This window comes from Syntrophothermus sp. (genome assembly GCF_013314835.1).
Classification (GTDB): Bacteria; Bacillota; Syntrophomonadia; order Syntrophomonadales; family Syntrophothermaceae; genus Syntrophothermus; species Syntrophothermus lipocalidus.
The window spans coordinates 1-47,264 of the sequence record NZ_JABUEX010000023.1; the positions used below are offsets into that span (position 1 = coordinate 1).

General features: G+C 51.3%; 39 protein-coding genes, 5 tRNA genes and 1 CRISPR repeat array. Of the genes, 43 read left to right on the top strand and 1 reads right to left on the bottom strand.

Translation table 11 applies throughout. The annotated features are described in order from the left end of the window. Positions 1 to 179: 179 nt before the first annotated feature. The 13 genes from HPY90_RS08470 to HPY90_RS08530 all read left to right on the top strand — a co-directional run bounded on the left by HPY90_RS08470 (position 180) and on the right by HPY90_RS08530 (position 13,705). Complete coding sequence (locus HPY90_RS08470) at positions 180 to 518, top strand: P-II family nitrogen regulator (RefSeq protein WP_013175736.1); 339 nt, start codon at positions 180 to 182, stop codon at positions 516 to 518. A 121-nt stretch (positions 519 to 639) separates the two neighbouring features. Continuing rightward, positions 640 to 1,971: an ammonium transporter gene (locus HPY90_RS08475; RefSeq protein WP_287193591.1), complete on the top strand. Its 1,332-nt coding sequence runs from the start codon at positions 640 to 642 to the stop codon at positions 1,969 to 1,971. Between the two features lie 277 nt (positions 1,972 to 2,248). Next, complete coding sequence (locus HPY90_RS08480; RefSeq protein WP_287193594.1) at positions 2,249 to 3,898, top strand: NAD+ synthase; 1,650 nt, start codon at positions 2,249 to 2,251, stop codon at positions 3,896 to 3,898. Between the two features lie 313 nt (positions 3,899 to 4,211). Then, complete coding sequence (locus HPY90_RS08485; RefSeq protein ID WP_287193597.1) at positions 4,212 to 5,030, top strand: pseudouridine-5'-phosphate glycosidase; 819 nt, start codon at positions 4,212 to 4,214, stop codon at positions 5,028 to 5,030. 24 nt (positions 5,031 to 5,054) lie between these two features. Next, positions 5,055 to 6,110 (top strand): uroporphyrinogen decarboxylase family protein, encoded by a 1,056-nt coding sequence (locus HPY90_RS08490; RefSeq protein WP_287193600.1) that lies wholly within the window; start codon positions 5,055 to 5,057, stop codon positions 6,108 to 6,110. A 55-nt stretch (positions 6,111 to 6,165) separates the two neighbouring features. Continuing rightward, complete coding sequence (locus HPY90_RS08495) at positions 6,166 to 7,332, top strand: double-cubane-cluster-containing anaerobic reductase (protein ID WP_287193603.1); 1,167 nt, start codon at positions 6,166 to 6,168, stop codon at positions 7,330 to 7,332. 90 nt (positions 7,333 to 7,422) lie between these two features. After that, positions 7,423 to 7,965: a TIGR01440 family protein gene (locus tag HPY90_RS08500; RefSeq protein ID WP_287193606.1), complete on the top strand. Its 543-nt coding sequence runs from the start codon at positions 7,423 to 7,425 to the stop codon at positions 7,963 to 7,965. Between the two features lie 59 nt (positions 7,966 to 8,024). Beyond that, positions 8,025 to 8,969: a carbohydrate kinase family protein gene (locus HPY90_RS08505; RefSeq protein WP_287193609.1), complete on the top strand. Its 945-nt coding sequence runs from the start codon at positions 8,025 to 8,027 to the stop codon at positions 8,967 to 8,969. Positions 8,970 to 8,997: 28 nt separating this feature from the next. Next, complete coding sequence (locus HPY90_RS08510; RefSeq protein ID WP_287193612.1) at positions 8,998 to 10,062, top strand: sugar ABC transporter substrate-binding protein; 1,065 nt, start codon at positions 8,998 to 9,000, stop codon at positions 10,060 to 10,062. Between the two features lie 81 nt (positions 10,063 to 10,143). Next, positions 10,144 to 11,229 carry a DUF362 domain-containing protein gene (locus HPY90_RS08515; RefSeq protein ID WP_287193615.1) on the top strand — a complete coding sequence of 362 codons (1,086 nt, stop codon included), beginning with the start codon at positions 10,144 to 10,146 and terminating at the stop codon, positions 11,227 to 11,229. A gap of 64 nt (positions 11,230 to 11,293) precedes the next feature. Further along, positions 11,294 to 11,959 carry a cobalamin B12-binding domain-containing protein gene (locus HPY90_RS08520; RefSeq protein WP_353733648.1) on the top strand — a complete coding sequence of 222 codons (666 nt, stop codon included), beginning with the start codon at positions 11,294 to 11,296 and terminating at the stop codon, positions 11,957 to 11,959. Between the two features lie 16 nt (positions 11,960 to 11,975). Beyond that, positions 11,976 to 12,710 carry an ATP-binding cassette domain-containing protein gene (locus HPY90_RS08525; protein ID WP_287193618.1) on the top strand — a complete coding sequence of 245 codons (735 nt, stop codon included), beginning with the start codon at positions 11,976 to 11,978 and terminating at the stop codon, positions 12,708 to 12,710. After that, on the top strand, positions 12,641 to 13,705 hold the full coding sequence (locus HPY90_RS08530; RefSeq protein ID WP_287193621.1) for an ABC transporter permease: 1,065 nt from the start codon (positions 12,641 to 12,643) through the stop codon (positions 13,703 to 13,705). The genes HPY90_RS08525 and HPY90_RS08530 overlap by 70 nt, the downstream gene beginning before the upstream one ends. 291 nt (positions 13,706 to 13,996) lie before the next feature. Here the strand turns inward: HPY90_RS08530 and glnA (HPY90_RS08535) are convergent, their stop codons facing one another. Further along, entirely contained in the window at positions 13,997 to 15,433 is a 1,437-nt protein-coding gene (gene glnA, locus HPY90_RS08535) for a type I glutamate--ammonia ligase (protein ID WP_273698905.1), read from the bottom strand. A 610-nt stretch (positions 15,434 to 16,043) separates the two neighbouring features. On the opposite strand from glnA (HPY90_RS08535), the gene HPY90_RS08540 reads away from it, so the two are divergent. The 30 genes from HPY90_RS08540 to cas2 all read left to right on the top strand — a co-directional run bounded on the left by HPY90_RS08540 (position 16,044) and on the right by cas2 (position 44,307). Next, positions 16,044 to 16,619, top strand: coding sequence for an ANTAR domain-containing response regulator (locus HPY90_RS08540; RefSeq protein ID WP_013175732.1), 576 nt, complete (start codon positions 16,044 to 16,046; stop codon positions 16,617 to 16,619). 19 nt (positions 16,620 to 16,638) lie between these two features. Beyond that, the gene (gene glnA / locus HPY90_RS08545; protein ID WP_273698903.1) at positions 16,639 to 17,970 is read left to right on the top strand and encodes a type I glutamate--ammonia ligase; all 1,332 of its coding nucleotides are present in this window, start codon (positions 16,639 to 16,641) and stop codon (positions 17,968 to 17,970) included. Positions 17,971 to 18,115: 145 nt separating this feature from the next. Continuing rightward, complete coding sequence (locus tag HPY90_RS08550; protein WP_287193676.1) at positions 18,116 to 19,258, top strand: class II glutamine amidotransferase; 1,143 nt, start codon at positions 18,116 to 18,118, stop codon at positions 19,256 to 19,258. Next, positions 19,258 to 20,760 carry a glutamate synthase-related protein gene (locus tag HPY90_RS08555; RefSeq protein WP_287193628.1) on the top strand — a complete coding sequence of 501 codons (1,503 nt, stop codon included), beginning with the start codon at positions 19,258 to 19,260 and terminating at the stop codon, positions 20,758 to 20,760. The genes HPY90_RS08550 and HPY90_RS08555 overlap by 1 nt, the downstream gene beginning before the upstream one ends. Positions 20,761 to 20,771: 11 nt before the next feature. After that, positions 20,772 to 21,233, top strand: coding sequence for a 4Fe-4S dicluster domain-containing protein (locus HPY90_RS08560; RefSeq protein ID WP_287193632.1), 462 nt, complete (start codon positions 20,772 to 20,774; stop codon positions 21,231 to 21,233). Positions 21,234 to 21,235: 2 nt separating this feature from the next. After that, entirely contained in the window at positions 21,236 to 22,600 is a 1,365-nt protein-coding gene (locus HPY90_RS08565) for an NAD(P)/FAD-dependent oxidoreductase (protein WP_287193634.1), read from the top strand. After that, entirely contained in the window at positions 22,570 to 23,310 is a 741-nt protein-coding gene (locus tag HPY90_RS08570; RefSeq protein WP_287193636.1) for a GltB/FmdC/FwdC-like GXGXG domain-containing protein, read from the top strand. Before HPY90_RS08565 ends, HPY90_RS08570 begins: the two co-directional genes overlap by 31 nt. Before the next feature lie 192 nt (positions 23,311 to 23,502). Beyond that, on the top strand, positions 23,503 to 24,573 hold the full coding sequence (gene carA, locus HPY90_RS08575) for a glutamine-hydrolyzing carbamoyl-phosphate synthase small subunit (RefSeq protein WP_287193638.1): 1,071 nt from the start codon (positions 23,503 to 23,505) through the stop codon (positions 24,571 to 24,573). 481 nt (positions 24,574 to 25,054) lie between these two features. Continuing rightward, positions 25,055 to 25,948: an IclR family transcriptional regulator gene (locus tag HPY90_RS08580; protein WP_287193640.1), complete on the top strand. Its 894-nt coding sequence runs from the start codon at positions 25,055 to 25,057 to the stop codon at positions 25,946 to 25,948. Between the two features lie 223 nt (positions 25,949 to 26,171). Continuing rightward, positions 26,172 to 27,809, top strand: a complete 1,638-nt coding sequence (locus tag HPY90_RS08585; protein WP_287193642.1) for a glutamate synthase-related protein — start codon at positions 26,172 to 26,174, stop codon at positions 27,807 to 27,809. Between the two features lie 169 nt (positions 27,810 to 27,978). After that, on the top strand, positions 27,979 to 28,401 hold the full coding sequence (locus tag HPY90_RS08590; protein WP_287193644.1) for a Fur family transcriptional regulator: 423 nt from the start codon (positions 27,979 to 27,981) through the stop codon (positions 28,399 to 28,401). Positions 28,402 to 28,488: 87 nt separating this feature from the next. Continuing rightward, positions 28,489 to 30,273 carry a ferrous iron transport protein B gene (feoB, locus tag HPY90_RS08595; protein ID WP_287193646.1) on the top strand — a complete coding sequence of 595 codons (1,785 nt, stop codon included), beginning with the start codon at positions 28,489 to 28,491 and terminating at the stop codon, positions 30,271 to 30,273. 16 nt (positions 30,274 to 30,289) lie between these two features. Next, a complete protein-coding gene (locus HPY90_RS08600; RefSeq protein WP_273698893.1) occupies positions 30,290 to 30,556 on the top strand; it encodes a FeoA family protein in 267 nt (88 codons plus the stop codon). Positions 30,557 to 30,611: 55 nt separating this feature from the next. Continuing rightward, positions 30,612 to 31,358 (top strand): ABC transporter ATP-binding protein, encoded by a 747-nt coding sequence (locus tag HPY90_RS08605; protein ID WP_273698892.1) that lies wholly within the window; start codon positions 30,612 to 30,614, stop codon positions 31,356 to 31,358. Then, positions 31,345 to 32,268, top strand: coding sequence for a SufB/SufD family protein (locus HPY90_RS08610; protein ID WP_273698891.1), 924 nt, complete (start codon positions 31,345 to 31,347; stop codon positions 32,266 to 32,268). Before HPY90_RS08605 ends, HPY90_RS08610 begins: the two co-directional genes overlap by 14 nt. A gap of 42 nt (positions 32,269 to 32,310) precedes the next feature. After that, positions 32,311 to 33,216, top strand: a complete 906-nt coding sequence (locus tag HPY90_RS08615) for a selenium metabolism-associated LysR family transcriptional regulator (RefSeq protein WP_287193651.1) — start codon at positions 32,311 to 32,313, stop codon at positions 33,214 to 33,216. A gap of 180 nt (positions 33,217 to 33,396) precedes the next feature. Further along, on the top strand, positions 33,397 to 34,506 hold the full coding sequence (locus HPY90_RS08620) for a type III PLP-dependent enzyme (protein WP_287193653.1): 1,110 nt from the start codon (positions 33,397 to 33,399) through the stop codon (positions 34,504 to 34,506). 179 nt (positions 34,507 to 34,685) lie between these two features. Further along, the gene (gene speE / locus HPY90_RS08625) at positions 34,686 to 35,576 is read left to right on the top strand and encodes a polyamine aminopropyltransferase (protein WP_287193655.1); all 891 of its coding nucleotides are present in this window, start codon (positions 34,686 to 34,688) and stop codon (positions 35,574 to 35,576) included. A gap of 87 nt (positions 35,577 to 35,663) precedes the next feature. Further along, positions 35,664 to 35,739 (top strand) — tRNA-Asp (locus HPY90_RS08630). Between the two features lie 5 nt (positions 35,740 to 35,744). Beyond that, positions 35,745 to 35,820 (top strand) — tRNA-Phe (locus tag HPY90_RS08635). A 7-nt stretch (positions 35,821 to 35,827) separates the two neighbouring features. Beyond that, positions 35,828 to 35,902, top strand: a tRNA-Gly gene (locus tag HPY90_RS08640). A 33-nt stretch (positions 35,903 to 35,935) separates the two neighbouring features. Beyond that, positions 35,936 to 36,010, top strand: a tRNA-Cys gene (locus HPY90_RS08645). Between the two features lie 44 nt (positions 36,011 to 36,054). Beyond that, positions 36,055 to 36,143, top strand: a tRNA-Leu gene (locus tag HPY90_RS08650). Between the two features lie 306 nt (positions 36,144 to 36,449). Continuing rightward, positions 36,450 to 38,624, top strand: coding sequence for a CRISPR-associated helicase Cas3' (gene cas3 / locus HPY90_RS08655; protein ID WP_287193657.1), 2,175 nt, complete (start codon positions 36,450 to 36,452; stop codon positions 38,622 to 38,624). A gap of 14 nt (positions 38,625 to 38,638) precedes the next feature. Beyond that, positions 38,639 to 39,355 (top strand): type I-C CRISPR-associated protein Cas5c, encoded by a 717-nt coding sequence (gene cas5c, locus HPY90_RS08660; RefSeq protein ID WP_287193659.1) that lies wholly within the window; start codon positions 38,639 to 38,641, stop codon positions 39,353 to 39,355. Further along, complete coding sequence (gene cas8c, locus HPY90_RS08665; RefSeq protein ID WP_287193661.1) at positions 39,336 to 41,159, top strand: type I-C CRISPR-associated protein Cas8c/Csd1; 1,824 nt, start codon at positions 39,336 to 39,338, stop codon at positions 41,157 to 41,159. Before cas5c ends, cas8c begins: the two co-directional genes overlap by 20 nt. Before the next feature lie 13 nt (positions 41,160 to 41,172). After that, positions 41,173 to 42,279: a type I-C CRISPR-associated protein Cas7/Csd2 gene (gene cas7c, locus HPY90_RS08670; protein WP_287193663.1), complete on the top strand. Its 1,107-nt coding sequence runs from the start codon at positions 41,173 to 41,175 to the stop codon at positions 42,277 to 42,279. A gap of 2 nt (positions 42,280 to 42,281) precedes the next feature. Next, positions 42,282 to 42,962 (top strand): CRISPR-associated protein Cas4, encoded by a 681-nt coding sequence (gene cas4, locus HPY90_RS08675; RefSeq protein WP_287193665.1) that lies wholly within the window; start codon positions 42,282 to 42,284, stop codon positions 42,960 to 42,962. Between the two features lie 11 nt (positions 42,963 to 42,973). Then, on the top strand, positions 42,974 to 44,005 hold the full coding sequence (gene cas1c, locus HPY90_RS08680) for a type I-C CRISPR-associated endonuclease Cas1c (protein WP_287193668.1): 1,032 nt from the start codon (positions 42,974 to 42,976) through the stop codon (positions 44,003 to 44,005). Between the two features lie 11 nt (positions 44,006 to 44,016). After that, positions 44,017 to 44,307, top strand: coding sequence for a CRISPR-associated endonuclease Cas2 (cas2, locus tag HPY90_RS08685; protein ID WP_013175707.1), 291 nt, complete (start codon positions 44,017 to 44,019; stop codon positions 44,305 to 44,307). A gap of 240 nt (positions 44,308 to 44,547) precedes the next feature. Next, a CRISPR array of direct repeats spans positions 44,548 to 47,233; the repeat unit is 32 nt; unit sequence GTCGCTCCCCGCGCGGGAGCGTGGATTGAAAC. Positions 47,234 to 47,264: the final 31 nt, after the last annotated feature.

The following is a 47,264-nucleotide window of genomic DNA, read 5'->3' on the forward strand; positions in this document are numbered from 1 at the left end:
ACCCCCTTGCCTACTTTCGACTCAACAGCTATACTAAACGTGGTAATTGCATAAGCGAGACAGGCAAAGGCGCTTGGGTGATCGTTGAGTATCACAAACAAGCGCCTTTTTCTGCTTCCGCTTTTAATACGAGGCACCATCAGGGTTTGAGGTGCTGGAAATTAAGGAGGAGGGCAGGGATGAAGAAAATTGAAGCTATCATCAGGCCGAGTAAGTTGGAGGAGCTCAAGGAAGCGCTGGCAAAACTAGAAGTCAGAGGTATGACTATCTACGAGGTTTCCGGCCGCGGGCTGCAGCGAGGAGAAAAGCAGTATTACCGTGGACGAGAGCTGTCAGTGGATCTCTTCCCCAAGGTTAAGGTTGAACTGGTGTGTCGGGATCACTGGGTGGAAAGAATCATAGAAACCATAGTGAACGTTTGTGCCACCGGCAATATAGGTGACGGGAAGATATTCGTATACCCTGTGGAAGAGATCGTCCGCATACGAACGGGAGAGCGAGGAGAGTCGGCCTTATAGGCGAGGGTTGCCGGTAGTAAAAGAACGAAAATAGAGCGAGCGAAGGCGCTGGTGAGACCGGGGATCTCAACCGGTCAAAGATAACTAGCGCTTTTTTTACTCTAAACGAGGAGGGATTGATATGACGGGCATAAGGCGAGGTTTGTCGATGGCGTTGGTAAACATGGGACTCCTGATAGCAGCAGTATCACCGCCGGCTTGGGCTGCAGGGCCTTCATCTCTTGATTCTGGCGATACGTCGTTCATTTTGATTTGCGCTTCTCTGGTCTTCTTGATGACCCCTGGATTGGCCCTCTTTTATGGGGGCATGGTCCGGCGCAAAAACGTCCTGAGTATCTTAATGCAGTGTTTTGTCATCATGGGTCTGGTATCCGTACAGTGGGTGTTGGTTGGGTATTCCCTGTGTTTCGGTCCTGATATCGGGCACGTCGTTGGCGGGTTGGATTGGGTTGGCTTAAGAGGGGTCGGCACCGGACCTAATGCCGATTATGCCGCTAGCATACCACATTACGCGTTTTCCGCCTTCCAGATGATGTTCGCTATCATCACTGCAGCTTTGATTACCGGGGCAATTGCCGAGCGCATGAGGTTTTCGGCTTTCGTGTTGTTTGTCTTGCTCTGGACTACCTTAGTTTACGATCCCCTTGCCCACTGGGTCTGGGGTGTTGGCGGGTGGTTGAGGAACCTTGGAGCCCTCGATTTTGCTGGAGGAACAGTTGTACACATAAGCTCCGGATTGGCCGGATTAGCTGGTGCTCTGGTGCTGGGTAAGAGAGCGAATTTAGGAAAGGAGACTATGATCCCGCACAATTTGCCTTTTACGGTTATAGGGGCCGGCCTTCTATGGTTTGGATGGTTCGGATTTAACGCCGGCAGTGCCCTTGCGGCTAACGGCCTAGCTGCGAGCGCGTTCATGGTGACGAATACCTGCGCGGCTACAGCAGCTCTTTCCTGGGCTGCAGCCGAATGGGTCCACCACGGAAAGCCTACGGTCCTGGGGGTGGCTTCTGGGATAGTGGCCGGTTTGGTAGCGATTACGCCCGCCGCAGGGTTTGTGGGGCCCGGCGCGTCGGTATTAATTGGTCTGGTGGCTGGACCTGCCTGCTATTTTGCTGTTAGCAAGGCCAAAGCCGCTTTGGGATACGATGATGCCCTCGACGCGTTCGGTGTTCACGGGGTTGGCGGCACGTTGGGTGCTATTCTTACAGGGGTTTTCGCTAGTACAGCCGTGAACCCTGCTGGTGCGAACGGCCTTTTGTACGGTAATCCGCGTTTGGTGCTGATTCAAATCGCAGCGGTTCTTGCAAGTATAGCTTATGCTTTTGTGGTAACAGCTATCATATTGAAGGCAGTGAACCTGGTAACGCCTTTACGGGTGCCGAAGGAAGAAGAGGAGGTCGGCCTAGACGTAACCCAACACGGTGAAGAAGCGTATGGCTACGACGTGGCCTGACCGACGCTGTTAGCTTCGAGGGAGAGTGTTAACTGACCGGTTAACCCTCCGTAAAAGCGCGTGTGAGTGTACATGAATTAGGCGTCTTAGTTGCAGAGGTATAACCATGAAGTGTAATATATGCCTGTAGGATAAGCGGGGCGGTGGGTTTGGACCGCCCCATGGTGCTTTCACCGCAAAAAATGCAAGAAACAAGCCGGACCTCGGGTGCCGACACCAAGCCAATTGGTGTACTCTGCTGGTTGGCCGTAAGATACGAGAGGAGGAGGTAATGAGCATGATAGTAGGCTTGGCCCAACTCAATCCTGTGGTAGGAGACATAGAGGGCAATTTAAAGAAAATCGAAGACACACTTGCCCAGTACAGTCCGTGTGGTGTTGACCTTTTGATTTTTCCGGAACTGTTTATAACCGGATATCCTCCACGGGATCTCTTGGAAAAGCCTTGGTTTTTAAAAGAGGTAGAAAAGTCTGTGACCGGGCTCAGGCAGTTATCTCTTAGGTATCCGGGCACAGGTATACTTATGGGACTACCGGTACCCACGGATAGAACAGTTGGCAGGGGGCTTTACAACGGTGCGGTTCTCGTATACCAGGGAAGAGAGATCGGCAGGACTGCGAAGACGCTCCTTCCCATATACGACGTGTTCGACGAAGAGCGGTATTTTGATCCGGCTCCTAGGGTGGAAACTGTTCCTTTTAAAGGGGAAGTCCTGGGCGTATCCATATGCGAGGACGCATGGAACGACCCTGAACTATGGCCCAGTCGAAGAATGTACTCTTTTGACCCCATTGAAGCCCTGGCAAAACAAGGAGCAACACTGTTGGTTAACATCTCGGCTTCGCCTTTTACGGTGGGCAAGGAAGAAATCCGATACCGCCTTATCCGTAACCATGCCCGTAGACACAATATCCCTTTTATATACGTCAACCAGGTTGGCGGAAACGACGAACTGGTATTCGACGGTAGGAGCATGGCATTTAACCGGCGCGGCGAACTCCTGTATTTAGGGGCTCCGTTCAAAGAGGAGATCGGGATAATCGACACGGAAAAAGAAACAGACACATTCTTATACTCTTCTCAAGATCGGATCCAGTCGGTTTTCGAAGCATTGGTTTTGGGCACGAGGGACTATTTAAAAAAATGCGGGTTTAAAAAAGCGGTGATCGGACTTTCCGGGGGCATTGACTCCGCTGTTACTTGTTGCATAGCGGTGGAAGCACTGGGAAGAGAAAACGTGCTCGGCATCTCCATGCCGTCGCCTTATTCATCTGCTAGTAGCGTTACCGATTCTCAGAAACTGGCGTCGAATTTGGGTATCCAGTTTCTGGTCATTCCTATCACCCAGGTTTTCGAATCATACCTGACCATATTTGACGGTTTCTTGGAAGGACGAAGGCTGGACATCGCGGAGGAAAACCTGCAGGCGCGTATCAGGGGCAATATTCTCATGGCCTTTGCTAACAGGTTCGGTTACTTGGTGCTGTCTACTGGCAACAAGAGCGAACTGGCGGTTGGTTACTGTACCTTGTACGGCGATATGAGCGGGGGTCTGAGCGTACTGGCTGATGTGCCCAAAACCATGGTATATGACTTAGCCGGCTACATCAACCGCTCGAAAGAAATCATCCCTCTCGAAATCATCCACAAAGCCCCGTCGGCCGAACTCAGGCCAGGACAAACCGACCAGGATACTTTACCACCGTATCCTTTGTTAGACCAAATACTTTATCTATACGTAGAAGAGAATCTGGGGGTTGAGGAGATTGTCCAGCTAGGGCTGGACGAGGACACCGTCAAAAAAGTGGTAAGATCTGTCAATGCGAGCGAGTACAAACGGCGACAAGCTGCCCCGGGCCTAAAAGTGACCAGCAAGGCGTTCGGGATGGGGCGCAGGATGCCCACTGCTGCCCGAATTGAGGTGTAGGCTGAAGTGAGAGGACTTTTCAAACTGCCGATCGAATTCGGCAGTTTTTTTTTGCCAAAGCCGAGAGGTTCGACCTATGAACGACTTGATGATGTTTTTAGAGCTTAGAAAGTTGGGTGTGGGCGAGTTCTATGGACGATTTCCGAATGGGTTCTTGCAACGAAAAAAAAAAAAAACGTGGTTTTTGGCTCGAGGTTATGTATAATAAATCAATAGCAAGTGTTAACAGAACGTTATTAAAACGATAACAAAAAGTTATTACAAATCCCAGGCCAATGGTTTGCATCAAGCGAGGAGGATTTTGGTACCACAAGTGACTGAAAGCAAGATAACTGGTCGAGTGCTGGTTGAGACTGCATTATTAGGGTGCGGTCTTCCTTCTGTCTCAAACCAGACCTTATACGAAGAGTGGCCGAAGACAAAGAGAATCAATTTGGTTTGGTTGCAGGGTGGACGTATCGTTTCAGGACCGATAGAGAAGTTTTTAGACCTGAGGCGTGAGGCGGGATGGGCCCGTGTCGATGCTCGGCGTTTAGACACTGCTGTGGCTGAGCAAGCAAACGGCTACCTAACTGCTTCGGCAGTAATGAAACTCACTGCTGGGAAGCTTATCCCGGTTGTCACTGGGGGTATGGGCGGCGTAAGGCAAGACACCATTTCGGCAGACCTTGTGTATCTTACTAAGTCGCCTGCTTTACTGATAGCCAGTGCGCCGAAGGACAGTGTCGATTTGGCGGGCACGGTCGCCTACCTGCGCGAAAAGGGGGTGCTAGTTCTCGGAGTTGGGCAGGAATACTGTGATGGCTTTCTGTTTTCGCGAGAAAAAGTCTGGTTGGACCGTGCTTATTCGCCCGATATTATTATGTCTTCGGTCAAATTACGAGCCGGTTGCGTCATTTTTAATCCGCTTCCACCCGGCTTGAGGTTTAACGAACAGAGCTTGTTAGAAAAGGCTTTAGAATACAGTTATGAGGCTTCAAGGCGAGGGCAAGACTTTCACCCGGCAGTTAATCATGCCCTGGATAGGCTTACCGGTGGTCGCGCTTCTGTTGCCCAGCTTGAGGGGCTGATCGCCAATGTCAAATTTGCCCTGTCATTACCACCTATGGCCTGTGCTGAAAACAGCACGTGACAGGAAAGGGGAGGCTGGTTATGAATGAAGCCGCCAAGCATAGCGAAAGAGGAGATGACGCCAAGGGAGCGGATGGAGGCCTTGGCGCAAGGTAAAGACCTGGACCGCATTCCGTGTTGCCCTATCATTGGAGAATACCCAAGCATCATCTTTGGAGTATCGATTGCCAGCTACCTCCACTCAGCGAAGCTAATGGCCGATGCCCAGGTGTTCGCTTTTGAGTTTTTTGGTTATGACTCGGTCGGGATGGGGCCGGATTACCTGGGATTGGCCGAGGCGATGGGCTCTGAATTGAAGTACTATGCCGACGAACGTCCCCAGTTGGCTCGGCCTTGCCTCGTGGACGTAGAGTCTTTATCCCGGCTAAAACCGGTAGACCCGGAAAAGGATGGGCGGTTACCTTTGTACCTAGAGGCCTTGGCAAGGGTCAACGAGCGCATAGGGCGTTACGTTAAGGTCGGAAGCGGGGTAGGAGGACCTTTCACGGTCGCTGCCTGTTTGCGGGGAACCGAGGAGTTTTTAAAAGATCTGCGCAGGAACCCGGAGTTCGCCCACTCGGTTTTGGAACTGACCACCCAGAGCGTCATAAACTACATGGACGCTTGCTTAAAGAGGGGGTTTTCCTGCAGTCTGGGTGAACCTCTGGCCTCGAGCAGTGTGATTGGTCCGGCTCATTTCCGCGAGTTTGTCAAGCCTTATTTGGCGAGAATTTCAGAATGGTTCAAAAAACGTACAGGCCGCGGGCCTTCTTTGCACATCTGCGGGCTTACTCGGCCAATTTGGGTGGACATGATTGAAACCGGTGTTTCTCAGATAAGCTTGGATGAAAAAGAGGATATCGGAGAAGCGAAGAAGGAGTTGGGTTCCAAGGTCATTGTCAAAGGCAACGTCCCACCCGTAACCGTTCTGTTGAACGGAACACCGGAAACGGTTATCGAAACGGCAACGGAATGCTTGCAGAAAGCGTTCGATTCACCCAAAGGATTTATTCTGAGTTCGGGTTGCACGGTGCCGCTCGCTACTCCACCGGCGAATGTCCATGCACTCATGGAAGCTACTAAACGTTTCGTCCTGGGATAAGCTGACTGGCCAAATTGGAGTTTGTTCTTTTTTAGGAAAGCAGAGGTGTTGTAATTTGCGTTCGGAGTTGCTGGCGTCGTTTGAAAACATCAGGGACAACAATTTGATGGTTCTCAAGGAAGCCAAAGAACGGGGAACTAAGGTGGTGGGAATCTACTGTACATACGGCCCCAGAGAGCCGGTGCTGGCTATCGGTGCCATCCCGGTCGGGCTGTGCGGTACCAGGCAGGAACCCATCGCAGCCGCTGAAAGCGAGCTACCGGCTAACCTGTGCCCGCTTATTAAGTCTTCTTATGGATTTGCCATCACCGATACGTGCCCGTACTTTCATTTTTCAGACCTGATTATCGGCGAGACTACCTGTGACGGCAAAAAGAAAATGTTTGAGCTCATGCAGAGGTTTAAGCCAGTGCATGTCATGCACCTGCCCCAGTCTCCCTACAGACAGGCTGCTTTGGAACTATGGTACAAAGAGATGGTGAGGCTCAAGGAGACGTTAGAGGAAACGTTCAACTCGGAAATAACTGAACCGGCGCTCCGTGAAGCCATACATGTCGTGAACGAAGGCAACCGGGCGCTGAAACAGCTGTTTGACCTCAACCGCAGGAAGCCGGCGGTTATTTCAGGGGTGGAACTCGTCAAGGTGGCATGGCAACTTGGATTTCACAGTGACCGGTGGGAAAGGGTTAGCATGTTGGAACGATTGGTGAGTGAGCTCGAGTACCTGGCCGAGCATGGGTATGCAACGGGGGAACCTCTTGCTCCTAGAATACTTTTAACCGGAACGCCGGTCGGAGTAGGTAGTGAAAAGGTTGTAGCTTTAGTAGAGGAGTGCGGTGGAATAGTTGTCGCCATGGAAAACTGCGGTGGTTATAAAACCGTGGGCCTGACAATCGACGAAAAAGACCCGCGCGATCCTCTGTGGCTGCTGGCCGAGAAATATCTCAGGATACCGTGTGCGGTTATGACCCCGAACTGGGAACGTCTGCAACTGATAAAAGAGATGGCCAGGGACTTTCAGGTAGACGGTGTAATAGATCTTACCTGGCAAGCCTGCCATACATATAACGTCGAGTCTTTTTGGATTGCCCGTACCGTCAAGGACGAGTTAGGCCTTCCGTACTTGCATTTGGAAACCGACTATTCTGACTCTGACCGTGAGTCTTTGCGTGTGAGAATCGAGGCGTTCTTGGAAGTAGTTAAAGCTGCACGGATGGTGTAAAACGAGGTACATGATGCGATTATTTAAGCGTTAATACCAGGGATTTCATTCAAGTGAAATCATGACTGAGCTAGGTGATGAGTAGTGGGTGTGCCGACTGCAAAAGAAGTCTACTCTGATACTAAGGCTGTCCTCGATGAACTGCTGGCAAGTGGTCCTTATCCTAAGGGAGCAATTCTGGTCGTGTCATGCAGCATAAGCCGAGTCGAAGGGAAAAAAGAAGACACCACGGGAGACCCCGCACTAGCGCACGCCGTGGCCAGGGCCCTATGGGAAAACAAGCCAGATGACCTCGAAATCGCGGTTCAGTGTTGTGAACACCTTAACCGAGCTCTTATTGTCGAGAAATCTCTTATGCTAACGAGGGGTTTGGAGGAAGTACAAGTAATACCTGTACCTGAAGCCGGCGGCACATTCGCCGCGATTAGCTGGAGCTATTTCTCGAATCCGGTCGTGGTGGAGGCTATTGCCGGTCATATGGGTATAGACATCGGGCTGACCATGATTGGAATGCATTTGAAACCCGTTGTCAAGCCTATCGTTCTCAGTACTGAGTATGTAGGTAAAGCCAGAGTTGTAGCCGCCCGAACCCGGCCCCGCCTGATAGGAGGTGAGAGGGCAAGATACAGGTAGACTGATAGAGCCGGAGAGCATGGGGTAGTTTTAGAATCAAGACGGGAGGATAGTTTTGGATGTCATCCAGGGTAATAGGGTTAGGGACGGCGGCAATGGATATTGTTCTCCAGTGTAATGCCTTACCCAGAGCAGACGGTTTTGCCTTTGTCCACAACGAGCTTCTGACGCCCGGGGGCAGCTGCGCTAACGTCTTGGCCGCCTTGGTCGGTTTAGGAGTGTCAACCAGTCTTATAGCCAAAATAGGCGGGGACGCATATGGACAAGCCTTTTATGATGACCTCAAAAAATGTGGCATCGATGCCGACTATGTTAAAGTAGTTCCTGGGGGTGTCACCCTGCACACCTTCATCACCGTTGCCCCCGATGGTTCAAGGTCCATTTTTGCCAATCTAGGAAATACACTGCTGTCGCTGTCGGAAGACGAGGTTGTACCCGAGATGCTGGACGAGGCCCGGGTGTTTTACACCGATATGTTTCCCGGAAAACCGGCCTTGAAGCTGGCACGGATATGCCAGGACAGAAACATTCCTGTAATTTTTAACCTGCAGTGCCCGCCCTCTTTCATGTGTTTGTGCGGTGTTCCTCGCAGGGAAATAGCCCAGATGATCTCCGTCAGCTCGCTTGTGGTAGGGAGCGCGGATGCGTTCACCGAACTGACAGGTAACAACGATACCCGAAGGGCGATATTGGAGATTTATCGCTGGGGACAACCGCGGTTGGGAGTGGTGTGTACTCTCGGGGCACAAGGGGCGGTGTGGTTTTACGATCGGGAGACGTATGCTGTCGAATCTTATCCGGTAGAAACAGTTGATACTACCGGAGCGGGAGACGCGTTCGTAGCCGGGCTGATCTCTGCCCATTTTTACAAGGGATTGTTGCCCTTAGAATCGATGAGGTTTGCCAGTGCGTGTGCGGCGATGAAGTGCATGCAGGCTGGTCCCAGGTTGAAAGTTGTCGAAGCCCAAGTGTGGGAGTTCATGAAACGGTTTCAGACACCTTAAGACATTGCTTGCAAGGAGGTAATAACCGGTGAGGAAAGAACTAATTGCTATCATTTCTTTGCTGCTGGTCTTGACAATGGTGATTTCACTTTCGGGTTGTGCCAGCAGGCCGGAACCGGTGACTGAGGGAAAAGTTCAGCCGATATCTAACGCTGCTTTCAAAGAAGCAGAAGCCAAATTGTTGGATTCGCTCGAACCTCTGCCAGAAAAAGGGAAAAAGTACAAACTGGCAGCCCTCGAGATCACTTTAGCCAATCCTTTTTGGGTTACGATGAAACAGGGGTATGAAGACGCGGCCAAAGAATACGGGGTCGAGATCGACGTATTAGCGGCGCCTAAGGAAGACGACATCAATGCGCAGCTAGATACGTTAAAGACGCTCGTAGCTAAGGACTACGATGCCATCGCCATTTCGGCCATAACTCCATATAATTTGATTTCTGGAGTAGCAGAGGCAACAAAAAGAGGCATACCGGTGATAGCTGTAGGAACTAGCGTCGACCAAAAGGCTGCTGCCCAGCAAGGGGCAAAAGTAGCGGCCTTTATAACTTCTGACTTTACGGAACAAGGCCGGTTGGGGGCTCAGTATATAGTTGACAAAATAAAGTCCGGTAAAGTCGCTATCATAGAGGGGCTATCAGGGGCTGCTCAGGGCGAAGCGCGCAAGAATGGGGCCAAAGAAGTATTCGAGAAAAACCCGGCTATTCAACTCGTCAGCATTCAGCCTGGCAACTGGGACCGTCAAAAGGCTTATGATATCACAGTGAACCTCATACAGGCTCACCCCGACCTGAAAGGCATATTCTGCGCCAATGACGTAATGGCGCTCGGTGCGGTGGAGGCCCTGAAGGCGAAGGGTAAAAAGCAGCAGGTGACCGTAGTCGGGGTAGACTTTATCGATGAGGCCCGGAAATCGATTGCCAAAGGCGAACTGGATGCTACTGTGGCCATGTCGCCCTATCTGTTTGGCAAAGGCGGGGTCCTATTGGCACTAAAGGTCTTGCAGGGGCACGAGATCACCAAAGACATCTACTGGACACCGCTGGCATTGGTCAATAAGGACAATGTGAACACTTTCGAGGGATGGCGTTAAAACTATGCTAGCTTGCAAGTTTTGAGGCCGGTTCGGGTTCCTTCGAACCGGCTTGAGTTGCCCCAAGGAGTTGACGCGGTTGTGACGAGACAGAGTACGAGCAAGGTTTACTTTGTGGATATTGATGGAAAACGAGATGATGGTGTATTGTCGCGTCTAGAGCGGCTGTGTCTGGCGGCCGGTCTGAGTGATGTAGTGGATCCGGGTGACGTCGTGGCAGTAAAGCTGCATTTCGGAGAGCTGGGTAACACCCGGATGCTGAGACCCCAGTTCTTGAAGGTAATAGTGAGGCTCATTAAGGAGCAGGGGGCACTTCCTTTTCTAACCGATTGTAACACCTTGTTTTACCGCAATCGTTACAATGCGGTTTTGCACTTGGAAACCGCGTGGTTTAACGGGTACGATCATGCCGGAATGGGGGCACCGGTCATAGTTGCCGACGGGCTTCGAGGTCTAGATTACAGGAGAGTCCGATACCGGGCAGATTTGCTGGAAGTCAAGGTAGGGGCTGCTATTTACGAAGCTGACAAGCTGGTAACGGTGACTCATTTCAAAGGCCACGATCAGAGTGGTTTTGGTGGTATTATAAAGAACCTTGGGATGGGAGCGATTGCGAGAAGTGGAAAACTGGCTCTTCATTCCGCCAGCAAACCCACAATCGACCGTGCCAGATGTCACGGTTGCGGGGCCTGCTTAGAAGTCTGTGCATGGCAGGCGATAAGAAGGGATAGAGAAGGGTTATTTGTAGAAGCCGAAAGCTGTGCCGTTTGTGGAAATTGTGTCGCCGTATGTTCCAGGAAGGCTATTGATTTTGCCTGGGACATGGATATTATGGACTTCCAAAAAAGGCTGGTAGAATCTTGCGCCGCAGTTTTGGCGAATAAGCAGGGACGTGCTTTTTACGTGAGTTTTCTGGTAGATATAACCGCGTTTTGCGACTGTCGATCATGGAGCCCTTTACCCCTGGTGGGCGATATTGGCATATTGGCCGGATGTGATCCCGTATCCGTCGAACAGGCGAGTCTCGATTTTGTTGAGCAAAAGATCAAAGAAGTCCATGGGAACAAGACTTTGTCCGATTTTACAGGTGTCGACGGAGAGCTTATGTTGACCTACGCCGAGCAGTTGGGGCTGGGCAGCAGAAGATATGAACTGGTCCCTGTATAGAGACATAAATACCGAATAAAGGATAAGAAATTCACCCAATACCCCGTGAGGGCAAGGAGGGAGAATGTTGCTGATCGGAGAACGGGAATTGCTCGCTCGTCTGGCAGACGCGGTAGTACAGATGGAGGTTGAAAATACAGTAGCTCTGTGCAGAATGTGCGTCGATCTGAACTACGATCTCGTGCGGGCTGTTGAGCAAGGATTGCGGGCGGGCATGAGCAGGGCGGGATTGTTGTTCGAAAGAGGCGAGTATTTTCTACCTGAACTTCTGATGTGTTCTGAAGCCTTTTATGCTGGGATGGAAATCATTCGGTCGTACATCGAGCGGCAGCCTGGACAGATTAGCGGAAAGATCTTAATTGGCGTCGTTGAAAACGACGTCCATGATATAGGCAAAAATGTGGTAAGAACAATGTTGGAGTGCTCGGGCTTCGAAGTTTTCGATTTGGGCAAAAACGTTCCTCCCCGGGCATTTGTGGAGAAAGCCCGTGAGTTACAGGTCGATGTTATAGCCCTCTCCACCTTAATGACTACCACAATGATCAAAATGCATGACGTGTTGACTTGTCTTACAGAAAACGGAGTGAGGGACAATTTTAAGGTTGTAGTGGGAGGAAGCCCGGTTTCAGCAGGATTTGCCAAGCGGATAGGGGCCGACGGGTACGCCGAAGATGCGGTGGAAGCAGTCAGGGTGATTCGTCAATTATTGAAAAGAGACCAACGACTCTGAAGGCGGGGTGAATTTTGTGAATGGCTTACGGTTGAGGGTGCGAAATCTGCACAAATCTTTCAGTCACGTAAAGGCTTTACGCGGAGTTAACCTCACGATAGAACCTGGACGGATAATGGCTCTGGTCGGTGACAACGGAGCCGGAAAGTCGACCCTCGTCAAGATTATGGCGGGAGTCTTGCCCCCCGACAAAGGGGAGATCATCATAGACAACAGGGTGTACAGGCGCCTAACACCGAACCAGGCTATTGAGGAAGGGATTGCCACTGTTTATCAAGATTTGGCTTTAGTGAACTGCCGCGATGTCGCCAGCAATATTTTTTTGGGCAGGGAGTTGACCAGGGGTTTCTTTGTAAACAAGAGCCGTATGTACCGCCAAGCCCAGGATTTGCTGGAGCGGTTGGATATAGATGTGCCAGCGGTTAAGATACCGGTAGGCCAGCTGTCCGGCGGCCAAAGACAAGCAATAGCTATTGCCCGGGCCGTAAATATGGGAGGGAGACTGTTCATATTTGACGAGCCCACAGCCGCTTTAGGATACAAAGAAACTAATCAAACCCTGCGGTTAATAAGACAGCTACGTGAACAGGGATACAGTGTAATCGTGATAAGCCACAATCTTCACCACGTTTTCTCGATCGCAGACGACATCTGCGTACTCAGGCACGGGAGGGTGGTCGATTGTTTGCCGACAAGCCGTACCAGGCAGGAACAAGTAGTCAAGCTGATAACGGGAATGGAAATAGCATAATACAGGCTGCGCAGACAAAGAATACACCGGTGAGCGATACCATAGCATTTCTCAAAAACGAATACGGTATACAAATTCTGCTGTGCTGCGCTCTACTTTTGATGATTGCGGTTCTGTCTGTTGCATCGCCGTTTTTCTGGCAGTGGGAGAACCTACGAAACATACTGGATCAGAGTGCCGTATTGATCATAATTTCTATTGGTATGACAATAGTCATCGCCAGCGGGGGAATTGACCTGTCCGTCGGTGCTGTAGCTGCACTGAGTGGGGTAGTGGCGGCGATCTGTCTGAAATTAGGCGTACCTGTGGTGGTAGCCGTTCTGGCTGCAATGGGCGTGGGGGCATTGACGGGGATGGCCAACGGAGGTTTGATTTCCTGCCTAAACCTCAATCCTTTCATAGTCACCCTCGGTACCAGCTCCATTGCGCGCGGTGTGGCTTTGATTTTGACTCAAGGTATTCCTATATATGGATTCGCATCATCTTTTACATGGTTGGGCAAAGGTTTTATTATGGGACTGCCAGTCCCGGTTTGGTTGGCAACGATCACAGCTGCTTTGGGAGCGGTAACGGTTAACTGTACCAAGCTGGGGTATTATGCCTTGGCAATGGGAGGTAATGAAGAAGCCTTGAGAAGAACTGGGGTTTCGGTTAGCAGATATAAAACCGCCGTGTATGCCATCTGCGGCCTAACTGCGTCCCTAGCCGGAATAATCGTGACTACTCGACTGAATACGGCGGAGCCTACCGCCGGGTGGATGTTCGAGCTAGAGGCCATCGCGGCCACAGTGCTGGGAGGAACCAGCATGAAGGGAGGTGTGAGCAGCACAACCGGAACAGTTATCGCATGTTTGCTCTTGGGGGTGCTCCACAATGGTCTGACTATTTTGAGCATCCACTCTTATTACCAGCAGTTGTTAATCGGGGTTATTATCTTGGTATCCGTAGTTTTATCGGAACTCAGGGCTAAGAACATCATGAGTTGGACCGATTGATGAGAAGCTTGGTATTACAATACGGCGTTTGAAGGAGGTAACTAAGGTGTAGACTAGGGCGGTTTTCCTAGTCGCGTGAAAGCAATTAGCTTCATTAAAAACGTTTATGTCCCGCTCGTGGTAGTGACCAAAGAGCATATGGGCGAGTTCAAAGGGAGGGAGTACATACCTTTAGTGTGAAGAGTGAAATTCGTCATAAAGAGCACTACCCCGAAAAAAAAGCAGGGAGATCCCTGCTTTAACTCATTATAGAGTTTGGTTTGTCGGACAAAGGGTTGCTGCAGTTCCTGTTTACAGGTCGAAATACAGCTGAAACTCGTACGGATGTGGCCTGAGTTTAATGGGTTCGACCTCTTTTTCCCGCTTGTACTTGATCCAGACCTCGAGCAGGTCGGTGGTGAAAACGTTGCCTTTGAGCAGAAAGTCGTGGTCTTCTTCCAGGGCGTTCAAGGCTTCTTCAAGAGACCCGGGGACAGTTCTGATCTTGGCTGCTTCTTGTTCGTCGAGCTCATAGATGTTCTTGTCGACGGGATCTCCCGGATCGATTTCATTTTCGATTCCGTCCAAGCCGGCCATGAGCATGGCGGCGAAAGCCAGATACGGGTTGCATGACGGGTCAGGCGGTCTGAACTCGATGCGCTTGGACTTTGGATTGTCAGTATATACCGGAATACGAATCGCCGCGCTCCGGTTCCGCATGGAGTAAACCAAGTTCACGGGAGCTTCAAAACCGGGGACCAGCCGCTTGTACGAGTTAGTGGTTGGGGCACAGAATGCCATCAGGGCCGGGGCGTGTTTTAACAGTCCCCCGATGTAGTACTTGGCCAGCTGGCTTAAAAGCCCATACCCTTTGGGGTCGTAGAAAAGGTTGCCCCCATCCTTCCACAAGGACTGGTGGGTATGCATTCCGGAGCCGTTGTCCTGAAATAGCGGTTTGGGCATGAAGGTGACCACCTTGTTGTGGCGCCGGGCCACGTTTTTGACCACGTACTTGTACATCATGCACTTGTCGGCCATGCGTACGAGCGAGTCAAACCTCATGTCGATCTCGGCCTGGCCGCCACTAGCGACTTCGTGGTGGTGAACCTCTACTCCAATCCCAACTCCCATAAGCACTTTAACCATTTCGCTCCGCAGGTCCTGGTGTGAGTCGTGGGGCGGCACCGGGAAATACCCCTCCTTGTAACGGGCCTTATAACCCAGATTCGGGTTTTCCTGGCGCCCGGTGTTCCATTCACCTTCGATCGAATCCAAATAGTAGTACCCAAAGTTGACGCTTTGATCGAAACGGACGTCGTCAAAGATGAAGAACTCCATTTCCGGGCCCCAATAGCTGGTGTCGGCGATCCCGGTCGATTTCAGGTAGGCTTCGGCCTTCTTGGCTACGTACCGCGGGTCGCGGCTGTACGGCTGGCGGGTAATCGGATCGTAGATGTCGCATATCATGGAAAGGGTGAATGCTTTACAGACCGGATCAATAACCGCGGTGTCGGGATCCGGGATGAGTATCATGTCGCTTTCTTGAATCTGCTGAAACCCACGAATACTGGAACCGTCAAATCCTACGCCTTCTCGAAATAGACCGCCTTCAGCGACGTTATCAACTCCTGTCAGTTCACTCGATGGCATGGAAAAGTGCTGCCACAGTCCCGGTAAGTCGTTGAACTTAAGGTCGATGAAGGTGATTCCTTTGTCCTTTATCAGTGCTGAAATTTCTTCTGGAGTCATCATGTTTGCCTCCTTTCAACTTGAATTCGGCGAAGCTCTCCCCGTCTGCGGTCTGCGACTGTTCTTGCCGTTGAAACGCCTTTTCACCTCCTTGCATCGTTCAGGAAACAGTCGCCTTGTTTTTGTACAGGGGTCCGCATCGCCAAAAAAAGAAAGCCCTCCCTTCGTTTGAAGGAAGGACTTCATCGTCCCTGGTTGGCGGCAAGCATATGCCGCTACAAACATATCTATATCCTTTTTAGCTTGATTATACCTAAGGGCCAACTAATGTCAATGCATGAAGAACCAAAATCGTCAAGTATACATTATCCCCACATTTTGCTCGGCCGCGACTCATATTATATCCCATTGACGGCGGCTCCGATGCTTAACTCCGTCAAGGGGCCAGGCATATTGAACCGGGTACGACCCTATGCAGGTATACTTTGCAAGTATACAGTATATGATAGATGCGGTTATTGATATTTGGACCAGAATTGATAGAATTGAGGTTGGTAACATGAAGGATAAGGATTTTTGGTGATTTTTGCGGACAATGGCGTCCCGACGGAGATCATACGGATTGATCACGGTCGAGACGGCTTTTTTTTTGAGAGGCGGTGATACGATTGTGCCCAGGATAAAGGTTCTCGTAGCAGACGCTTCAGAAACAAGACGCTCAGCTTTGAGGGACGGGTTGGTTCGGTTAGGATGCCAAGTACTAGCCGAAGCTAACAGTGTGCCGGACATGCTGCGCAAGGTGAGGACTGTATTGCCGGATCTTGTCATCATTGACGAAGGGCTGGAAGGTGGTAATGCATTGGAGGCAGCCCGTATCATCGAGTCAGATGACTTGGCTGCAATCCTGATTATGGTCAGGCGAAGGGATAACCCCGACCTTAAAGAGTTCCATTACTGTTTTTACCCAGTAACCGAAACGAGTTTGGTGGCTGCCGTTGACGCCGCTCTTCTGTATCGTGAACGAATTCGGGGACTACGCAAGGAGGTTCAGAAACTGAAAGAGACCCTGAATACTCGCAAGGTTGTGGAGAAAGCCAAAGGTATACTTATGAAAACGATGAACCTAGATGAAGAACAAGCCCACCGGCTGATACAAAAGCAGAGCATGAACAAAGGGATTCCCGTCCGTGAGGTTGCAAGGGCGATTATTTTGACTTATGAAATCGGAAAAGAAACCAAAGATTAAGAAAGGGGAGTATAACTCAATGGAAGAGCATCACAAGGCAGAAATAATGGAGAGGGTTAAGGAAAAGGGGGTTAGGTTCATACGGCTGCAGTTTACAGACGTTCTTGGAATCTTGAAAAACGTGGCTATACCTGTGAGCCAACTGGAGAAAGCCCTTGACGGAGAACTAATGTTTGACGGTTCGTCAATTGCCGGCTTCGTAGGGATAGAGGAGTCAGACATGTATTTGGTGCCGGACCCGGATACCTTTGTGGTTTTTCCCTGGCGGCCTACCGTAGGAGCTGTGGCCAGGCTAATATGCGATGTCTACACTAAAGACAGGAAGCCTTTCGTCGGATGTCCCCGTTACAACTTGAAACGGGTTTTGAAGGAAGCGGAAATGATGGGTTACACGATGTACGTGGGACCGGAGGTGGAGTTCTTCTTGTTCTTACTAGATGACCAGGGCAGGCCCACAGTGAGGACCCATGACGAAGCTACCTATTTCGATCTAGCTCCTACCGACCGCGGCGAAGACGCCCGCCGGGACATGGTTATGACTCTGGAAGATATGGGATTTGAAGTCGAGGCTTCACATCACGAGGTGGCACCAGGACAACACGAGATTGACTTCAAATACGACGATGCTTTGAAAATAGCGGACGCAATAATGACCTTCAAACTGGTAGTGCATTCGATAGCTCAGAGGCACGGGTTGCACGCATCGTTTATGCCCAAACCGATTTACGGCCGCAACGGGTCAGGTATGCACACACACCAGTCACTGGCTCGAAACGGGCAAAACGTATTCTTTGACCCCGCCCGGCCTGATGGACTGAGCGATACTGCTCGCTATTACATCGGCGGGATTCTCAAACATGCCCGGGCGTTTTCAGCTGTCACTAACCCGACAGTGAATTCATACAAGAGACTGGTTCCCGGATTTGAGGCTCCGGTGTACATGGCCTGGTCCGAAGCCAACAGGAGCTGTCTTATCAGAGTTCCGGCCAAACGCGGCTCCAGTACCCGCATAGAGGTCCGTAATCCGGATCCGGCTTGCAACCCTTACCTGGCTCTTGCGGTCATGCTGAAAGCAGGTTTGGATGGGGTGATGAACCGTATCTCGCCACCAGAGCCTGTGGACCAGAACATCTACCACATGAGCGAAGAGGAAAGAGCCAGCTTGGGAGTTGAAAGCCTTCCTGCGAATCTGGCTGAGGCATTAGAGGAGTTGAAGATGAACCAGGTCATAAGAGACGCGATGGGTGAACACATTTACGAGCAGTTTATGAAGGTTAAATTAGACGAGTGGAACCGTTACCAGAGATTTGTACATCCCTGGGAATTGGATGAATATTTAGCACTTTTCTAGATACCTCATATCTGGCATCGAGTGGTTCTGGAAGAGGTGAGATGCAAAGGAGCGTTGTCACCGAACAGGATGGGGACAAAGGGGTCCTCCGGGGCTGGTGGGGCTAGATGCCGGCCTTAGAGTTTGAGGAGAGAAAGGAGGATACCTGGTGGTGAGGGAAGGATTGGCAAGAATACCGGCCGGGTGCGCGGTAGCTGGAATAGTCGACAGAAGAAGACAAGCCATGAAAGCGGACGGTATTGTGACCATGATAAGCTTGATGCATGACCGTTCCAACGGTTTAGGCGGAGGTTTTGCCGTCTACGGGTGTTATCCCGATATGAGCGATTACTACGCGTTTCATCTCTTCTATGAATCAAGCTCAGCTCAAACCGAGACAGAGCAGTTTATGTCAATCTACTTTAAAGTAGAGCAAAAGGAGCCGATTCCTGTTCGAAAAAACGGGCTGCAAAAACACGCCCCCCGAATATGGCGCTATTTTGTGAAGCCCAAAGTCAGCGAAATTAACGAGCAGGATCTCTCTGAAGAAGAATACATCATCAAAACAGTAATGAGCATCAACCGCGATATACCAGGAGCTTTCGTCGCTTCCAGTGGTAAGAATATGGGAGCGTTTAAAGCGGTAGGTTACCCGGAAGACGTGGCTGACTTTTACCGGCTTGAGGAGTACCAAGGTTACTTGTGGCTGGCTCACGGCCGCTTTCCTACCAACACTCCGGGTTGGTGGGGAGGAGCCCACCCGTTCACGTTACTTGATTGGTCCGTAGTGCACAATGGAGAGATATCTTCTTACGGTGCCAATCGGAGGTATTTGGAGATGTTCGGATACCACTGTGGTTTACAGACTGATACCGAGGCGATAACTTATTTGCTGGATCTTCTGGTACGTAAACACAGGCTGCCACTACTGACTGCATTAAATATATTTGCAGCTCCTTTCTGGGAAGAGATCGGCAGAATGGATCAGGAGAGACAACGACTGTGGAAGATGTTGCGTTCTGTTTACGGAAGCGCTCTTCTAAACGGACCTTTTTCAATTATTGTCGGTTGTAGCCACGGCTTAATCGCAATGAACGACCGCATTAAACTGCGCCCCCTGGTGGCGGCAGTAAATACTGAAAAGGTATACGTGGCCAGCGAAGAAGCGGCGATCCGGGCTGTGTGTCGCCAGCCGGACAAGCTATGGACACCGGCCGGGGGCGAACCGGTGTTGGCATGGGTGGAACACCAGACTTCGAAGCACGGGTCGAGCAGCCTTTGCGATGGACTGGTGAGGGAGGTGTCTTAATGGCAATCACCATGAAAACAGCCTCTTATAAAATCATAAGGGATCATGACCGTTGCATTGAATGCCTGGTCTGTGTCAGACAGTGTAGTAACGGAGTGCACCGGTGGGATGAAGATTACAGGTGCCTGGTGTCCGACGAGGCAGAATGTGTAAATTGTCACCGCTGTGTGGTTTTCTGTCCGACCAAAGCCCTGAATGTGGTGGCCAGTCCGTTGGATTTCAAAACCAACGCTAATTGGAGAAAACCGGACATCGAGCAAATATACCTGCAAGCGGAAACCGGGGGGACGCTTCTTGTAGGTATGGGAAACGACCGGCCTTACCCGGTGTACTGGGACCACTTGCTGCTAAACGCCAGCCAGGTGACTAACCCGTCGATTGATCCGCTGAGGGAGCCGGTGGAGTTAAAAACGTTTATCGGAAGAAAGCCGGATACGGTCCACTTCGGATCCGAAGGGGTAGAGGGAGAGTTTCCTCCACAACTGGAGCTAGATGTCCCCGTTATGTTCAGTGCGATGTCTTTCGGATCCATCAGCTTGAACGCACAGAAGTCACTGGCCCGGGCTGCAGTCGAAACCGGTATTTACTGGAACTGCGGAGAAGGTGGTCTTCATCCGGAGGTGAGGCCTTACGCCGACCGAGCCGTAGTGCAGGTAGCTTCGGGAAGATTTGGGGTAAGTGTGGATTATCTAAAGAGCGGAGCGGCGATAGAGATAAAGATAGGGCAGGGAGCTAAGCCGGGCATAGGGGGACACCTGCCGGGGGAAAAGGTAGGACCAGAAGTCAGCCGGACTCGCATGATTCCTTTGGGTACTGACGCGATTTCGCCGGCGCCCCACCACGATATATACTCGATCGAGGATTTGCGCCAGCTAATTTTCTCACTTAAGGAAGCTACTGAGTACGCAAAACCGGTAGGGGTTAAGATCGCTGCGGTTCATAACGTGGCGGCCATAGCCTCGGGGTCAGTAAGGGCAGGGGCTGATTTTCTGGTTATAGATGGGTTTCGCGGCGGTACGGGGGCAGCACCCCTGCGCATACGGGACAACGTTGGAATTCCGATAGAACTTGCTTTGGCCGCAGTTGATTCCCGCTTGCGGGAAGAGGGCATCAGGAATACGGTTTCTCTCGTAGTGGCTGGTGGTATCCGCAATAGCGCGGACGTGGTTAAGGCTATAGCCTTGGGGGCTGATGCTGTGTATATCGGCACCGCCGCTCTAATCGCGTTAGGCTGTCACATGTGCCAGAAGTGTTATCAGGGCAAGTGTAATTGGGGAATAGCTACTACCAATCCTTATCTTACAAAGCGGGTGAACCCCGAGGTCGGAGCCAGGAGGGCTGCTAATCTGATCCGGGCCTGGGCTCATGAGATAAAGGAAATGCTCGGAGGTATGGGTATCAACGCCATTGAGAGCTTGCGGGGGAACCGGCTGCATCTAAGGGGCATAGGGCTTGGGCCCAAAGAGCTGGAGATACTACAGGTTAAGGCGGCAGGGGAATAGGGGGTAAGAGGATGCGCAGGCGAATTGTATGTAATTTCGATGTTTGCATAGGCTGCCGGCTGTGCGAGGTTTACTGTATTACTTCTCACTCCCGCTTCCCCCACGATGTTTTGAAAGCATTCAAACTCGACGGGCAAAGGCCGGTACCACGCGTCACGGTAGAGGAAGAGGGGGTCTTATCTTTTTCTGTATCCTGTCGCCATTGCCAGGAACCGGAATGTACTAAGTCCTGTCTTACTGGTGCCCTCCAGCTCGACGCAGAACTTGGCATAATAAAGGTGGAAGAAGAAAGATGCATCGGCTGCTGGACTTGCGTAGTGGCGTGTCCCTACGGAGCTATAAGGCCGTCATCGGGGGAACGTAAAGTGGCGGTCAAGTGTGACCTTTGCGGAGGAACGGGTGAGGTTCCAGCCTGTGTGGCCAATTGTCCCAACGAGGCACTCCGGATGGAAGTATGGGTAGAGGAGGGGTAGGGATGCGTTACGTTTTGGTAGGTAATTCGGCGGCAGCTGTGGGCGCTATCGAAGGGATACGCAGCCTAGACAAAGAAGGGCAAATCACGGTGATTTCAGAAGAGCCGTACCCTGCTTATTCGCGGCCCCTAATCTCTTATTACTTAGAAGGCCGGGTTGACGAATCAAGGATGGGCTACAGGGACCCGGGGTTTTATGACCGGCACAAAGTTGAGTTAAAGCTGGGAGTCAGAGCGGTACGGTTGTCGTGTTCTTCACAGCGGGTACTTCTCGACAACGGGGAAGAACTAGAATACGAGCGGCTGCTGTTGGCTACAGGTTCAAGGCCAGTACTGCCGCCGGTAAAGGGATTAGACAAACAGGGGGTCTTTTTTTTCAACCGTTGGGAAGACGTGAAAGCCATCCGAACCGTAGCCGGTCCGGGGTTGAGAGCTGTGGTGCTGGGCGCTGGTCTGACCGGATTGAAGGCGGCCGAGGCTTTGACCAAGCTTGGCTTGAGGGTCACTGTAGTAGAGGTGGCGGACACAATTCTCGGGTCCATCCTGGATGAAGAGGGAGCCTGTATAGTCCGGAAACATCTGGAGGAAGCGGGAGTACACTTGCTCACTGGGATAAAGGTTACCGAGGTTTACGGGGGAAGGAGTACGGTTCCAGCGGACGTCTATGCTCTAAAGGATAAGTATCGCAAGTATTTGAACAGAGAACAGCAGGTAGAAAGTGTCGGGCTGTCAAACGGGTTTTCGCTTCCGGCAGACATGGTGGTGGTGGCGGCGGGGGTTGTCCCTAATCTTGATCTGGTCGCCGGTACCGATGTCAGGTGGAATCACGGGATACTGGTAAACGAGTACTTAGAGACTACTGTTTCTGACGTTTATGCAGCCGGAGATGTTGCCGAAGGACTTGATTTGCTATCAGGGGAATCCCGGGTGATAGCCACTCTACCCAACGCTTACAAACAAGGAGAAACGGCTGGGAAAAACATGGCCGGAGCCAGGGTACCCTACCCAGGGGGTCTGGCTATGAACTCGGTGAGCTTCTTCGGGCTGCCTATAGCCACCGCAGGCTGGAGCAACGTTCAGAAAGAGGGGATAAGGATAGTAAACCGAGCCGATGTATCCCGCAGGAGCTACCGCCGTTTGAGTATATTAGGGGATAGGCTGGTCGGCTTCATAGCCGTAGGAGATGTTAACCGAGTAGGGATACTCACCGCTCTGGTGAGAATCCGAGCATCAATCGATGGGTACGAAGACCGGTTGTTAAAACCGGATCTGGGACTTATCGACCTGCCGGAACAACTACGCCAGCGGTGGAACTTGTGGGGAGGGGGTGATTCTGAATGGAGGTCAGGCTATCAGCTAAGGATTTGAAATACCGCGAGTTGAACCGGGCTATTCGCCTAGCAGCCGCCGAGGGGGCCGATTCGATTCTCGTCGACGAAGTGAACGGTCAGTACTACTTAGGGGCGGGGATGAAGGGCAAGTTGAGATTGGTGGTGAACGGGATTCCGGGCAACGATCTGGCCTGTTATTTGGACGGCTGGGAGATAAGAGTTAAAGGCAACGCTCAGGACGGAGTGGGTAATACCATGAACAGCGGACGGGTGATTGTCGAGGGCAGTGTGGGTGACGTTCTGGGCTACGGGATGAGAGGCGGAGAGATCTTCGTCCGTGACGATGTCGGTTATAGGGCTGGAATTCACATGAAAGAGTTTGAAAACAACTGTCCGGTACTGGTCATAGGAGGCTCTTCCGGCGCCTTTCTAGGCGAATACATGGCCGGGGGCCGCATCATTTTGCTGGGGCTAAAGACAGGGGGCAGGCCCTCGATTGGACCTTACTGCGGTTCGGGGATGCACGGAGGATGTATATTCATTCGCGAGCCGGTTGACCAAACGTGTATCAGTCCTCATGTGCAAGTATCTGCTCCGACGGAAAACGACCGGGCTTTTCTGTGGGAGTATTTTCTCCGCTACTGCACTTACTTCGGTTTCAAACCCGATATGTGGGACGACTTGTCTTTTGTCAAACTCATACCTCGGGGAACCCGTCCTTACGGCAGTATGTACATTGGGGTATAAGGTCGGGTATAAGAAAATCATCGGGATTGAACAGAACCGAGAAGAAAGCGGTTATAACTGAGTATTCACAGTGTTATGTATTATTTTTGCTTAGGTATTGCTATTAAGGCTTGTGTGAGGTACAAATAATAGCGGGCTGATGACTGGGGAATAAAAGCTATAAGACAAAAGAAGCCGTGAGGAGGCAAAGCGGTGAGGCGAAAAGGGTATCTCGTACTTGAAAATGGTGCGGTATTTGAGGGAATAATGTTAGGGTCGTCAAACGGAGCTGGAGGGGAAGTAGTTTTTAACACGGCAGTGGTTGGATACGAACAGGTTATGAGCGATCCGTCTTATGCAGGGCAGATCGTGGTAATGACTTATCCCCTTATAGGCAACTACGGAATAAACCCAGCCCATATGGAATCCGAGGTTATGTGGTTGCGAGGTTTGGTGGTCCGGGAATTATGTCTTGAGCCGGAGCATTACCAGTCACAAATGAGTTTAGACCAGTTCCTGGCCGACAAGGGTTTGGTATGTTTGACGGAGGTGGACACCCGGGCCCTTACCCGAGTATTACGAACCCGCGGCACCATGGGTGGGGTTATTGTCCCGTCGCTGGATGATATGGACGCTCTAAAGGAGAAAGCCCGAAGGGCAGCCGAACCCCCTCCCGGAGGTCACGTATTGAAGGTCACTTCTCGTCAGGTCAGGCGTGAAGGGAACGGCCCCAAGCGGGTAGTTTTGATGGATTTTGGGGTTAAGAAAAGCATAATCTCTGCTCTGGTGAAAAGGGGCTGTGAAGTCATTACCGTCCCTGCTGACACCGATGGCGATAAGATCATGGAATTCGCACCTCACGGGCTGGTCTTGTCAAACGGTCCGGGAGATCCTCGCGATTGCATGTACGCGGTAGAAACGGTAAGAAACCTGCTGGAAAAGGTTCCGATTTTAGGAATATGTCTTGGGCACCAGCTCTTGGCACTGGCTTTGGGGGCCGAAACTTACAAGATGCGGTTCGGACACCGAGGAGGAAACCACCCGGTAAAGGATCTCCATACCGGGAAGGTGCACATCACTTCTCAAAATCACGGATATGCGGTGGATGAGGCCTCCCTTTCCAGGGTCGGAGCATATGTATCTTTTCGCAATTTGAACGACGGTACGGTGGAAGGGCTAAGACATGACGAATTGCCAGTTTTATCGGTTCAGTTTCATCCCGAAGCGGCTCCTGGCCCCCAAGATACAGAGTATTTGTTTGACAGTTTCTTGAATTTGATGTAAAGGTTATCTTCACAACGGAGGCAGTTTGAGCAAGCGGTAGAAACGTTATTATGGTGCACCTCGTAAACTAATGAACCATCTCCCTGTTCCTTCGCCAGCAAACCTTTTTCCTGCCGGATTAACGTACACATCGTGTTCTTCATCGTACTTGATCATAAACACTGGAAGCTAGCTTTACCTCTTTTTCCGTAGGTTTTCTACGTGCGGTACCTTGCTAACGTGGCCGGGATGCGCGTGGTCAAAACGAGCAGTACCGGTTCGTCTTCTTCCCCCCTTAACTGCAATCGGTGCCTTGTGAGCCAGAACAGAACGATAAGGAATCAGGAAAATGGAATGCTTGACCGCATGATGGAAAAGGATATAGAATAAGTGCAGTGGCACTTTGCGAAATGTAGAATCAGATTTTGCAGAGTGAAAAATAGGTTTCGCTTGCCGGTTGGTGGGGAAAATACGCTGTAATTCCGAAGGAGGATTTACTTTAGTGGAAGATTCGAACGAGGACAGAAAAGCATTCCGACAAATGGAAGATAGCAAAACCGTGCAATCGGTCGAAAGAGCACTTTCTATTCTCGAAATCTTGGCCGATTACGGAGCACCCATGCACCTTGGACAAGTATCTGAACAAGCTCGCTTGAGGCCCAGTACAGCCCATCGACTTTTAGGGACGTTGATATCTTGCGGATTCGTGGAACAGGATGCAGAGAGCCGGTATCGTCTGGGGTTAAAGGTTTTCCGCATTGGGAATGCGGCTACTTATGTAACTGATATCAGGCAAATCGCTGCCCCTTATATGCAGGAGTTATTGGAACGTTGCAACGAAACGGTTAATCTCGCAGTTTTGGATAAGGGAGAAGTTGTTTATATAGATCAGCTCGAATCAAATAACATTGTTGTGGTGAGAATGTTTGCCAGGGTAGGGAACCGGGGGCCGGCATATTGTACGGGTTCCGGTAAAGTATTGCTTTCCGGACTGACTGAGGAAGAATTTCAGCGGTACCTAGCGACAACCGAACTTGTTCGCTTTACAACCGATACTATAACTGATGCGAAAATCCTGGAGAGAGAGATTGAAAGGGTGCGAAAGGACGGGTATGCACTGGATTTAGGCGAACGAGACGAAGGAGTAAGGTGTGTCGCCGCTCCGATCAAGAATTATGAAGGACGGGTGGTTGCGGCATTAAGTGTTTCAGGTCCTAGCATGAGAATGACTGCGACCTACATCATTAATGAGATGGCACCGCTGGTAAAAGAGACCGCCTTGAGAATATCGGAACGCTTGGGATACCAGAGTGTCAGCGATTTTTCTATGGTCAAGGGCTCTGGGCAAAACGAAAGTCAGGGCAAACGGAGATTGCAGGCAAAGGGGAGCAACTGAGAAGACTGGTAGTGAAGGGGAAACTCGTGGCAGCTAAACGGGTATTGGGACAGCGGTCCTCAAATTACGGCGAGGGTGAACTAATTATTGCTGCCAGAATGCCCGGTTAGAATAATACTGCAGGATCAATTGAAGGGGTGATGCTGAAGAAAGAGCCTACCAGGGGAAGGATTCTTCACTTAATCTAAGTACCACAAAATACCACGAAGGGGTGGATTTAGCGATGGAATGGCCCAAAACAAATGATGTTTTAGGAACAGCTAACCGCGGCGATGCGGCTGAATCTGGTCTGTGTACATTATGCCGGGCGGATTGTCAAGGAAGATGCGAAACCTGGCTTTCCAGTCTAGCGGGACGCAAGATGCTTTATCCTAGAGACTACGGGGCAGTAACTGCAGGGAGCAGAAACACCACCCACATAGGAGTCTCATACAATTCCCTCCGCATTCAAGGCTACAATTACGGCGCGATGGGATTAGCTCCGGGCCTGTCCAGTGATCCCGATGATTGTATATTCCCAAATGTCAGTTTAGAAACTGAGTTTGGAAACGACCAAAAAACCAAAGCCAGAGTTCCACTAATGACAGGAGCACTTGGCTCCACATTCGTGGCTGCTAAATACTGGGAATCATTTGCCGTAGGTGCGGCGCTGGTGGGAATTCCTATAGTTGTTGGCGAGAATGTGGTAGGAGTGGACCGAAATTCGGTTATCGAGAACGGGAGAATTACAAAGGCGCCTGAACTGGACCGCCGAATTCAAACCTTTTTGCGTTATTATGACGGTTACGGGGCCATATTGGTTCAGATGAATGTTGAAGATACGCGCAACGGAGTAGCCGAGTACTTAATAGAGAAGTATGGCGACCAAGTAATAATTGAGCTGAAATGGGGACAAGGGGCCAAAGATATCGGCGGCGAAATCCAGGTGACTAGCTTAGATTACGCGTTATTCCTTAAGAACCGTGGGTACATCGTCGACCCCGACCCGACCAAGCCTGAAGTGCAGGAAGCCTTTAAAAATGGGGCCATCAAATCTTTTGCCCGACACAGCAGACTAGGATATACGGATCTGGCCTCGGCCGAACAGGTCAGAGAAAACTTCATGAATTTTGTTGACTACTTACGCAAGCTGGGGTACAAGAGAATAACATTGAAAACCGGTTCTTACGGTATGGAAGCTTTGGCAATGGCGATCAAGTATGCTAGCGATGCTGGTTTGGACCTGCTTACCATCGACGGTTCAGGCGGCGGAACCGGCATGAGTCCCTGGAACATGATGGAGACGTGGGGAGTACCTTCGGTCCTTCTTCATGCCAAGACTTATGAATATGCATCCATATTAGCTCAAAAGGGACAGAAAGTTGTTGACTTGGCTTTTGCCGGAGGATTGGCCAGAGAGGATCACATTTTTAAGGCTTTGGCGCTGGGAGCCCCGTTTACAAAGCTGGTTTGTATGGGACGAGCTTTAATGATACCCGGATTCCTTGGTTCTAATATTGAAGGGGTGCTCAGACCGGAGCGCAAGGAACAAGTAAACGGTAACTGGGAAAAGCTGCCGCCGGCAGTAGCGAGGTTTGGAATGAAGCCGGAGGAAATCTTTGCGGGATACTTCGAGGTCCAGAAGAAGGTTGGGAAGGACGAAATGCAGAACATCCCGTTTGGTGCTATCGCCCTCTGGACACTAGCAGATAAGCTGGCAGCTGGGTTGCAACAACTGTTGGCTGGAGCAAGAAAGTTTTCGATGAAAGAAATTAGCCGGGACGATTTGGTGTCTGCCAACCGAGAGACCGAAAAAGAGACCGGTATCAAGTTCATCACTGATGCGCAGAACGAAGCAGCGCTGGCTATTCTGAAATCCTAGTAACACTATACCTGGCTCAAATAGGGTTATCGGCGAAAATAAAATAATGAATTAAAATAACACCACAGCTACAGAGCTGTGGTGTTATTTTAATTCCATTTGTGATAGAATTGAGTAAAGAGAATGATAATTATTATCGATCCTCACGGAAGGGAAGGCGTGAATTTCATTGAGCCTGGAATCCTTATACGACAAGTTGGCCGAGTCCAATTACAAACTTACACCTCAACGCCGGGCTATCCTTCAAGTCCTGGAGGATAACCAGGGCGAACACTTATCGGCAGAGCAGATTTTTTTCATGGTGAGATCCCGGCTACCGAACATCGGAATCGCGACGGTTTACCGCACCCTAGAACTTTTTGCAGGGTTGGGATTGCTACGCAAAACCAGCTTCGATGAGGGTAAGTTTCGCTATGAATTCCATGATGTGGACCGTCACCGTCACCATCACCTGGTATGTTTACAGTGCGGTAAGATAATAGAGATCGAAGAGGATCTCCTTCAACAGTTGGAACGTGAAGTCGAAAAAAAGGGATTTCAGGTAATTGACCACTCGCTGGTGATATACGGCAAATGTCCTTCGTGTAAGTAAATCCATCCTCGCAAATCGTAAAAACATCGCCTAACCGCGCCGTGAAAACGAGAATGATTATCGTTATTGGGAGAGGGGGCTGGTGAAATGAAAGCCGTACTCGTCGGACAGCCCAACGTTGGCAAGAGTGCGGTATTGAACCGCTTAACCGGAGCCGAAGTCATCGTTTCAAACTATGCGGGTACTTCAGTGGAGTTGACCCGGGGCAACGTACGGTTGGGGAAGAAAAACATTGAAGTCATCGACACCCCTGGTATTTATAGCCTTACGGCTGCTTCCGCCGAGGAAACTATAACCAAGGAACTGCTATCTAACGAGTCGGTGAATCTGGTGATCAACGTGGTGGATGCAACCAGTTTGGCGCGAAACCTGGCTCTAACCCTGGAACTGCTGGGAACGGCAAAACCTTTGCTGGTTTTATTAAACCAAATGGACCGCGTCAGAAGCAAAGGCATGGTGATAAAACACACGGAGCTGGGGCGTTGGCTGGGAGTCACGGTAATACCTTTCTCAGCCGTGACCGGAGAAGGAGTAGCTGAGGTTTTCGACTATTTGGACAGGGGTTTAAGCGAAGGATTTGCGCTTCCTAATCCTGAAGTCCACAAAGGTAATTTACAGGTGTTGGCTGAAGAGGGCGGCTTTAGTTGCGATGGACTGTGCTGGGCGTGTTCGCACGAAAAGGCGAAAGTGTCCTGCCACGAGGAACAGATTTGGGGCTTACAGCTCCAGGCTCGAGCCCTGGCCAACAAGGTTTTGGACTATGAATCCCGGCGTCGGGTTCAGTGGTTGTCACGCCTCGAACAGTTGGTCGACCGTCCGGTACTGGGTGCGCTTGTGCTGATGCTCGTTTTATGGGTAGGCTTTAAACTGCTTCTCGCTTTTACTGGCTGGACCGAAGGCATCATAGAAGGGTTGTTTCAACCCGTGCAGCAGTTTCTTGCTTTCTGTATCACCAAGGTACTGCCTGACGGGTTCGTCAGCCAGGTCTTGAGCAAGGGAATTCCTGAGGGTCTACTGCTACCGTTTGCACTGGTGTTGCCGGCCATATTGATGGTTTCGATTTTTATGGCTGTTCTCGAGGATACCGGGCTTTTGGCCCGTTACGCAGTGGTGTTGGACCGGTTAGGAAGGGCACTGGGAATATCGGGACAGGCCGTAATACCCATGGCTCTAGGATTTGGATGCCGGACCCCAGCGGTTATTGCAACCAGGATCCTGCCTAATCCCAGGGAAAGGTTGGTAGTAATCACCCTTTTGTCTATCGTCATTCCTTGCGCAGCTACCTTGGGCATGATTGTGGCGGTGATAAACGCGTTCAACGCCTACCCAGAAGCGATTGCCGGATCCATGTTGATGGCCTTCATAGGCTTGGGGTTGGGGTTGAAAAAGAGGTTCGGTGTCAAACAGGAGGAAATGGTTTACGAGCTTCCGCCCCTGAGAGTGCCTTTTGTAAAAACGTTAGTGGCAAAGGTCAGGATACGATTCCGCGGGTTTTTCACTGAGGTTTTGCCCTTGCTGGTGATTATGAGCATAGGGGTTCGCGTACTGATAGATTCAGGGGTATTGAGGTTCGTTGCCGGGATGGATAGGGTAACCGAGTACTTATTCGGCGTGCCAGCTGAGGCTTTTGCTGCTGTTTTGATAACTGTTATCCAGCGTTATCTGGCTCCTCTGGTGCTCCTCAATCTTAATCTAGATCCCAGGCAAGCAACCATTGCTATCTCGATGATAGCCCTTTCTCTACCCTGCCTACCGGTGATGGTCGCGAGCTGGAGGGAGGTAGGGGCCTGGAATCTGGGGAAAATCATCGCAACAGGCTTGGCCATTTCATTTACGACAGGTACAGTGTTGAACCTGGTGCTGCCGAAGTAGGAAAGGAGGACGACTTATGTCCCGTTGGAAACCGGTTGTCAGAAGGGGTGAACAAACGACGTTGGACAGAGTAAGACCGGGAACTCGGGTCCGAGTTGCCGGGTTTCTGGGCGGGTGGAGAGGTTCCGAACGGTTGCTGAAGATGGGGATAGGCCCGGGGGTGGAGGTGTTAACCGTCTCGCAGTACCCGCTTAAGGGACCAGTATTGGTAAGGGTAGATGAATCTCAAATCGCTTTGGGACGCGGATTAGCTCGAAAGATACTGGTAGAACCATTGCCATAAACGATAGTTATGTTATTATTAGGGTAAATCTTAATACTACCCGGAGGGATACGGAGTGCTTGAATTGAGAAACATAAACGTGGCCTTTGATGGGGACAACGGTTCCAGCAAAGAGATACTGAAAGATGTCAGTCTAAGCTTGGAACCGGGGAAGCTTTATGGGATTACCGGTCCCAACGGAGGCGGTAAGACCTCATTAGCTAAGGTGATAATGGGGATTTATACCCCGAATTCGGGGCAAGTTATCCTAGACGGGGAAGACATAACCGGGCTCAGTGTTACAGAAAGAGCGCACCGGGGCATCGCCTACGCTTTTCAAAACCCGCCTCGATTCAAGGGGTTATCGGTGTCAGATGTAATGAGGATCGCCGGTCCTCAGCTTGAGACTACTGAAGTCCGCGGGTATCTTCGGGACGTGGGACTGTGTCCGGAAGATTATCTGGATAGAGATGTGGGGCCCGGTTTAAGTGGGGGCGAAGCCAAAAGGATAGAAGTTGCACAGTTGCTGGCTCGGGACGCCCGAATCAGCATTTTTGATGAGCCGGAATCCGGAGTAGACCTGTGGACTATCCAGAAGTTGATTGACATAATACTAAAAAGGTACAAGCGGAACCCGGAAAAGATGGCAATAGTTATAAGTCACAACGAACAGTTCCTGCCTGTTTGCGACGAGATCATTCTCATCTCAGAGGGGACAGTTCAACAGCGAGGAACCGCGGCCGAGATATGGCCTTTGATAAAAGATGAGATTTGCTGCAAGATGAGGGACCAGTGCGGAGGTATCGCTCATGGAGTTCAATAAGGTAGAAAGGGATCTCTTGCAAGCAGTAGCCGATTTGCATTCGATTCCACAAGGTGCTGTCAACATCAGGAGAGATGGCGAAGCGGTGCTCAGGCGTTCTTCTCCCAACATCGAGATTGTGGGTAAGACGGACAGGCCGGGCATAGACATCATTGTGAAGCCGGGCACGGTCAACGAGTCGGTGCATATTCCGGTTATTTTAACTCGAAGCGGGTTCAAAGACGTGGTGTACAATACTTTCATTATTGGAGAAGGCTCTGACGTACTGGTGGTCGCGGGTTGCGGCATTCACAATGCCGGCCAGGATGTGTCGAGGCACGATGGGATTCACGAGATCATCGTGAAAAAGGGTGCCCGTATGCGCTATGTGGAAAAGCACTACGGTGAAGGGAGACCCGAAGCGCAAAGGATACTCAATCCCAATACGGTGATAACCGTGGAAGAAGGGGCTCAGGCGGAAATGGAACTGGTTCAGATAAGGGGAGTCGACCACACGCGGCGGGTGACGACTGCCTATATTTACGATCGGGGGAGCCTGAAAATAGTCGAGAAGCTTTTGACCCACAGAGATCAAGAGGCAGAATCGACGATTGAGATTCACTTGGTAGGGACAGGGGGCGTGGCCCAGGTGATATCGCGTTCGGTTGCCCAGGAAAGTTCCCGCCAGGAATTTCGAGCGGCTCTGATCGGTAAAGCGAGAAGCAACGGGCATGTTGAATGTGATGCCATAATAATGGATCGAGCCCAGATCAGGTCAGTCCCCGAGTTGGTAGCCGAAAATGCGGAAGCAGTATTGACTCATGAGGCGGCCATAGGCAGGATAGCGGGGGAACAACTGATTAAGCTGATGTCTCTCGGGCTCACTGAGCAGGAAGCAGTAGACGCTATCTTGAGCGGTTTTTTGAGATGAGGGTTAGGGCGGTGAGGAACACTGGCCGGTGATGCAAAGAATATGAGAATCGACCTGTTTAAGACTTTCGTTAGAGTGATAGAAACCCAAAACTTTACGAAAGTCGCTCGCGAACTCGATATTTCTCAACCTGCTGTCAGCAAGCAGATTCAGGCGTTGGAAGAGATGTATGGGGTTCTCTTGCTGGAAAGGACAGGGAAAAAATTGAAACCGACCCAGGCAGGAGAGGCATTATACGGGTGTGCCAAAGATATACTGAGGGCAGTTGAAAAGACCGAGCGGGTGATGGGAGATCTGTTGGAGACTCGCAAGGGCAGGCTTCTCCTAGGTGCCAGCACTATTCCGGGACAGTACATCATGCCATCATTGATGACCGAATTTAAGGCCAGGTTTCCCCACGTTGCTATTTACATGGAAGTCGGGGACAGCGAGGTTATTATGGGTAAAGTTGCTGACAAGCAATTGGATGTAGGTGTTGTGGGGGCTTGGACTGGGGACAGGCGGGTCGATTTTTTTAAATGGATATCGGATGAACTTGTCCTCGTGGTTCCTGAAGGCCATCGTTTCTTGGAAATGGACGGTGTGACGGTGACCGATGCCCTGCAGGAACCGTGGGTTTTCAGGGAAAAGGGATCAGGGACCAGGATGACGTTGGAGGATGCTTTACAAGGACGGGGTATCAAAAGAGAAGACCTTAACGTGGTAGCAGAATTAGGTAGCACCGAAGCGGTTCTAGCTTCGGTAGAAGCAGGGATGGGTATATCGCTGGTATCTGAATGGGCTGCTAAAAAGGCTGAGAATTCGAGAAAGATTAGGGCTCTGAAGGTTAAAGACATTGATTTCAAGCGTAATTTCTATGTGGTTTTCCCTAAACAAAAGCAGCGGCGAAAGAGCGTGGATCTTTTCTTAGATTTTTTGAGGAAAGCAGAAATAAGGCCGGCTATGTGATGTAGCATGCTTGATTGGGGACAAGCTGCTCTAGCTATATTGAGAATGTGAGAGTATATGATAGAATAGATATCGTGCGCTCGGTCAAGCTGGGCTGGCTGCTGCTTGCAGCCGGTTGTCCAGCTATATTTTATGTATGCTTATGTATGCGAACTGGGAAAGAAGGGAGGGCTTAGATCGATGTTGCGTTTGAGCTTCGATGAAGCTAAAAAACTTAAAGAGAAATGGGGAACCCCGCTCATGGTCGTTTCGCGGCGAGAGATAGGTGAAAAGTTTGCTATCCTCAACGACTACTTGCCGGGGGTCAAGATGTACTACGCGGTAAAGGCTAATGCCCACCCGGATGTTTTGAAAACCGTGAAGGAGTTCACCGACCGGTTCGATATTTGTTCGCCTCAAGAAATACTTGCGGCCAAGAGTATCGGAGTGCAAAGCGAGAACATGATCCACACTAACCCTGTAAAAAAACCGGAGGATATCCGCTTTGCCGTAGAGCAGGGAGTAAGATGGTTCGTATTCGATAATGAGTACGAGTTGGAGAAGTTCAAATCTTACGGGTCAGATATTAACCTGTTGCTAAGGCTGAGTTTTCCCAACCCAGACTGCGTGGTCAACTTGTCTTACAAGTACGGGGTTCCACCGGATGAGGCGACTGGACTGGTTATCAAGGCGGCCGAGATGGGCTTGGCTGTGCGGGGCTTGTGTTTCCACGTAGGATCCCAGAACTTGAATCCTTACAAATACACGGACGCCATTGCCGAATGTAAAAGAGTCTTTAACTCCCTGGCGTTGCATGGTATATATCTCGATTATCTCGATATCGGGGGAGGCTTCCCGGTCGAGTACATCGAACCGATAATGCCCCTTCGCAGGTTTTTTTCGCCGATTCAGGAAGCGCTTGACAGCTATTTCCCTAACATCACGGTGATCGCCGAGCCAGGCAGGTTCATAATTGGCGATGCTGTCAACTTAGTCATGACTGTTGTAGGCAAGTCGAAGCGAAACAACGTCTGGTGGTACTATGTGGACGACGGGCTGTACGGTTCGTTTTCGGGTCGTTTGTATGATCACTGCGATTATCTGATTCTGAGCGAAAGGGAAGGGCCGCGGGAACAGTGCATAATCGCGGGGCCGACCTGTGACTCTTTCGATGTTATCTACCACAACACCGTAATGCCACAACTGGAAATTGGCGAAACTTTGATCGCTCTTTCAATGGGTGCTTACACTACTGCGAGCAGTAGCAACTTCAACGGTTACCCGCCGGCCCGCACCGTCATTGTTGACTAGGACGGCATTATACAGTGACAGGACAATATGATATCGGTTCTGGGCAGGACTGTATTTTGAGTTAGATTGATTGTGGGATAGGATGTATGCTATAGTTTTTGAACAATGAAAATTTTTGCATGCCAGCATGGCATCTGGAAATGCCGCTGAGTTCTATAATAAGTACCGGGAGGAGGAATATGGTGTCGGAAGATATAATTAGGGAAGAATCGATGGTGGACCTGTGGAACGTGTGGTACTCGGAACTGCATCAAGGAAGAGCGGGGCTGACTCTAAAAGTAAAACAGGTAATTTACAGCGGGCAAAGTCCCTTCCAGAGGATAGACATTCTCGAAACTTACGAATTCGGGCGGATGCTGGTCCTGTACGGCTCGATTATGATAACTGAGAAGGATGAGTTTGTCTACCACGAAATGATTAGCCACGTGCCTCTTTTTACCCATCCTAACCCGCGCCGGGTTTTAGTAATTGGAGGCGGTGACGGCGGTACCGTGCGTGAAGTGTTAAAACACCCAGAAGTCGAGCAGGTTACCCTGGTGGAAATAGATCAGATGGTGGTAGAGAAGTGCAAAGAATACTTCCCGCAGGTAGCGTGCGAGCTCGATAACCCTAAGACCAGGATACTGTTTCAGGACGGAGCGCAATTCATGGCGGAAACCGATGAGAAGTTTGACGTGATACTGGTCGATGCCTCGGACCCCATCGGTCCGGCAGAGGTTCTGTTCCAAAAGAACTTTCATCAAAACATTTACAACCGCTTGAACGAGGACGGGATCATGGTGACCCAGTCTGAGTCCCCCTGGTATCACCAGCGGACCTTGAGAAGGATGTACGAAAACCTAAGGAGCATTTTCCCGCTGGTCCGGATCTACTGGGCATATGTACCTACGTACCCCTCGAGTATTTGGAGCTTTACTTTGTGTTCGAAGAAGTACCATCCTATTAAAGACTTTAAAGCTGACCAGTACCGGGAACTGGGCATCAGTACCAACTACTACAATGCCGGGATTCACCAAGCCTGTTTCGTACTGCCTAACTTCATCAAGAAGGCGATATTGAACAGGGTATAAACTCAAAATATAGGGCAACGTCGTTGACGGGGCTGGTACCCCGTGCTATAATTAGTATTGCTTTGAGGTTCTGTACCTAACCGATTAGGAGCCGTGGTGGAGGGGTTACCATGCCGGCCTGTCAAGCCGGAGGTCGCGGGTTCAATTCCCGTCGGCTCCGCCATGTGTGCCTCGGTAGCTCAGATGGTAGAGCAGCGGACTGAAAATCCGCGTGTCGGCGGTTCGATTCCGCCCTGAGGCACCATTGTTGAGCGGAAGTGGCTCAGTGGTAGAGCATCGCCTTGCCAAGGCGAGGGTCGCGAGTTCGAATCTCGTCTTCCGCTCCATTTACTTTATTAGGACAACTGCATCAATGATGAGGGCGAGTGGCGAAGAGGCAACGCTGCGGTCTGCAAAACCGCCATTCACCGGTTCGAGTCCGGTCTCGCCCTCCATTTCCGTTTTAACCTTTGTTACCGTTCACGACCCGAAAATCGATGCCGGGGTGGCGGAATCGGCAGACGCAACGGACTTAAAATCCGTCGGAGGGTGACCTCCGTGCCCGTTCGACTCGGGTCCCCGGCACCACTGGATTTTTCCCCCTTTTAGGAGTTGGTGACAACTGAAAGGGGTTTTTATTTTGGGCAGAAATGCATCAGCGCAAGTCTGTCAAGCCTGCACATGAGAGAGGAAACGAACAATATGAGTAATGGCCCGGGAGCTGATTCCCGGGCTTCTGTCTTGCTTTGGGCAGTGATACCGGGCTCTGCCGGGTACCGGAAGAAGTCCTCAACCGCAAAGACGAGGAATGTCGAAATTTGACGACAAATTCTGGAAGGAATCGAAGAACCGGATGCATAATTAGTTTAAATAAGCAAAGGGGGAGGATGAGTTATGCGCGTTTACTATGCGCATACCCGCAATTCTGAAGGTGCGATGCACCGGCTAGATGAGCATTTGCTTGCCGTGGCTGAGCTGGCCGGAAAGTACTCAGAGAGGTTTTATGGAGGGATATTGAAGCCCTTGGCCTGGTTGGCCGGGGTTTTCCACGATATCGGCAAGGTTTCTCCAGGCTTCCAAAGTTATTTGGAAGCGATAGAAGCTGGTAGGGTGAAGCAAAAAGTACCTCATTCACCGCTGGGTGCACTATTTTCCCGTAGTGTTTTGTCTAGGCTTGAAGTCAAGGATGACCTGGCCCTCATAGTGGCCGGTCACCACTCGGGCCTCGATGAGATCGGGACACTGACAAGCAAACTCGCAGGTTATGGCCCTGACCAAGACCTGGTCCAAGAGATGACCGAAATGCTGCAGGTAATGATGAAAAGGATGGAAAGCAAAGGAATTAAGATTCCGCCTTTGAACGAATTACAACGCGAACTCCTCGTCCGAATGCTGTTCTCAGTATTGATTGACGCTGACAGGCTGGACACCGAACTGCACTTTTTCCCGGAACGCGCGAGACTCCGTGATCAGGCGCCGACTCTGGCTGAGCTGGCGATACGGTTTCGCAAAGATCAGGAAGAACTGCTGCGGCAGAACGCGGGTACGCCGTCCGCTGTCAACGAAGTTAGAAAAGACGTTTACAGAGCATGCGTTGATGCGGCAAAGAGCCCTCAGGGATGGTACAGGCTGACTGCTCCTACCGGAGCAGGCAAAACCCGCAGCGCACTGGCCTTTGCCTTGGAACACGCTTTAATCAACGGACACGAACGGATTATCTTCGCTCTCCCGTACACAAGTATCATCGATCAAAACGCCGAAGTCTACAGGAGTATATTAGGACCGGATTCTGTTCTGGAACACCACAGTCAGGTAAAGACGAGCGATGAAGAGGACGAAGAGCAGCGAGTGCTGCGGATGCGCTTGGCAGAGGAGAACTGGGATGTGCCGCTAATCGTCACGACTACCGTTCAATTGTTGGAGAGTCTTTTCTCTAATAGACCTTCGTCATGCCGCAAGATACACCGCATCGCCAAAAGTGTGTTGATATTCGATGAAGCGCAGACTCTTCCACCAGAGCTTTTGAGACCTACTATGCAGGTATTGAAAGACCTGGCCGAAAACTACGGCACCACAGTGGTTTTGTCAACCGCAACTCAGCCGGCGTTAAAAGACGAGTTTTTGCCGGAATTGGAAGGGATCAAAATCCGAGAAATAGTACCCGATTACCCGCGGCACTTCGAAATGTTGAAGCGAGTCGAGTATAGGAGGTTAGAAGAGCCGGTTTCAATAGCGGCATTGGCTGCCGAAATATCGAGGCACCAGCAGGTCATGGTTGTGATGAATACCAGAAGAAGCGCCCTGCTGTTGGTGGATGAGCTGGGAGAAGAAGACTGTCTGCACCTGTCGACGCTGCTCTGCAGTGCCCACCGCCGCAAAGTGTTGGAAGAGGTGCGGAGGCGATTGGGCAGAGGTGAGCCTGTGAGATTAGTGAGTACCCAGGTGGTGGAAGCGGGCGTTGACCTCGATTTTCCTGTAGTCTACAGGGCTGTGGGACCGTTGGACAGGATAGTGCAGGCAGCGGGCCGCTGCAACCGGGAAGGGCGGCTGCCTGGATTCGGTGAAGTTGTAATTTTCGAGCTAGAAGACGAGAAGCTGCCCAGAGGGCCTTACAAGGCAGGTTTAGAGCAGGCAAAGCTGATACTGGCGGAGTGTGGTTCGCCTGATGCTCTGAACGAGCCGGATATATTCGAAGATTATTTTTCCAGGTTGTTCAGCGTTCTGGGGCAAAATCTCGATCAATACGGTATCCAGCAAAGCCGCTCTAGACTAAACTTTCCCAAGGTAGCGGAGGACTACCGTATTATCAGAGAAGACACGGTACCAGTCGTTGTCAAGTATGGCCGAAGTCAGGAAGCTGTAAGGCGCTGGCAGGCAGACCCAAGCCGGGATGCCTGGCGCGGTCTTCAGGCTTACATGGTCAATATTTACGAAAGGGAGGCGAGAGAGTATTTCAGGGATGGGTTTCTTTCTAAATTAGCCGATGATTTGTATCTTTGGGAAGGCGTCTATGATGAGGTAAAGGGCCTCAGTGGGGTATGGAGGGACCCTGCAGACCTCATCGTTTAGAAGGAGGTGACCTCTTGCTGGATAACTACGATGTTGCAGTTAAAGTGTGGGGAGACCTGGCTTGTTTTACTAGGCCGGAGTTCAAGGTAGAGAGGGTTACTTATCGCGTGATGACACCGTCAGCAGCTCGGGGAGTTCTCGAAGCTATTTTTTGGAAGCCCGAGTTTCGCTGGGAAATCAGGGAGATATGGGTCTTGAATCCTATAGAAGAACTGGTGGTAATGCGCAATGAGGTTGACAGCCGGCAGAGCGCGGACACGACCAGTTTCGTCGTTGAAGAGAGAAGGCAGCAAAGGACCGGTCTTTTCCTCAAGAATCCGTCTTACCTGATTTTCGCGGACATCAGACTGAAGAATGAGACAGAACACCCTAAGAGGAAGTACACGGAGCAGTTTGTTCGCCGTGCAGAACGCGGCCGGTGTTATCACCAGCCCTACCTGGGGACGAGGGAGTGTTCGGCGTACTTCAGCTTGCCCCGAGGGGACGAAAAACCTGTTTCCACCAGCATCACCGTAGGCAACATGCTGTTTGACGTTGCCTACTGCCGGAGTTCTGAAAGAACTGACATGAGCTTTTTCCGCCATGAGGACAATAAGGCCAGCGTGGTTTACGGTTTTGCGCAGCCTCTGTTTTTCCACGCCAAGGTAGAGAATGGGGTTATGCGGGTTCCGTGGGACAAGTATAAGGAGCTTTACAGATTGGAGGGGGTCCATGTTAAAGGAATTAGTTGACAAAGCGGAAAAGCTGGAAAGAGAGGGCAAGAAGAATCCCATTGGGTACGATAGGTATTCAGAACCCGTAAAATGGGTGGTTCACATTTACCCTGATGAGAAGCGGATTGAGATCGAAGAATACTCAGGGGAAAACCGTGCCCGGCCAAAGCCCGCAAACCGGACCAGCAATGTGTACCCGTGCCCACTAGCGGATGAGGCTACATACGTACTCGGTATCAACAGAATAAGTCAAGAAAAGGTTGATAAGAAGGCAACTGCGAAGCACCAGGCCTATAAGGCTATGTTGGAGCAGATAGCGTTGTCCCCACACATCGAGGACGAGTTGTTGCGGGAAGCCGTTACACGCGTTAGTCAACTGGTGGAAGACGGTTCGGTAGCCAAGGCGTTCGGAAAACGCGACGTTCTGGGAAAGCAGTGGATCACTTTTGTTTACGAAACAGGACATTTACGGGGTAAACACCTGCACGAGATGCCGCAGATCAAGGAGTTTTGGGCACGAAAAGTATCGGGCGACGTTGCCAGTAATGCGGAACAACCCTGCTGCATTTGCGGTCGACGGGAAAGAATTGTCAGGAACATCCCTACTAAAATCGTTCTCAAGAGTGGAAACCGGCAGATCGCTAGTTTCAACAAAAGCGCGTTTGTCTCGTTTTCCTTTTCTGAAAAGGGTGCCCCGGTGGGAATGTGTGTACCCTGCGCGGAAAACGCTTCCCAGGCTTTGAACTACCTGGTACAGCACAACTCTCAGGTTATCTACGAAGACAGGACGGCTAAAGGCAAGGTCAACAACGATAGCCCGCGAAACCAGGTGGCTGTGTTCTGGCTTAAGGAAGACATGAAACTCTCTCTGGAGGGGCAAGAGATCAGCTGTGAAGAGCTTTTTGCGATGCCGATAGTTATGCCGGAATCGATGGGAGTCACGACTACAGAAGAGGTGATAGACCGCTTTCTGAAAGCGCCGTGGGGTACTGGGGCAGATGTTCTCAATCTGGATGAAAACACTTTTTACCTGGCTGTGCTGTCGCCGAACACCGGCCGGATCGCGGTAAGGGACTGGATCGAGGTGGGGGCGGGGCAAGTTAAAGCCAACCTGGCTAAATATTTTGAGGCCTTGCGGTTAGTAGACGCGGCGGGCAACAAACGTGCTCCTTACAGTATTTCGCAGTTGCTGGCCCCGCTTCCGGATGCGGATCCGGGCATGGCTAAATCGCTCATACGATGCGCCTATCGCGGGGAACAACCGCCGCCCTCGCTATTACTGTCGGCGGTGAGACGTCTGCGTGTTTCTGGTGCTCGGGATGGTGGTTTGGAAGAAAAAAAACGCGACAAAAGGGGGCTTGAGCCGGTTGAGGTCTGGCAGAGGCTGTGCGCCTTAATCAAGTTCTGCTTGACGTTTGGAAAGGAGGATGCCCAGGAGATGGAGACCTTACAACGGAACCGCCAGGATTCGGCATACCAGGCGGGACGGTTGCTGGCAGTGCTGGAAGAGATACAGAAGCGGGCGGCGGGTAGCACGCTCTCATCTACCCTTGTTGACCGTTACTATGGTTCTGCCTCTACGTCGCCCGCAACCGTTTTCCCATTGCTGATCAGCATGGCTACCAAGGCCCATATGCCGAAAATCAGAAAGAAGTATTTTAATGTCTACCGCGAGCTCGAAGCGTTACTGGAAGAGATCATGTTGGCCATAGACGAGCTGGGCGGATTTCCGCAGACCCTTCCTGTGTCACAGCAAGGGGAGTTTTCTCTCGGTTTTTATCACCAGCGGGCATATTTTGCCGCCGAAAGGGCTAATAAATAGGAGGAGGTAAGTTATGGCTCAGGAGCTTTATCTCGATCCCTATAAAAGGCACGACTTCGTTTTTCTCTTTGACGTGGTAAACGGGAACCCCAACGGTGACCCCGATGCGGGTAACATGCCTCGCATAGACCCCGAAACCAACCACGGTTTTGTCACCGATGTTGCCCTGAAAAGAAAGATAAGGGATTACGCGGCATTGGTCCACGGTAAAGCAATATTTGTTCAGAGCAAGGTCGCTCTTAACACCTTGTATTACAACTCAATGGCCGAAGACGGGTATGCCTTCCCCGAGGTGGAGGTTAACGACGAGGGACTATTGGAGTGGCTGGTAAACGAAGCGGCCGATGTTTTCGACGTGAGCGAAGATCTCAAAAAGGTCAGGTATATCCGCGAAATGAGAAAACAGAAAGATATCCTGGACACCGTAAAGGAAGAAGTAGGCGAAGTCCCGCCTGAGATTAGGCCGAGGCTTGAGCAGCTTGCCAAAGACCTGTTTGCAGCCGGCAAGAACTTGAAGAAACTGAGTGCCTCGGACAGGGATGCAATCAAAGAAGCTATGACAAAGAAATACTACGATATACGCATGTTCGGGGCAGTGTTGACAGCTGGGACTAACGCTGGCCAGGTGCGCGGACCTGTGCAACTGACATTTGCCCGGTCGATATCGCCTATACTGCCGATGGACGTGAGTATTACAAGGGTAGCTATTACAAGGGAAGCTGACAAGAGATCAAAGCAGACAGAGATGGGAAGAAAGCCTATAGTTCCCTATGGTCTTTATCGGTGTCACGGGTTCTACAACCCCAAACTGGCCGAGCGTTTGACCTCAAGCGGCAACCCGGTATCCATCGACGACATTACTGTTTTGTGGGAAGCATTGGTGAACATGTTTGAGTACGACCGGTCGGCTGCCCGTGGGGAAATGACCTGTAGGGGACTATACATCTTTTCCCACGACGATGAGAAAGGCTTGGGTAAAGCTCCTGCTCACAAGCTGTTCGACCTAATTCGGATCGAACAGAAAGAGCCTTCGAAGCCACCGCGTTCATTCGACGACTACGAAATCGTGATGAACGAAGAGGGGTTGCCTCCGGGAATTGAATTGAAGGCGTTTGTCTAGCCATGTACCAGGAAGAGGAATTCTTACCCGTCTCAGCTCTACAGCACCTCGTTTTTTGCGAACGTCAGTGGGCTCTGATTCACCTGGAACAGTTGTGGGTTGAAAATATCCTAACGGCTCAAGGTAGAGTAATGCACGAGCGGGTTCATGAGCACGACCGTGAGGTTCGGGACGGTATTATCATCACCAGGGGTCTGCCATTGAAGTCCTTAAGATTAGGACTTACTGGGAAGGCCGATGTGGTAGAGTTCGTTGCCGTGTGCGTGAAAGATGGCCGTGAGGGCATTCCCATAGAGGGACAGCCGGGGTTGTGGAAGCCCGTGCCCGTCGAGTACAAACATGGGAAGCCGAAGGTTGATAGAAGCGATGAGGTTCAATTGTGCGCTCAGGCTTTATGTATTGAGGAAATGCTAGGCGTCAGTGTAACAGAGGGAGCTATATATTACGGGCGGCCCCGTCGCAGGCACTCGGTGTCGTTTGACGAGCCTCTGCGCGCCGCTACCGAAGAGGCTGTTTTGCGCCTGCATTACCTGACTCGCGAGGGCCGCACGCCGGCGGCGGTGTATAGACGGGAATGTAATAGCTGCTCGTTATATGAATATTGTTTACCCAGGGCCACAGGTGGCGGCAAGAATGTTTCCAAATACCTCCAACAAGTGTTGGACGAGCTTGACATAGAATAGGGGAGGGACCCGTGAAGAGGCTTCTCAACACTTTGTACGTTACTACACAAGGGGCGTATTTGTCCAAAGAAGGCGAGACAGTTTGCGTGAGGGTTGATAAGGAAATAAGGCTTAGGGTTCCAATACACACCTTGGCCAGCATCATCTGTTTTGGGCAGGTTTCCTGCAGTCCACAGCTTATGGGCTTGTGCGGTGAACGCAACGTTTCCCTCGCATTTTTTACTGAGAACGGACGTTTCCTGGCCCGAATAGAGGGGCCTGTACGGGGAAATGTTCTTTTGCGTCGTGCTCAGTACCGGAGGGCCGATGAGGAAAAGAGGGCGTCTGGACTGGCGCGGGCCATGGTACTGGGCAAAGTACTTAATTCTAGGACGGTATTGATGAGGGCCTTGAGAGATTACCCTGGTTGTTCAGGGGCTGCTGAGATTCAATCTGCCGTAGACAGGCTAGCCCAGATAGCCCGAACCTTAAAGCATCCACAGACCTTAGAATGGCTGAGGGGTGCCGAAGGAGAAGCGGCGAGGCTGTACTTTGGTGTATTGGGACATTTAATCACGGTTCAGACGAGCGAGTTTGCGTTTACAGGACGGTCGAGACGCCCTCCGACGGACAACGTGAATGCTTTACTGTCGTTTCTTTACACTCTTCTGGCACATGACGTAGCATCTGCCCTGGAAGGAGTTGGTCTAGATCCGGCAGTTGGGTTCTTGCACAGAGATAGACCGGGCAGGCCGAGTTTGGCTCTCGACCTCATGGAGGAACTGAGGCCGATACTCGCCGACAGGCTGGCTCTAACTTTGATCAATAGGCGGCAGGTGACATCCAGAGGCTTTCAAAAGAAGGAATCAGGGGCTGTTGTTATGAGCGATGACACGAGAAGGGAGGTTCTCCAGGCCTACCAGGCTAGAAAAAGGGACCAGATTACGCACCCGTTTATTAATGAAAAGGTATCACTGGGGTTATTGCCTCATATTCAGGCGTTGCTCCTCGCAAGGCACCTGCGGGGGGACATCGACGGTTACCCGCCGTTTATATGGAAATGAGGTGATGCTGTGTGATGGTCCTTATCACTTATGACGTTAATACTGAAACGCCAGAAGGCAAGAAGAGGTTGCGGTTAGTTGCAAAAGAATGCGAAAATGTCGGACAGCGGGTTCAAAAATCGGTTTTTGAATGCCTAGTGGATCCGGCACAATTTGTAGCATTAAAACACCGTCTGGAAAAGATCATTGACAAAGAGCACGATAGTTTAAGGTACTACCGGCTGGGCGCTAACTGGCAACGACGGGTGGAGCACGTAGGAGCGAATCCAGGCTACGATCCAGAAGGGTTTTTGCACATCTAAAACGCTTCTAACTGGTTGCACTTCGGTTAGCTTCAATTGGTCAGGCAAGAATGGCTTTGCACACTCCAAGAGCGCGAACCTATAGTGGTGGCTGTTTGCCTGGGAGGTTCGCGATGCGCAAGGTTGCGGTATTCTTAGCGTGGGACTGCTGTAATATACGGATAAGCCGTATCTGAGCGCGGCTGGGGCGCGGAACAGCAGCCAGAAAGAGCCGAACGAATGGCAGCGATGGGCAATACAGTCGCTCCCCGCGCGGGAGCGTGGATTGAAACCCTTGTGAAAGTGACTGTGCTACCACCTCCTGCCGGGTCGCTCCCCGCGCGGGAGCGTGGATTGAAACTTGCGGTCTGTACAAATACGTTATGTCGCCACGGAGTCGCTCCCCGCGCGGGAGCGTGGATTGAAACGCATCGCCTCTTTATCACGCTTGGGAATATTTTGGTCGCTCCCCGCGCGGGAGCGTGGATTGAAACCACCTTCGGCGTGGCAATAAAAAGCAAGAACCGCCGTCGCTCCCCGCGCGGGAGCGTGGATTGAAACGCCGTAATTTTGGGTAATTTGTCTGGCGGGTTTACGTCGCTCCCCGCGCGGGAGCGTGGATTGAAACCTTATCCGCTGGATTTAAGAACCTGCGGAAGTTTGGTCGCTCCCCGCGCGGGAGCGTGGATTGAAACTTTTCTCCAAGTAATCTTGTAACGCTTTAATTACGTCGCTCCCCGCGCGGGAGCGTGGATTGAAACTTTTTGCTCCCAGCGGGTTTTGTCCCCGTAAGCAGTCGCTCCCCGCGCGGGAGCGTGGATTGAAACAAGAAAAACTGCAACGAATGCAAAAGAATGACTTGTCGCTCCCCGCGCGGGAGCGTGGATTGAAACACGGCTACGGCCAGCGAGTGGAAAGTCATTCTGGGGTCGCTCCCCGCGCGGGAGCGTGGATTGAAACCATAGGAATACCATTAGGGAAGGCTTTACAAACCGTCGCTCCCCGCGCGGGAGCGTGGATTGAAACGCTCAAGCGTAAGCGTATTATGAATGACTACCTGTCGCTCCCCGCGCGGGAGCGTGGATTGAAACTTGCTCAATAGCAGTGAGGTATACATAAATACTGGTCGCTCCCCGCGCGGGAGCGTGGATTGAAACATATCGTGGTGAAGAAAATCCTTGGGGTAACATTGTCGCTCCCCGCGCGGGAGCGTGGATTGAAACAGAAACAGCCAAGGAGTTTTTGCGGGCAAACGACCGTCGCTCCCCGCGCGGGAGCGTGGATTGAAACATATCGTGGTGAAGAAAATCCTTGGGGTAACATTGTCGCTCCCCGCGCGGGAGCGTGGATTGAAACCCAAATATCCAGCACTCGTCGGATTTCCGTAACAGTCGCTCCCCGCGCGGGAGCGTGGATTGAAACTCGGAATTCCTTGGGGAAAGGACGAAATGATAGCGTCGCTCCCCGCGCGGGAGCGTGGATTGAAACGCTAGTGGTGAGGCTGAGACAAGGAGAAAAGAGGTCGCTCCCCGCGCGGGAGCGTGGATTGAAACATTGTGGTACTACCGTTACATTAAACTCAAATACGTCGCTCCCCGCGCGGGAGCGTGGATTGAAACTAGGAATGTTAAGAGATCCGGATGCAAACGCAGTGTCGCTCCCCGCGCGGGAGCGTGGATTGAAACATTATTTGGTACATTCAGTCGTTGCCGAGGTAGGGTCGCTCCCCGCGCGGGAGCGTGGATTGAAACTTAATAATCAACAAAAAACTAATCAAGGTATTAGGGTCGCTCCCCGCGCGGGAGCGTGGATTGAAACTATGGGGGTCCCTCGCTTCCGAACCAAGGATGAAGTCGCTCCCCGCGCGGGAGCGTGGATTGAAACAAAACAGTATAAAACAACGAGATGAGGCGATTAAGTCGCTCCCCGCGCGGGAGCGTGGATTGAAACACCTTCTCTGTGCCCGCCGATCATCCTAACGCGGTCGCTCCCCGCGCGGGAGCGTGGATTGAAACGCCACCTTTGCTGGTAGAGGCTAGGGTAGTGGAGTCGCTCCCCGCGCGGGAGCGTGGATTGAAACTATTACGGGAGCGCCCTTTCCGCCGCCCAGAAGGGTCGCTCCCCGCGCGGGAGCGTGGATTGAAACACCCGGCCGTCGATTATCGGCGTGGGCGAAGCCGGGTCGCTCCCCGCGCGGGAGCGTGGATTGAAACTATCCGGTTATATGCTCCTGTCGTGTATGTAGGCGTCGCTCCCCGCGCGGGAGCGTGGATTGAAACCCAGTTAGAGGTTAAAACATCCTCATCGGATTTCGGTCGCTCCCCGCGCGGGAGCGTGGATTGAAACGATTGGGACGAAGAATTCTAAGGAGGTGTGAAACGGTCGCTCCCCGCGCGGGAGCGTGGATTGAAACTAAAAGGCGTCAGGGAAACGATCCTGGAACGCAGAGTCGCTCCCCGCGCGGGAGCGTGGATTGAAACATGAGGATGACGAGGGGATATTTGTTTATGACTATGTCGCTCCCCGCGCGGGAGCGTGGATTGAAACCGTGATAAGATTGGTATGTGAAGAAAATGTTGCGTCGCTCCCCGCGCGGGAGCGTGGATTGAAACCGATATGTCATTGAGAGAGGAAAATACATATGGGGTGGTCGCTCCCCGCGCGGGAGCGTGGATTGAAACGGATTAGGTCTGGGAGTTTATCCTCCGGGAAATGAACCACGTCGCTCCCCGCGCGGGAGCGTGGATTGAAACCTTTTCGGCGTCAATCATGTCCCTACCGGTCAGGTCGCTCCCCGCGCGGGAGCGTGGATTGAAACTCCTCCTTTCTCACCCTTGTATAAATTAATAATGTCGCTCCCCGCGCGGGAGCGTGGATTGAAACATATCAAACCTGACATTGCCGTTTCGGTCTACGTCGCTCCCCGCGCGGGAGCGTGGATTGAAACTATTTGCAAACTGGGGTGAGGGCAGAAAAGA

Coding starts and splice junctions, on each gene's coding strand:
- HPY90_RS08470 (WP_013175736.1), top strand. CDS start 180: ATGAAGAAAATTGAAGCTATCATCAGGCCGAGTAAGTTGGAGGAGCTC.
- HPY90_RS08475 (WP_287193591.1), top strand. CDS start 640: ATGACGGGCATAAGGCGAGGTTTGTCGATGGCGTTGGTAAACATGGGA.
- HPY90_RS08480 (WP_287193594.1), top strand. CDS start 2,249: ATGATAGTAGGCTTGGCCCAACTCAATCCTGTGGTAGGAGACATAGAG.
- HPY90_RS08490 (WP_287193600.1), top strand. CDS start 5,055: ATGAAGCCGCCAAGCATAGCGAAAGAGGAGATGACGCCAAGGGAGCGG.
- HPY90_RS08505 (WP_287193609.1), top strand. CDS start 8,025: ATGTCATCCAGGGTAATAGGGTTAGGGACGGCGGCAATGGATATTGTT.
- HPY90_RS08520 (WP_353733648.1), top strand. CDS start 11,294: ATGTTGCTGATCGGAGAACGGGAATTGCTCGCTCGTCTGGCAGACGCG.
- glnA (WP_273698905.1), bottom strand. CDS start 15,433: ATGACTCCAGAAGAAATTTCAGCACTGATAAAGGACAAAGGAATCACC.
- glnA (WP_273698903.1), top strand. CDS start 16,639: ATGGAAGAGCATCACAAGGCAGAAATAATGGAGAGGGTTAAGGAAAAG.
- HPY90_RS08555 (WP_287193628.1), top strand. CDS start 19,258: ATGGCAATCACCATGAAAACAGCCTCTTATAAAATCATAAGGGATCAT.
- HPY90_RS08560 (WP_287193632.1), top strand. CDS start 20,772: ATGCGCAGGCGAATTGTATGTAATTTCGATGTTTGCATAGGCTGCCGG.
- HPY90_RS08565 (WP_287193634.1), top strand. CDS start 21,236: ATGCGTTACGTTTTGGTAGGTAATTCGGCGGCAGCTGTGGGCGCTATC.
- HPY90_RS08570 (WP_287193636.1), top strand. CDS start 22,570: ATGGAGGTCAGGCTATCAGCTAAGGATTTGAAATACCGCGAGTTGAAC.
- HPY90_RS08585 (WP_287193642.1), top strand. CDS start 26,172: ATGGAATGGCCCAAAACAAATGATGTTTTAGGAACAGCTAACCGCGGC.
- feoB (WP_287193646.1), top strand. CDS start 28,489: ATGAAAGCCGTACTCGTCGGACAGCCCAACGTTGGCAAGAGTGCGGTA.
- HPY90_RS08600 (WP_273698893.1), top strand. CDS start 30,290: ATGTCCCGTTGGAAACCGGTTGTCAGAAGGGGTGAACAAACGACGTTG.
- HPY90_RS08610 (WP_273698891.1), top strand. CDS start 31,345: ATGGAGTTCAATAAGGTAGAAAGGGATCTCTTGCAAGCAGTAGCCGAT.
- HPY90_RS08615 (WP_287193651.1), top strand. CDS start 32,311: ATGAGAATCGACCTGTTTAAGACTTTCGTTAGAGTGATAGAAACCCAA.
- HPY90_RS08620 (WP_287193653.1), top strand. CDS start 33,397: ATGTTGCGTTTGAGCTTCGATGAAGCTAAAAAACTTAAAGAGAAATGG.
- speE (WP_287193655.1), top strand. CDS start 34,686: ATGGTGTCGGAAGATATAATTAGGGAAGAATCGATGGTGGACCTGTGG.
- cas3 (WP_287193657.1), top strand. CDS start 36,450: ATGCGCGTTTACTATGCGCATACCCGCAATTCTGAAGGTGCGATGCAC.
- cas8c (WP_287193661.1), top strand. CDS start 39,336: ATGTTAAAGGAATTAGTTGACAAAGCGGAAAAGCTGGAAAGAGAGGGC.
- cas7c (WP_287193663.1), top strand. CDS start 41,173: ATGGCTCAGGAGCTTTATCTCGATCCCTATAAAAGGCACGACTTCGTT.
- cas4 (WP_287193665.1), top strand. CDS start 42,282: ATGTACCAGGAAGAGGAATTCTTACCCGTCTCAGCTCTACAGCACCTC.